This is a genomic window from Acidovorax sp. A1169 (genome assembly GCF_030704685.1).
In the GTDB taxonomy this organism is placed as follows: Bacteria; Pseudomonadota; Gammaproteobacteria; order Burkholderiales; family Burkholderiaceae_C; genus Acidovorax.
In genome coordinates, this window is record NZ_JAUZDX010000027.1 from 1 (window position 1) to 57,671 (window position 57,671).

Here is a 57,671-nt window from a genome sequence, read left to right on the forward strand (position 1 = left end):
TGACACCAAGCTGGCCTTGGACCTCAATGGCCATGCGGGCGAAGCCGCCAAGCTGCTCGGTGCCCTGGGGGGCCCGGCCCTGCTCACCAACAAGGGAGTCGTCGGCGAGGTGATCCGGCTGCTGGATGCGGGGGCCACCAGCCAGACCATTGCGGGGCTGGGGCTGCAACTTCTGGGGGTGAATACGCCCACGCAGATTGCGCAGACGCTGTGGACGAATGTGGTGGGCCGTGCGGGTACGGATGGGGAGCTCAAGCTGCTTACCGACATCATGGCGGGCGGGGTGTCGGGCAGTGAGCTGACGGTGATGGCGGCGAATCTGGAGATGAATGCCGTGCGGATTGATCTGGTGGGGCTCACTGCCAAGGGCATCGAGTTCGCCTGACCGCGAGGGGATCGAGTTCGCGTGATGGCGGGGGCCTCAGGTTTCACCTGAGGTCTGCCCTGCCCCCGGCAAGCGCAACGCCGTGCCGGGCCGCAGCTTCCACGGCTGCGCCCTCCATGGGCGCAGACGGCGCCTGCCTGCACAGGCAAAAACCAGCCCCAGGCCCGGCCGGCCCCCTACCTCGGTAGGGTTTACCACTTGGTAAGGCCCCGCTACAAACCGTGTCATGTGTTGCCAATCATTGGCGACGCTGTCGGCAAGCCTGGCACCGCATCGCCAGGCTTGGCGCCTTGAACACACACGTGAAAAGAACGAAACGGCGCCCGCCGGCACTTGCGCGGGTGTGCTGCGTTTTTTGGGCCTCTGGAAATCTGTGCACAAGTACCACTTCATCACCGGCCTGCCACGCGCGGGCTCCACCCTGCTGTCGGCCCTGCTGCTGCAGAACCCGCGCTTTCACGCGGGCATGACCAGCCCCGTAGGCGGCCTGGTCTCGGCCAACCTGCGGTTGATGAGCGCGGGAGGTGAGCTGTCGCTGCTGATCGACGCGCCCATGCGCAAGAAGATCCTGCGCGGGCTGTTCGACGCCTTCTATGGCGACGTTGGCCGGGAAGTCATCTTCGACACCAATCGCCTGTGGTGCGCCAAGATGCCCATGGTGGCCGACATGTTTCCACAGGCGAGGATGATCGCCTGCGTGCGCGACATCCCCTGGATCATGGACAGCATCGAGAACCAGCTGCACAAGAACCCGTTCGAGAACACCAAGCTGTTTTCCAGCGAGGCAGAGCGCCTGACCATCTACAGCCGCATGGCCGCACTGGCACGGCACGACCGGTTGATCGGCTTTCCCTGGGCCGCGCTCAAGGAGGCCTACTACGGCCCCCACGCCGGCAAGCTGCTGCTGGTGGACTACGACCTGCTGGTGCGCGCGCCGCACAAGGTGCTGCAGCTCGTCTACCGCTTCATCGGCGAGCCCTGGTTCGACGGCCATGACATCGACAACGTCGAATACGACGCGCCGCAGTTCGACGCCGCCCTGGGCATGGCCGGCATGCACCAGGTGCACCGCAAGGTGGCCCCGCGCGACCGCCAGACCATCCTGCCGCCCGACATCTTCGAGAAGTACCAGGACATGGCCTTCTGGCGCACGGACACGCGCAGCACGGCAAGCGTCATCAAACCCACCGCGAACTGATCCAGGAAAGCCCCCATGGCACTTGCTTACACCTCCGGCCAAAGCCTCTGGTCCTACTCCAACACCAGCGACAACTCCAACGCCACCACGGCCCGGTTCTCCGACCTCGATGGCGATGGCGACCTGGACATCTTCATCGGCGTGGAGAAGGCGGCAGGCAACCAGCCAAGCCAGGTCTGGAAGAACGATGGTGCCGGCAATTTCAGCCTGCACCAGAGCCTGCCGGCGGCACGCATCGTCCAGTCCTGGCTGGTCAACCTTGATGCCGACCCCGAGCTGGAGCTGGTCACCCGCTCCTACCAGTCGCCGCTGCAGATCTGGCAGAACAACGGCACCGGCACCTTCACGGCGGGCGGCACCATCGGCGGCAGTGTGCAGACCGCCGAGATCGCCGACCTCGACGGCGATGGCGACCTGGATGCCTTCGTCGGCCTCTTCCAGGGCAACTACGCGGTCTACAAGAACAATGGCTCCGGCGCATTCACGCTGTCGTCCAGCCCGGCCAAGGTCTCGGACCCCCAGGCTGCGACGCTGGTGGACCTGGACAGGGACGGGGACAAGGACGCCGTGCTCGTCGAAGAAAACGCCGTGCGCATTCTGACCAACGATGGCAGCGGCGGCTTCACCCAGCACAGCAGCTTTGGCGACGCCTTTGGCGGCGCGGCCCTGTCTGCGGACCTGACCGGCGATGGCCACGCCGACGCCTTGGTGAGCGGGGTGAACGGCGTTGCCGCCAACCTCATCCTGTTCCAGAACAATGGCAGCGGCGCGCTGGGAACCCAGTTGCAGGCCTTCACCCGGGCCGAGGCGCCGAGCGCCTTTGCCGACGTGGATGGCGATGGCGACCTCGATGGCCTGGGCCAGAAGATCATGCTCAACAACGGGGCCGGCGCGTTCACCGACTCCGGGGTGGTGCTGCAGGACCCGGCCTTCATGTACCAGGGCACGCCGGTGACCGGCCAGGCCCTGGCGGCCGGCGACGTGGACGGTGACGGCGACATCGACATGGCAGTGGCCTTCTATGCCGGCGACTGGACGGTGCCCATCTACGCGGGCGCCGTCAAGCTGCTGCTGAACAATGCCGTGCCGGCCACCAACACCGATGGCACCCTCACTGCGGGCACGGGGGTGAGCGAGCCCGTGGGCCTGCCCAGCACGGCAGACACGGCGGCAGAAGCGGTCGATGTGTTCGACTTCCGACTCACCGACGGGGGCGGCAGCGACGGCCTGGCACTGGGGGTGTCGCAGCTCAAGGTACATACCTCGGGCAGCGGCGATTTCAGCAAGGTGACCTGGCGCCTGAGCGGCCCCGACGCCACCAACGTGGTGGGCACCTACAACGCCGGCACCAGCGAGATCACCTTCGCGGGGCTGTCCATTTCGGTGGCCAGCGGTGGCAACGAGACCTACAAGGTCAGCGGCTTCTACAACGACCGCACGGGGCTCGCCAACGGGCAGTCGTACGTCCTGTCCATCGATGGCGACACCGACCTCACGCTCGCCGCAGGCGGCACGCGCATGGCCAGTGGGCAGGCGCCGGTGACCAACGGCGCGGGCAGCACCGTCAGCGTGGTCAACGAGGCGCCCACCAACATCGCGCTCTCGGCTGCCAGCGTGGCAGAGAACACCTCCACCGCCACGCCGCTGAGCATTGGCGCACTCACCACCACTGACGTGAATGCGGGCGACAGCTTCACCTACAGCATCGTGGGCGGCGCGGACGCGGGCGACTTCGCCATCAGCGGCAGCGACCTGCAGTTCAAGGCCGGCACCGTGCTGGACTACGAGGCCAAGACCAGCTACGCCGTCACCGTGCGCAGCACCGACAGCGGCGGCCTGTTCACCGACAAGGCGTTCACCGTCGCGGTGAACAACGTCAACGAGACCCCCACGGTGGCCACCCCCCTGGCCGACCAGGCGGCCACCGCCACGCAGGGCTTCACCTTCACCTTCGCATCCAATGCCTTCCAGGACCCAGATGCCGCCACCACGCTGACCTACACGGCCACGCTGGACGGCGGTGGCGCCCTGCCCGGCTGGCTCAGCTTCACCCCCGGCACCCGCAGCTTCAGCGGCACCCCGGCTGTGGGCGATGCGGGCACGCTGCAGGTCAAGGTCACGGCCAGCGATGGCAGCCTCTCCGCCAGCGACACCTTTGCCCTGGTGGTCACCGCCGCGCCCTCGGTCAGCAGCATCGTGCGCACGGGCGGCTCGGTGCTGACCAATGCCCCCAGCGTGGACTACACCGTCACCTTCAGCCAATCGGTGAGCGGCGTGGACATCGGCGACTTCACCGCGACAGGCGTTGGCGCAACCGGCAGCGTGACCGGCATCAGCGGCGCGGGCAGCACCTACACGGTGACGGTCGGCAGCGTGAGCGGCGACGGCACCCTGCGCCTGGACCTCAACGCCAGCGGCACGGGCATAGAGAACGGCCTGGGCATGGCCATCACGGGCGGCTACACCGCAGGCGAGGCCTACACCATCGACACCGTCGCCCCCGCAGCCTCGTCCCCACCCGACCTGGATGCCGCCAGCGATACCGGTGCTTCCAGCACCGACAACACCACCAGCGCCACCCTGCCCACCTTCTCGGGCACGGCCGGGCTGAACGCGGGCGTGACCCTGTATGACACCGATGGCACGACGGTGCTGGGCAGCACCACGGCCGATGGCGCGGGCCACTGGTCCATCACCAGCACCGCCCTGGCTGCAGGCACCCATACCCTGAACACCAAGGCATCGGATGCGGCGGGCAACTTCAGCACGGCATCGCTCGGCCTCTCGGTGACCATCGATCCCAACGCCCCGGTGTTCACCTCGGCCACGGTCAACGGCAGTGCGCTGGTGCTGACGTATACCGATGCGGGCGCGCTCGATGCGGTCAATGCTGCTGCGCCCGGAGCCTTTGCCGTGTTGGTGGGGGCGGTCCCGAACGTGGTCACGGCGGTGGCCGTGAATGCGGCATCCCGAACGGTCACGCTGAACCTGGCCACGCCGGTGGCCAACGGCCAGGTGGTGACCGTGGCCTACACCGACCCCAGCGGGGCCGATGACGCCAACGCCCTGCAGGACGCAGCCGGCAACGATGCCGCCACACTGGTGGCCACGGCGGTGACCAACAACACCCCGGCCGACAGTGGCGGCACGCCGCCCCCCACCCCCATCGACGGCGTGCCCGTCACCACCGAACCGGGCCCCGGCGGCTCCACCATCATCACCATCCCGGTGGTCACCCCTACCCGGCCCGATACCCCGGGCACGCCCAGCCCGCTGGCCGACATACCCATCGTCACCGCGCCGGACGGCCGCCCCATCCTGCAGGTCGGCGTCCCGCCCGGTGTGGGCCTGCAGGCCGAGGGGCTTTCCTCCCGCACCAGCGGTGCCGCAGCGCTGGCCGAGCTGGGTTTTCGCATCGAGCGCATTGCCGGCAACAACCCCGAGCTGACCAATGCCGGCCAGGTGTTCTATGCCACGCTGGCGCCCAATGAGCCCCTGTCGGTGCAGATCCTCAAGCCCACGGCGGGCGAGGGGTTCAACCCCAACGTGCCGCTGGTGATCACGGGCAGCGCCAACCCGGCCGATGGCAAGCAGGCCATCATTCTGGATGCCCGCGCCCTGCCCTCGGGCACGGTGATCCAGGTGGACAACGTGGAGTTCCTGGCGGTCGTGGGGGCCGTGCGCATCATCGGCGGCGCTGGCCAGAACGCGGCCAGCGGCGACAGCGCGGGCCAGTGGATCGTGCTGGGCCCGGACGACGACACCATCCACGGCGGCGGCGGCAACGACACCGTGGGCAGCGAGGGTGGTGATGACCAGGTCTTTGGCGATGCAGGGGACGACATCGTCTTCGGCGGCGCCGGCAATGACCTGCTCTCGGGCGGCACCGGCAGCGACAAGCTCAATGGCGGCACGGGCTTCGATGTGGCCGTGCAGGAAGGCGCACGCACCGACTACACCGTCACCCTGGATGGGGCCGGCATCAAGCTGACCCATACCGCCAGTGGCATCTCCGACTGGCTGGTGGATGTGGAGCAAGTGCGGTTTGCGACGGGGCCCAGCCTCACAGTGGCACACAGCGCTGCCGAAGAGGCCGCCGCCTACCTGGTGCAGAAGTTCCTGGGCCGCCACCTCACACAGGGCGAGGGAGCGGTCATCCAGCCCCTGGCAGGCACCAGCGGCCTGGAAGTGGCGCGCCTGTTCGGCCAGTTGTTCCCCGAGCAGACCGCAGGCAAGACACCGGCGCAGTTGCTGGAGGGCATGGCCGGTGCAGGAGCCATCCGCGCAGACGCCGTGCGCGACGTGATAGTGAACGGCGACGCCGGCAACAACAGCATCACCCCCACGCTGGGCCTGGCCCGGTATGTGGATGGCGGTGCAGGCATCGACACCGTGGTCATCCCCGCCACCTTGGCGCAGACGCACATCCAGTCGACCAGCGGCAACGCCACGCTGCAGCGCCTGACCGATGGGGCCATGCTGGATATGACGCGGGTGGAGCGCGTCGGCTTCAGCGACACCAAGCTGGCGCTGGACCTCTCTGGCAACGCTGGCCAGGCGGCCAAGCTGCTCGGTGCCCTGGGCGGCCCGGCCCTGCTGGCCAACAAGGGTGTGGTGGGCGAGGTGATCCGCCTGCTCGATGCCGGGGCCAGCAGCCAGACCATCGCAGGCCTGGGGCTGCAACTGCTGGGGGCGAGCACGCCCACGCAGATCGCGCAGACGCTGTGGACCAACGTGGTGGGCCGTGCAGGCACGGACAGCGAGCTCAAGCTGCTTACCGACATCATGGCCGGCGGGGTGTCGGCCAGTGAGCTGACGGTGATGGCGGCCAATCTGGAGCTGAACGCCGTGCGGATTGATCTGGTGGGCCTCACGGCCAGGGGAATCGAGTTCGCCTGAAGCCCCCCCCCGCCAAGGCGCCCCAAAACCATAAACACATCGCCCTGCCGCTTGCTTTCTGGTAGAAAGAACGGTCGCGGCCGATCACACCCAGGGCTTCTCCAGCCCATGCCGTTGTGCCGCACGCCCCAAGCCGAACGCCCGCGTGGGTATCCGGTCCCCCATGGAGCTCAGATGCCGCAGGCATGCGGTCTCCTGGCCGCCAGAACGAGGATGCAATCAGCATGGCCTACCCTATCGATCTTGCCCACCCCACATACGCTCACAGCCCCGTGCAGGTGGTCTTCCTCTTCAACGACCTGCACGATGGGGCGGCGCTGGCGACAGCGGCCCCGCAGGGCGCCGAGGTCGTGTTGCTCGATGGCATGCGTGACGGTCTGGCGCAGATGGCCGCGCACCTGCAGGGGCGCAGCGGCATCGGCGCTGTGCACGTACTCTCCCACGGCAGCCATGGCCGTCTGCACTGGGGTACCACGGTGCTGGATGCCGCCAGCGCCCCCGGGCATGCCGACCAGCTGCGTGCCATCGGCAGCGCGCTTGCCGACGATGGCGACGTGCTGCTCTACGGCTGCCACTCCGGCGCGGGCCGGCAAGGGGCCGAATTGCTGCGCATGCTGTCCGACCTGTTCGGGGCCAACGTGGCGGCGTCCACCAACCTCACCGGATCGCCGCAGCTGGGCGGCGACTGGGTGCTCGGGCGGCAGCACGGCACGGTGCACACCCCTGTGCTGGTGGGCCCAGCCAACTATGCCGCAGTGCTGGCCGTGCCCGCCGACGAAAACTACGACTCCAATGACGTCACCAACTTCTCCACGGCCAGCTTCACGCTGGATGGGATCAAGTACACGATCACGGGCACCGGCAGCTACACCAACCGGGTTTCCAACGACAGCAGCCTGTCGGGGCTTGGCAACGACGCGGGTGACTACTTTCTGCGCTTCGACCGGACCAACGTCTCGGGCATTTCCAGCATCAAGGTCGAGGCTGCCGACGGCAGCGCCTTCCGGCTCAATGGCCTGAGTTTCGGTGCAGCGGCAGATGGCAACATCACCGTCACCCCCGACGGGGGGTCGGCCCTGACCTACGCCAGCAGCGGCGCGACCATCCTGCAGCAGAACATCAATACCTCGGCCTATGCCCACTTCCAGAACATCACCGGTTTCACCTTCGCGGGAACGAACCTCTCCCTGGCCCTTGATGACCTGGATTTCGAGCCGGCAGTCGTATCGCTCGCCGCCATCACCGGCGCCACCTACAACGCATCGACCGGGATCCTGTCCGTGACCGGCACCAACCTCACCGGCGGCGGCAATGTCGATGTCGGCAAGCTCGCCCTCGCCGGCCAGGGCGGCGCCAGCTACACGCTGACCAGCAGCAACGTCAACGCCAGCAGCGCCACCGCCTTCTCGGTCACCCTCAACGCGGTGGACATGCTCAACGTCCACGGCCTGCTCAACAGCAACGGCGTCGCGGCGGTGGACGCCAACGCCTTCAACCTGGCGGCAGCGGCGGGCTGGCAGTCGGCGGCCGCCGCCGATGCCACCGGCAACGCCGTCGTCGTCTCCGGCGTGTCCGCCCCCACCATCACCAGCGCCACCTACAACACCAGCTCCCATGTCCTCACGGTCACGGGCACCAACCTGGTCAAGACCGACGGGGCCACCAACGATGTCACGGTCAACAAGCTGACCCTCACCGGCGAAGGCGGCGCCACCCGCGTGCTGTTCACCTCGGCCAACGTCGAGGTCACGTCGGCCACCAGCTTTGCCGTGACCCTCTCGGGCGCCGACATCGCAGCAGTGGAGGCGCTGCTCAACAAGGGCGGAAGCAGCTCCACGGGCGGCACCCCCTACAACCTGGCCGCAGCCGACGACTGGAACAGCGTGGTCACGGGCGGCAACATCGCCGACCTCACGGGCAATGCCATCACGGTATCCATCCCGGGGCCGGCGCCAACCATCACCAGCGCCACCTACAACGCCACCAGCGGCGCCCTGGTGGTCACCGGCACCGGCTTCACCGCCCTGGCGGGGGCCGCCAACGACATCGTCGCCAACAAGTTCACCTTCACCGGCGAGGGCGACGCGGCGTACGCGCTGACCACCACCGCCAACGTGGAGATCACCAGCGCCACCGCCTTCACGCTGACGCTCAGCACGGCCGACCGCGCGGCCTTGAATCTGCTGGTCAATAAGAACGGCACCGGCTCCACCAGTGGCACCACCTACAACCTGGCCGCCGGCGAGGACTGGGCCGCCGGGGCCGATGCCGCCTCGGTGGTGGCCGACCTCACGGGCAATGCCATCACCGTGAGCAACGTCGCCGTACCCACCGTCACCAGCGCCACCTACGACGTGGGCACCGGGGTGCTGGTGGTCACGGGCACCAACCTGCTGGGCAAGGCCGGCACCGCCAACGACATCGTGGCCAACAAGCTCACCTTCACCGGCAAGGGCGGCGGCACCTATGTGCTGACCGACACCGCCAACGTGGACACCACCAGCGCCACCACCTTCAGCCTGGCGCTGAGCGCCTCCGACAAGGCCTTCGTGAACCAGTTGCTGGACAAGACCGGCACCAGCGCCACCGACCGAACCACCTACAACATCGCCTTTGCCGAAGACTGGAACGCCGGTGCCGATGCGAGCGTGGTGATCGCCGACCTCACCGGCAACGCGATCACCGTCGGGGGCACGCCTGCGCCATCGAACAACGTGGATGGAACGCCCGTCATCATCACCAAGGCGCCCGACGGCACCACCACCACCACGGTGCCCGTGGTCGCCAGCAACCGCCCCGACACACCCGGCTCGGGCAGCCCGCTGGCCGACATCCCCATCGTCAAGGCCGCCGATGGCCGCGCCCTCGTGTCCGTCAGCATCCCCGTGGGCGTGGGCCTCACGGCCGTGGGGCAGTCCGTCGGCACCACGGGCTCGGCCGCACAGGCCGAGCTCTTGAAGCGCATCGATTCCGCGGCGGGCAGCAACTCTGATCTGGCCCCCCAGGCACAGGACTTCCTGGCCACCCTGGGCGCCAGCGAATCACTGGTGGTGCAGACCATCAAACCCACCACCGGCGCAGGCTTCAACCCCAATGTGCCCCTGGTGATCAACGGCGGCGCTGCGGCCGGTGACGGCAAGCAGGCCATCATCATCGACGCCAGCGCCCTGCCCGCGGGCACCGTGATCCAGGTGGACAACGTGGAGTTCGTGGCCATCGTGGGTGCCGTGCGCACCATCGGCGGCGCCGGCCAAAACATGGCCGTCGGCGATGGCGCAGCGCAGTGGATGGTGCTCGGCCCGGGCAACGACACCCTCCACGGCGGCGCCGGCAACGACACTGTGGGCAGCGAGGCCGGGGACGACCAGGTCTACGGCGATGCGGGCGACGACATCGTGTTCGGCGGTGCGGGCAACGACCTGCTCTCGGGTGGCACGGGCAGCGACAAACTCAACGGCGGCACGGGCTTTGATGTGGCTGTGCAGGAAGGCTCGCGTGCGGATTACACGGTGGTGCTCGAAGCCAATGGCATCAAGCTGACCCATACCGCCTCGGGTGTCTCCGACTGGCTGGTGGATGTGGAGCAAGTGCGCTTTGCGACGGGTCCGAGCCTCACCGTGGCGCACAGCGCCGCCGAGGAGGCTGCCGCCTTCCTGTTCCAGAAGTGGCTGGGGCGCGATCTCGCGCAGGGCGAGGGTGCCGTCATCCAAGCCCTCACCAGCACGTCGGCGCTGGAGGTGGCCACCTTGTTTGCCCAGTTCTTCCCGCAGCAAAGCGCGGGCAAGACGCCAGCGCAGTTGCTCGACGGCATGAACACCGCAGGCGCAGTGCGCGTGGATGCCATCCGCGAGGTCACCGTCACAGGCAATGCGGGCAACAACACCATCAGCCCCACATTGGGCCTGGCCCGGTATGTGGATGGCGGTGCAGGCACCGACACGGTGGTGATCCCTGCCACGCTGGGCCAGACCCATGTGCAGGCCAATGGCAATGGCAACTACACGCTGCAGCGCCTGACCGATGGGGCCATGCTCGATGTGACGCGGGTGGAGCGCGTCACGTTCAGCGACACCAAGCTGGCGCTCGACCTCACCGGCAACGCCGGCCAGGCCGCCAAGCTGCTCGGCGCCCTGGGCGGCCCGGCCCTGCTGGCCAACAAGGGCGTGGCGGGCGAGGTGATCCGCCTGCTCGATGCTGGCGCCACCAGCCAGACCATCGCAGGCATCGGGCTGCAGGCCCTGGGCGTGCAAACGCCCAACCAGGTCGCGCAGCTCTTGTGGACCAACGTGGTGGGCCGCGCGGGCACGCAGGCCGAGCTCAAGCTGATCACGGACCTGATGGCCAGCGGGGTCTCGTTCAATGAGGTGGTGGTGATGGCGGCCAACCTGGATGCCACGGCTGTGCGCATCGACCTGGTGGGCCTCACGAACAAGGGGCTTGAATTCGCCTGATGGTTGTTCTCCAGCGCGGCGGTCCGCCCCATCCTCTGCGGGGTGCGGCTGCCCGCGTGCGCTAGGAGGCTGTCGGACTTGGAGCGTCGAAAGCGAAAGTCGGCCCCAGCGAGGACAGTTTTTGCCGGATTTGCAGCCCCATAGCCAGGCTGTGGGGCAAAAAGACGGTGAAAAATGGACCGCTGCGGCCGATTTGCAGCCGACGATTTCCAAGTCCGACAGCCTCCTAGTCCACTGAAACCGATAAATCGGCTGTGCGCCGGGGTGGCAGCGGGATGCAGCGCGAGGCGCGGGCTGCGGCCAAGGCTGGCCAGGCCGTCGGCCTGAAAGAACGCGCCGCTGCGGTCCACGATGAGCAGCGTGGCCCCCAACTCAAGGGGCCAACGTCAACACCTTCAGCTACACCATCGACCACGGCGACGCAGCCGCCATTGCGGGCGCCGTGCTCACCATCGCAGAGCACCACCCCGGCCACACCATCTGGGCCGAAGGCACGGCTGTCTTCGACTGACACCGGGGCCGAGGGCAAGGAACCTATGCACGCAGGCACATACGCTTCGACAAGCGTTCCCGTGACGAAGATCACCACCGCCCGCATTTTGCAAGGCGCGTCCTCTGGATTACAGACAGCGGTCGATGTAACATGTGGTTTCATATCACCAGCCCCGGTACGGTCGGCGAAATCTTCACCCCCAATGGCCACCCGCGTGACTACGCTGCACACCCACTACGACAACCTGAAGGTGGCGCGCGATGCGTCGCCGGCGGCGATCGATGCTGCCTACCAGGCCATGGTGCGCAGGTTTGGCCCCGGGCACCACGCGGGCGACCCCCAGGCCGCGCGCAAGATGGCCATCATCGATACCTCGTACGCCGTGCTCTCCAACCCCCACCAGCGCGCGCTGCACGACCTGTGGGTGGACCAGAACGACGAGGTGGATACACTGCCCCCCTCCATCCAGCCCCTGTGGATGCACAGCGAGGCGCCACGCTACAGCCACGCCACGGCGCATGGGCTGCAATCCGGCAGCGGCATCAACGGGGGCGGCAACCGCCATCGCCGCCGCCGCAACCGGGCGCATGCGCCCGCCACCAGCGCCCTGGCGCAGCACCTGCAGCACAACTGGAGCCTGTACGCCCTGGGCGCCGTGGTGGCCTGCCTGGCCCTGGTTACCCTGGTACCCCGGCCCTTTCTGGGCGATGACAACGACATTGGCGCCGCGGCATCCGGGCCGCTGCGCGGGTTCGCGGTGCCCGTGTTCTTTGCGCCCCGGTACCAGCGCCCCGCCACCGACCCCAATGGCCAGCCCTGGCCCCCCAGTGCCGGCTACCTCGCCAGCTACCCGCAGTTGAACACCGATGGGGCGTCACGCCTGACCGTGGACAACAGCCACAACGATTGCGACATGTTCGTCAAACTGGTGTCGCTGGACGGCATGCAGCCGCAGGCCGTGCGCCATCTGTACGTGCCCGCCTTCCGCCGCTTCGCCGTGGAGCAGCTCAGCGCCGGCCGCTACGAAGTGCGCTACCGCAACCTGGCCACCGGCGCCCTCGCCCGCTCAAGTGCCGTGGCCGTGCAGGAAGCCGGCGCACCAACGGATCAGCAGGGCAACGCGAGCAGCGACACCGGCCCCACCGTGTCGCTGCACAAGCAGCCCCAGGGCAACCCGCGTGAACTGCAGCTGGCAGAGGCGGATTTCTTCTGAGGGGCGGGGCAAACAGGCGCTGCGGTGGCGCGCATGCCACCGCATGCATCCTCATCGGGACGAGTTGCGCCGCCTGGCCCGGCGCGAAAACATGTTGAGCAGCTCCACCAGCGCCGAGAACGCCATTGCCGCGTAGATATAGCCCTTGGGGATGGCAGCGCCAAAGCCCTCTGCGATCAGCGTGGTGCCGATCAGCAGCAGAAAGCCCAGCGCCAGCATCACGATGGTCGGGTTGGCCTGAATGAAGTTGGCCAGCGGCGTGGCGGCGAACAGCATCACCCCCACGGTGACGAGGATCGCCACCACCATAATGGGAATGTGCTCCGTCATCCCCACTGCGGTGATGATGCTGTCGATGGAGAACACAAGGTCCAGCACCAGGATCTGCCCGATGGCGGCCGGCACTGTCAGCCCCGCGCTCTGGGGCGTGAAGACATCGGGCCCGGGGTCCGGGTCCACGCTGTGGTGGATCTCCTTGGTCGCCTTCCACACCAGGAAGAGCCCGCCTGCGATGAGGATCATGTCGCGCCAGGAGAACCCTTTGCCGAAGACGGTGAACACCGTTGCGGTCAGCCCGACGATGAACGCGATGGTCCCCAGCAGCGCCAGCCGCATCACCAATGCAGCGCCGATACCGATGTTGCGCGCCCTGGCGCGGTCCTTCTCCGGCAGCTTGTTGGTGAGGATAGAAATGAAGATCAGGTTGTCGATACCCAGCACCACCTCCATCGCAATCAGCGTGAGCAAGGCCACCCAGGCGGCGGGATCGGAAACGAGTGTTTGCAGGTAGTTCATGGCGAGCAAAGGGATTGGCGGGGTGCGCCAATCATCCATGAACTCCGGTGAAAACGCATCCGGTCCGCTGCGCGCGTCAGCACAATGGATTTCGTCCTACATGCCGGCCTGGTGCTTCTGACCTGGGCTGTCCGACTTCTTTCGTCGCCGATGGCCTACGCGGGGTGGGCGCCGGCTCGGCCACAGTGCAGTGTCTTTTCGTCCAAGGAGGTTCACCATGAAGACCAAAGTCATTGCAGCAGTCATCGCATCGGGCCTCCTGGCCTGTTCCGGCGCCCACGCCCTGACCGCCGACCAGCACAAGGCAGCCAAGGCAAAGATCGAAGCCGACTACAAATCCCAGAAGGTCCAGTGCGACACCCTCAACGCCAACGCCAAGGATGTCTGCGAAGAAGAAGCCGAGGCCCGGGAAAAGATCGCCAAGGCCGAACTGGAGCAGCAGTACAAGCCGAGCCCCGCCCATGCCCGCAAGGTGGCCGAGGCCAAGGCCGAAGGCGCGCACGATGTCGCCAAGGAAAAGTGCGACGACCAGACGGGTGATGCCAAGAACGCCTGCGAGAAACAAGCCAAGGCCGAATACGACAAGGCCAAGGCGGACATCAAGGCCACCAAGTTCTGACAATGGTAACGCCCCACAGGGCGTGACAAGCTGGGCGTGAGCCCACACGGTAGCAGTGCCACAATCGCGCCCGTGACAACCCTGCGCCGCCCTCCATCGCCGCCACCTGCCGCCCGTATACACCTGCAGTCAGTGGGTACCGGGCACCGGCAGGCATTCCTCACCGCCGTGCATGCCAGCCGCGCGCTGCACCGGCCCTGGGTATCAGCACCGGCCACGCCCGAGCAGTTCGTGGCTTATATCGAGCGCATGCAGGCACCAGGCAACTGCGGCCTGCTGGTCGTGCGGCAAGGCGCCGCTTCGCTGGAGCTGGCGGGCGTGGTCAACATCACCAACATGGTGATGGGGCCGTTCTGCAGCGGCTACCTCGGCTACTACGCCTTTGCGGGTTACGAGCGCCAGGGCCTGATGCGCGAAGGGCTCACGCTGGCCGTGCGCCATGCCTTTCGCACCCTCAAGCTGCACCGACTAGAGGCCAACATCCAGCCTGGCAACGCCGCCTCGCTGGCGCTGGTGCGATCCTGCGGGTTCACGCAGGAAGGCTACTCGCCCAAGTACCTCAAGATCGGCGGCTGCTGGCGCGACCACGAGCGCTGGGCCATCGTGGCCAGGTAGGCCGGCGTGCAAGGCCCCAGTCCGCCTGCGGTCAAAGGGGTGAAGAATTACGATGGCCGCCCCTGCCGACAGTGCGCTCAGCTTGCGCCGCCAATGGAGCAACCCATGTTCAGTGCCCTCGCCGATATCGTCATCGGTTTCTTCGAGTTCGTGATGGATGTCCTGCTGTTCCGGGGCCAGCGCCGCGCGCAGGGCCACCGGGAGCGCAGCGCCATGGAAGACACAATCGAAGTCGCGCGCTTCGATTTCGTCACGCTGTTTTTCATAGCGCTGGTCAGCGCCGGCCTGATGTTCGTTCTGGCTTTCGCATTTGGTGTTCCGGCGGGCTGGAGCATAGGGATAGGCCTGGCCGTCGGCACGATCTGGGGGGTCTGGCGGTACCACCGGTTGGTGCGCGAGCCATGATGGGCACGCGCCACTGGCCGCTTCCGGGGACCCAGCGGTCTGCCGGGTCTTACGCTATCGGCGCGATAGGCAAGGCCGCTTGCAAGCTTTGTGCACCGCGCGGATAATCCAACCATTATGAAAATCCTCACCAACGTGATCAAGGCATCGTTCGCCACCTAGTTGCGCCCCTCGATCGCGTGTCGGAGGGCTGTGCGCCTTCCGGACCCAACAACCCCGGCAGGCTTCGTCCCTCCCGGGGTTTTTTGTTTTCAGGCCACTCACTCACCACCAACCCATGCGTACCTACGACAAGTTGATCGCCACGATTCCCGACCGCCGGAGCATGAGCCCCGTGCGCCCGGGCTCCGGCGACAGCACAAGCAATTCCCATCGACGCTAGCCCCCAGGCGAATCCTTTTTTGTGAAGCCTGGGCTGGCGCAATGCCAACCAGGCGGCAGCTGCTCGCAGAGCCGAGTGCAGCCGCAAGAAAGATTGAAAGATTCGCCATGACCAAGAATTCACGCAACCCCAACAGCAACGCGCAACTGCGCAACCTCGGTGTCATCGCCCACGTTGACGCGGGCAAGACCACGACCACCGAACGCATCCTGTTCTACACCGGCGAAAGCCACCGCATCGGCGAAGTGCACAACGGCACCGCGCACATGGACTTCGACCCGCAAGAGCAAAAGCGCGGCATCACCATCAACAGCGCGGCCGTCACCGTGCACTGGAAGGGCACTCAGCTCAACCTGATCGACACGCCCGGCCACATCGACTTCAACATCGAGGTGAACCGTTCGCTGCGCGTGCTCGACGGCGCGGTCGTGGTGTTCGACGGCGTGGCCGGCGTGGAGCCGCAGACCGAGACCAACTGGCGCCTGGCCGACAAGTACCGCGTGCCGCGCATCGCCTTCATCAACAAGCTCGACCGCGTGGGAGCCGACTTTCACCGAGTGGTGGCCATGATGGAAGAACGCCTGGGCGTGCGCGTGGTGCCGCTGCAGATCCCCATCGGCGCGGAAGGTGACTTCTGCGGCGTGGTGGACTTGCTGAGCCTGCGCGCCCGCATCTGGGACAAGGACGACGCGAGTGCGCCCTACCGCGAAGCCGATGTGCCCGCCGACCTGCTTGAGCAAGCCGTGCGCAGCCGCGCCCGCCTGGTCGAAGCCGCCGTGGAGCACGACGAAGCCGCCCTGCAGGCCTATGTGAACGGCGAAGAGATCGCCGTGGACCTGCTGCGCGCCGCCATCCGCAAGGGTGTGCTGGCCGGCGCCTTCGTGCCTGCACTGGCCGGCTCGGCCTTCAAGAACCGCGGCGTAGAGCCTTTGCTCGACGCCGGGGTGGACTACCTGCCCTCGCCCGACGACATCGTCCGCGAAGGCGGCAAACCGGCAACGGCGGCCGACCCGTTCGCGGCCCTGGCGTTCAAGATCGTCACCGACGACCATGGCGCCAAGGTGTTCGTGCGCGTGTACGCAGGCCGGCTGGCCCGCGGCGACGTGGTGCTCAACACCAGCACGGGCAAGACCGAGCGCGTGTCGCGCCTGTACGAAGTGCATGCCGACAAGCACATCGAGCGCGACGAGCTGGTGGCCGGTGACATCGCCGCCATCGTGGGCCTCAAGGACACGCTGACGGGGCACACCCTGAGCGACCCGGCCCACCCCGTGGTGCTGGAGCAGATCAGCGTGCCCGAGCCGGTGATCCACGTGGCCATCGAGCCCAAGGCGAGCGCAGACCAGCAAGGCCTGTCCAAGGCCCTGCAGTCCCTGCTGCGCGAAGACCCGAGCCTCAGGCTGCAGCACGACGCCGAATCCGGCCAGACCATTCTGTCCGGCATGGGCGAGCTGCAGCTCGAAGTCTCGATCGAGAAGCTGCGCGCACGCCACGGCGTGAACGTGTCGGTCGGCCGCCCCCAGGTGGCTTATCGCGAAACCATTTCAAAGAGTGTGGAGGTACACCATGTGCACAAGAAGCAAACCGGCGGCCCCGGCCAGTTCGCCGAGGTGAGGCTGCTGCTTGAGCCCCTGCCAAGGGGCGAAGGCATCCGCTTTGAAAACCGCATCGTCGGCGGCGCCGTGCCGCGCGAGTTCATCCCCGCAGTGGAGGCCGGCATCCGCCGCGCCGCCCTGGCAGGCGTGGTCGCCGGCTTCCCCGCCGTGGACTTTGTCGCCACGCTGGTGGATGGCAGCTTCCACGAGCGCGACTCGTCCACGCTGGCCTTCGAGCTGGCGGCCATGGCCGCCTTCCGTGAAGGGTTTGCGAAGGCCGGGCCCCAGGTGCTCGAACCCGTGATGGCCGTCGAGGTCATCACCCCGGCCGACTACCTGGGCGATGCCATCGGCGACCTGAACCGCCGCCGCGGCGTGGTGCGCGGCCAGGGCCAACGCGGCAACGCCGCCACGGTCGAGGCCGAGGTACCGCTGAAAGAGATGTTCGGCTACATCGGTAGTTTGCGTGCGCTGTCTTCGGGGCGTGCGCAGTATTCGATGCAGCTGGACCACTATGGGGTGGTGCCTGCGGGGGCGATGGCTGCGCTGGTGGGCTGAATGAGCCGGGCTTGATGGCCTGGCAGCGCAAAGACGGAAGGGGCGTGGACGGGAGTCTGCGCCCCTTTTCTTTCTTGCGACAAGCGCATGCATGGCCGCATTCCGCCAGAAGCTCACATGGTCCTCACAGACTTCATGCTCAGCTCACACCGCGCCTCAACACTTGCGCGCAATTTAGAGACTCGTGAAGGTTGGCAATGGGTATCGTAATCATGGCTGTTGGCTTCGGCTTGTTCTGCATGGCGCTATTGGGAGTGGCGGTCTTCTTCACGGCAAAGGGGATTGCATACGCCCTCGGGTCAGCGGCCTACCTGCTGTTTCAACGCCGACCTCCGGCGGCAGCACTGCGTCTTGCGTCAGCCGCTTGCACCCTCTGCCTGTTGATTCTGCTGCCCATGCGAGGGTGCGACTATCTGCAGGTGCAGATGTACCGCAAGGCGATCCCACCGCAGTTCGAACTGCTTGACGCCATCTACCACGATGAGATCTCTGGCTTTCGAGAGGGCTGCGGCATGGCCATCTTCCGTCTTTCCGACGAGAGCATTGCGAGGATTCACCACGGAGGCTTGGGCTACCTGGAATCAGCTCGCCAGGGCCGAGATGGCACGCCTTACCACCACTACGAACCGTGGACAGCCACCCCGGCATCTAAACAAGAGAACCTCTTTCGCGGTGCCCATTGCGTGAAAAATGCGCCCGCATTGCTACAGCAGGCACAGCAACGCGTTGACAAGCAAGGCGCCTTCTTCACGACCGGCCCCGAGCACGATCTGGTGCTCGTACCTTCTCTGGGATTGATCATCTTCTCGTACGACGGTTGAGTTGCAGTCCATGAAGGCGACGCGACCCCAGAGGAACTGAGGAAACTGAAAAGACCAAAGAGAGTGCGTCACTACTGCTGCGTTGGAGCGGCGCCGGACCGATTTTTCTTGCCGTGCAACGGGGCGGATGATAATCTAGTCAGAATGACCAGATTCAACGCACCCGATAGCCCATCCTCCGCCAAGCGCCCGGCCCCGCCTCCGGGGCACTGGCTGCTTCAGGACGCAAAAGCACGCTTTAGCGAGCTGGTGCGGCGCGTGCGCAGCGAGGGTCCCCAGCATGTCACCATCCACGGGCGGGATGAGGTCGTCGTCATCGCGGTGGAGGACTTCCGGCGCCTGCAGGGCGCACGGACCGGCCAGGCATTGGTCGATGCCCTCCAGGCCTCGCCCCACCAGGACATCGAGTTGGCGCTGGCACCACCCGTGGCCGCACCCGTTCGGGACGTGGACCTGTGAAGGGCTTCCTAGTCGACACGAACATCCTGTCCGAGTTGCGGCGTCCCCGCCCGGAACCCCGGGTGGTCGCCTTCGTCAGCGCCCAAGCGCTGGAAAGCCTTTTCGTCAGCTCCGTGAGCTTCGCCGAAATCCGTTTCGGCATCGAGCGGATCGACGACCTTCACAAGCGGTCCGTCCTGACGGATTGGCTGAACCTCGAACTGCGTCCGATGTTCGAGAACCGGCTGCTGCCGGTCAGCGAGGATGTCATGCTGCGATGGAGGCTCCTGGTCGAGGAGGGCCGCAAGGCGGGCCACTCGTTTCCACAGCCGGACCTCATCATTGCGGCCACCGCCTTGCACCATGGCCTGTCCGTCGTGACCCGGGATACGGGCGGGTATGACAAGACTGGCGTTTCGTTGGTCAATCCTTGGGTGAATTGAAGGTGAACTTGCAATAGCAAAGTACCCGGTCTGATGGTGCAAAACGAGCGCAGAACCACCAGCTCACGCCGGCACTGCCTTCATGCCATCAATTCCAGTGATTGATTGCACTCGCAGCATTTCTACAAACTGCGCTCCCGCCAACAGCAGCGCAATCGTCTCATTGTGGCCGCAATAGCGCTGGCTTCCGTGTTGCGTTCCCGCGCCACCGCTTGTCGCGGCGCTGGCAGCGCCCCTACCATGGCCCTCCCATGCCTACAGACACCAGCGCCACCCCGACGACCACCACTCTCCCCCACCGCTTCCTGCGCTTCCTCGGCCCCCTGCTCGCCACCAACCTGCTCCAGGCGCTCGGCGGCACGGTGATCACCATCTGCCTGGGGCAGTTGCTGGGCGCGCGGGCCCTGGCCGCGGCGGTCAGCTTCTTTCCGCTGTTCATGTGCTGCATCGCGTTCGTGATCGGGCTGGGCGCGGGCTCGTCGGTGCTGGTCGGCCAGGCCTGGGGGGGGCGCGACACTGACAAGGTGCGCCGCGTGGCTGGCGCCGTGCTGGTCGGCGGCTTGGCACTGGGCTGCTTGGTGGCGGTGCTGGGCGCCACGGTCATTGGCGAGCTGCTGCGCGCACTGGGCACGGCAGACGATGTGCTGCCGGAGGCGATTGCCTATGCGCGCATCCTGTTCCTCGCGATGCCGGTGCTGTTCGTGCACCAGCTGGCTGCGGCCCTGCTGCGCGGCCTGGGTGACACGACCACGCCGCTGCGCGTGCTGGTGCTGGCATCGGGCCTGTGGATGCTGCTCACGCCGGCCTTCATCCTGGGCTGGCTCGGGCTGCCCCGGCTGGGCACCGCCAGTGCTGGTTGGGCGAGCCTCATCGGCAATGGCGTGGCCGTGGCCTGGCTCGCGTGGCACTTGCACCGCAAGGACCACCTGCTGGCCCCAAGGCACCTGCGGCCCCACCTGCGCTGGGATGTGCCCCTGCTGCGCACCGTGGCGCGGCTGGGCGTGCCCACCGGGCTGTTCTTTATCACCAGCTCGCTGGCCGATGTGCTCTTGCTCCGGCTGGTGAACGGCTACGGTTGGCAGGCCACGGCCGCCTGGGGCACGGTGAACCAGGTGATGGCCTATGTGCAGATGCCCGCCATGTCGATTGCGATTGCAGCCTCTGTGTTTGCAGCGCAGGCCATTGGCGCCAACAACCCCGATGAAGTGCGCCGCGTCACGCGGGTGGGGCTGTGGATGAACCTGGGCCTGACCGGCGGCCTGGCCTGCATCGTGGCGGCGGCCTCTCCACTGGCAACCCGCCTGTTCACCAGCGACCCGGCCGTCGTGGGCCTGGCCGCCACGGTGCTTCGCATCACCGTATGGGGCAGCCTTGCGTTCGGCATGGCCAGCGTGTTCACCGGCGTCATGCGCTCGGCGGGCACGGTGCGCGTGCCCACCACGATCTCGCTGTCTTGCCTGGCCTTCTTGCTGGTGCCGCTGGCCTACGCCCTGCAGCAGGTGCTGGGCCTGCAGGGCATATGGGCCAGCTATCCGCTGACCTACCTGTGCGCGCTGGTGCTGCAGGCGACCTACTTCTACGCCGTGTGGCGCAAGCGGCCGATCACGCGGCTGGTGTAGCGTGGCTGGCGGGTCTGCTTGACCTCAAGTGCGGTTGATGTTTTATAAACACGGGCAATGCAACTACCAAGGCCCCTGCACCATGGACATGAAACCCCTCGAAGCCCTGCTCCAGCGCGGGGTGGACAACGCCGTGCTCAGGTTCACGCTGGGATCGCACTACCTGAAGATGAACGACGCAGGCACAGCCATCACCCACCTTCAGCGGTGCCTGCAATGGTCCCCGGACTACTCGGCCGCGTGGAAGCTGCTGGGCAAGGCCCACGCGCTCAACGCCAACACCGAGGCCGCACAGGACACCTGGACCCAGGGCATGGCCGTGGCCGACCGAATGGGTGATCACCAGGCCCGCAAGGAGATGCAGGTCTTCCTGCGCCGCCTGCAGCGCACAGACCAGCCCCCAGGTATCAGCCCCTCCACATCCTGAATGTCACGTACAGGGTGTACGCCAGGAACAGCACTATCCACGCCAGAAAGAACATGTTGCTCCAGTACTGGCCCGCCTGCTCTGCCAGGGTGTAGACCTGCCCTCGGCACCCCTTTCCCACGCATTCGATCTCGCCCTTGGCCAGCGCACGCAGCAGGCCGAAGGACAGAAAGCCGGTGATGGCAGCGCACACCACGAAGCCCACCGGCCCCAGGGGCGGCTTGGTGACTTCGTCGTTCTCGTCGCGATAACCTTTGGCAAGCTGCTTCTGCCCATAGCGGTACACGGCATACCCGAGAAGAAGCATCAGCGTGTAGTAAATGATGTCGATCATGTCATCAAGCCGTGGTGTCGATGAGGTGGATAAGCAGGCAGGCTGGCGGATAAGACGTTGGCAACGATGGTATCCGAGCGCGGTTGGGTGGCGCTTGAGCCCATGCAGACACAGGGCCAACCCCGATCCGTGTGATGATGTCAACCGAACTAGAACGGACACACTTCCATGGCAACCCCTCCCGACAATATCAGCATGGCCCTGTTTTGCGACTTTGAAAACGTCGCCCTGGGCGTGCGCGATGCGCAGTACGACAAATTCGACATCAAGCCCATCCTGGAGCGCCTGCTGCTCAAGGGCTCCATCGTGGTCAAGAAGGCCTATTGCGATTGGGAGCGCTACAAGGGCTTCAAGGCCACCATGCACGAGGCCAATTTCGAGCTGATCGAGATCCCCCACGTGCGCCAGTCGGGCAAGAACTCGGCCGACATCCGCTTGGTGGTGGACGCGCTGGACCTGTGCTACACCAAGTCGCACGTCAACACCTTCGTCATCATCAGCGGCGATTCGGACTTCTCGCCCCTGGTCTCCAAGCTGCGCGAGAACAACAAGCAGGTCATCGGCGTGGGCGTCAAGCAGTCCACCTCGGACCTGTTGATCGCCAACTGCGACGAGTTCATCTTCTACGACGACCTGGTGCGCGAAAAGCAGCGCGCCCTGGCCCGGCGCCAGAGCCCCGGCTCGCCGCCCGCGCCGCGCCGCACACCCGAGGAAGAGCGCAGCCGCAAGGAATCGCAGGACGTGCGCCGCGCCCAGGGCGTGGAGCTGGCGGTGGAGACCTTCGAGGCCCTGACCTCCGAGCGCGGCGACAGCGGCAAGATCTGGGCATCGGTGCTCAAGGAAGCCATCAAGCGCCGCAAGCCCGATTTCAGCGAAAGCTATTACGGCTTTCGCACCTTCGGCAACCTGCTCGAAGAGGCGCAGGCGCGCGGGCTGCTGGAGTTTGGCCGCGACGAGCGGTCCGGCGCGTATGTGTTCCGCCACCTGGGCGCAGTGGCCGGCGACGGGCTCGAACCTGTAGGCCGCAGCGATGCAGCCCCCGCCGAACGCCAGGGCAACAACGCGGGCAACCAGCGCCATGACTTCCACGCCGTGGCAGCGCTGCCGGATGCCTCCGGCGGCAGCGGCGAAGGCGGTGGTGGGCGTGGCGGCCGCTCACGCGGGCGCCGTGGAGAAGGCTCCGCGCGATCCGGGGCGGCGCAGCAGCATGCGGATGCGCGGCAAGACCTGCAGCAGCCACAGCGTGCAGACGCCCGCACAGACCACCAGGACGCCGATGAGCGCGACGACGCGCCAGCCGAGCGCCCGGCCCGCACCAGCTACTTCACCCAGCCAGCGCCCGCCCCCGTGCCAGCGCCAGAGCCTGCTGAAGCACAACCGCCCTACCGCGACGAGCCGGCAGACGATGCCTCGGCCGAAGACGAGCGTGCCGAGGCAGCAGCCGCTGCGATGGTAGACGCGCTGGGCGACGCTTCAGACAACGTTGGCGCAGCAGCTGCGGCCCCCGCGCGAGCGCCCCGCAGCCGCCGTGCGGCAACGGCACCTGCACCGCGCAAGGGCGCAAGCAGCGGCGGCGGGCGCAAGCCAGCCGCAGCGCAGGCCGAAGCACCTGCGGCCGAGCCCGCACCGGCAAGGGCCAAGAAGGCGGCCACTGCCGCCCCTGCGGTCGCACCCGCCAAGGCTGCGGCTGTGCCCCGCGCACGCAAGCCACGCGGTGAAGGCAAGTCGGCCAAAGCTGCGGAATAGGCCGCTTTGCGCATCCTTGCGGCCGAGCGACTACCGCCGCTGGCCGCAAGGGCCCCATCGGACATGTAGCGGTTGTTGCTGTCGTCGAGGACAGGGGACTCATCCACCCCTTCTACGAATCGCCAGCATAGCCATGGAGGCCGCCATGCGCATGGCGCAAGGCCACAGGGAAGCGCTCGCCGGCGATTTTTACCTGCGACCTGGTCGCCTGCGCAGTGCAGGGCGTTCAGCAGGAACGCACGCAGACCCTGCCGGGCGGCGCAAGGCCACCGCCGCTGCGGCCAGCCCAGGCACCACCCATTTGGCCCGACACGCATAGGTGACCTGGCCACCGCAGACAGGGCACTGGGCCGAAGTGCGCTTGGGGATTGGAAAGCCGACGCCTCTTGAACACCAAGGGCATTTCATTTCAGCGGCGTACTTGGTTCGGGTGGGAGCATCAGAGGGGAAGAGGCGTCGAGAGCGGCCGCTACAAGCACTCGACAAAAGTCTAGGTTGCGCTCGGCTCCATGGGGCTGTCGGCACCGCCATGCCCATGGCCAGAGGACTTCATACCCACATCACACAGGCTCGCAATACTCGATCCAAGGCCCGACAGCGGCCTCTTCAGGATCGACAGACAGGGCGCGGCGGCGGGCCGGCCCAGGCATGAGAGCAACACCCCTTGAACCCTGCAATACCTTCTGCTGCTGCAGCCGACAGCCACACCCACGGCGCACTGCGCCTGACGCGCGGCGTCGCGCTCGCCTGGCTTTTCGCCCATGCGGCCACGCCGATGTTCCAGGCACTGGGCTGGACGGCGCTGAACAAGGATGTGCGGCCCGATGACCCGCTTGCCTCATGGCTTCCGTTCGCGTTGGCATTGCTGGGGGGATTGGCCCTGCCCGCTCCCCTGCTGCTGCACGCCCTGGTGATGCGGCGGGCGGCACCGGCGCTGCGCTGGCGCCAGATCGTGCTGGCCATGCCGGTCGTGTGGGTGGCGAGCATGGCGGCTGAGGCCGCGGCGGGTGTTGCATACCGGATGACGATTGTGGTCATGCGCAGCGTCTTCCCGCTCGCCGAATTCCGTTCGGAGGAGTTCGTCGGCCTGCCATGGAGGCTGTTCATTGGACCCGCTGGCGCCCTCTTCGCCATTGGCGTGCTGGTGCTGGCCTGGCTCTTCGCCCGCGTCACCCATGTGCGGCGGTGGGTGCCGCTGGTCGCGATGATCGGCGCCACCATGGCCGTTGCGCTCTTGTGGGGGCTGTGGGCGCTGGCCGGGGTGAACGTCGATCTGCTGTCTAGCGCCATGAACGGCTGGACATGGGGCAGACGCGCCTCGGCACTGGTCGCTCAGACTCTGGCGCACGCCATCTGGGCCGCCGTCGCGCTGCTGATCTTTGCGCAGGCCGTGGGCGTACCGCATGGCCCGTTGCTGCAGACATCGCAGCAGCGCCTCAGGCTCGGCGCAGCGGCGCTGGTCGGCGCAGCGGCGCTGGTCGGCGCACTGCTGGTGCCAGGTATCGTGGCCGCGCTGGCGCCCGGTGGCGGCCAGTGGCTCAAGCTGGCCGCGCAGCGCGCGCTCTCACCCGCTCCGGCCCAGGACAGCTCCGAAGGCGAGCCACTGCTTCAATACGCGTTCAGCGCACCCGTGCGGGTGCGCGAGATTCCGCGCAAAGCGTCGGTGTCACCCGATGGCCGCTGGATCATCGCGGTGGCGAGCGATCACCAGGTGATCATTGTCGATGCGGCGACCGGCAAGCTGGTGCACCGGTTCCCCGATGTCCTGCGCATGCACGAGTCGCCCGATTGGGCCTGGAGTCCGGACGCGCGGTGGCTGGCGCTGCGCACGCGCGGTCACACAGTGGTGGTGGACAAGAGCGTACGGCACCAGGTTCGCCTGCGGCTGTATGCAGTGCCGGGCTTTGCACCGGCCGGCGAGTACCGCCACACGGGAACCCATTGCCTCGCCGAATCGCATACCGAAAACGCCGTGTTGTTCGGGCGGGATGGCGCGGCCGTGTGGCTGGCCTGCGAACCGATATTCCAGCCCACGGCGGCCGACCTCCTCGCGCTCCGGCTCGATGTGCCGCTGTTGCAAGTGCAGGCAGAACGCCGCTACGGCGACCTGGCACCGTGGCGATTGCGCGGGCTCAAGAAGGTGGGCGAATCGGTGTGGTCATGGCACACCGACCACCGACCTCCGTACGCGCGCTTTCGTGACCTGGGCAGGGATCGCGTGCCCGTCGCCCTGCAGCCCCCTCCCGAAGAGCCATTCCCCCGGCCGAAATGGACCTTGCAGGAGTTTTCGTTCGACGAAAGCCGGGGAGTCGCCCGGTTCAACGCCTGGAGCGAGCGCCGCCAAGGCCAGCTGGCGTATGACATGCGGACGGGCGCGATGGTGTCGCAGACCGAAGACCCATTGCCCCCGGACGGCGCGGCTTACAGCCTGGCCTCCACTGCCAACAGCCTGCGCATAGAGCGCCGTGCCCACCCGGCATCGCGCGCAGGCGAACTCATCGCCGTCGACGCGGCCAGCGGCCTTGTGCGCCAGCGCATCCGCACTGCGGCGCAGTACCCCCTTTCGTTCAGTGCCGACGGCCGACTGCTGGTGACCCAGGCAGATGGCGAGCTGCGCGTGTACCGGATCCAGAGGGCTGCAGCTTCCCCGGGCAACGCGGAGTAAGTCTTCGCGATGGGGCGTGCCCTGGTTCGGGATGGAGTGGGGTGGAAAAGTGCCTACGCAGCGCAGCCTTCGCTCGTGAGAGTGCCTTGCAACTCGGCCTTGTGCCGCGCTCGCAGCTCCACTTCAAACTGAATGATCTTGGCCGGGGGCGTACTGCGGCACGTCACCATCAAAACCCTCCTGGGGTTGACGCGCACCACCTCGTCCACCGCAGGGGTTGCAAGCGCTGATTTGACGCTGCCGACCTGGTATGCATCGGGCCGGATGTGCACCTCCAACGGCCGGGTCATGGCCGAGCACCCGGCCAGCGCGAACAACGCGAGCAAGCCCGAAAAACCAACAAATCCCATGCGCTTCTCCCATTCAGGTTGTACTTTTTCTGCGCCGACCAGTACCGAAGACGCTTTCACGTTATGGACACATCAAGCGCATGGCCTGTCACAAAAGGTACTGACAGGCTGAGACGCCGCACCCATGGCGGCACTTCAAGCCGGCGATGGGGCATGGCCGCCGTCGGCAAAGCCTGAAAGACCCGCAAGCCCACGTAGACTGCGGGGCAACCGATTACAGCCCATGCCCACCGATACCTCCTACCGCCCCCACCTGCACCGCACCGGCCTGGCCCTGCTGATCGTGGGCGGCATCGACATCGCCGCCTGGTTCATCTGCCTGGCGCTTGATGTGCCCTATGTGTCGAGCTTCAACATCTTCTCCGTGGCAGGCGGCATCTTCCTGTTGCGCGGCAGCCTGCGCGCGGCGTCCATCGTGCGGCGCATGGCGGTCTCCATGCTGGCGCTGCTGGCCGCCGTGGTGCTGGTGTCGCCGTTGCTGCAGCCGCCGGGCCTGACGCTGGCGATGGTCAAGACGCATGCCACGCTGGCCGTGCTCGGCGGCGTGCTGCTGGTGTTCACCGTGGCGCTGATGGCGTGGCTGGCGCGCGAACTGGGCGCGCCGCCGGTGCGCGAGGCGATTGCCGCCGCCGGCCTCAAAGTGCGCAGCACGCGCTGGCCCATCGCCATAGGCGTGGGCATCGCCATGCTGCTGGCCGGTGCCAGCATGGCCCTGCAGCACACCGATGCGGCGGCGCGCGCCATGGCCCAGGCGCGTGCCGCCCATGGAGATGGCTACCGCTACCACCTGAGCCTGATCCAGGCGAAGGAAACACCCGCCGGGCGCGAGATCACGGGCACCGTGTCGGCTTGGAACGGCAATGGGGTCAAGACCGTGCCGTTCCGCTGGGTGCAATGAGGCCATGGCTGACAAACTTGTGCGCTGTCGTCCGGTTATCCTCGTAACCGCATGTCAGCCGACCCGATAAAACCCCTCCCACATCGATCTTCTGCATTCCATGGTGGCGGTGGCCTCATGGGCGCGCGCATCCGCGCATTCGACTGGGCTGCCACGCCACTGGGGCCCATTGCGCAATGGCCCGCATCGCTGCGCATCGCGGTGGACATGATGCTCGGCTCCGACTTCGCCTCGTGCCTGTTCTGGGGGCCGGACCTGATCGCCCTGTACAACGACGGCTACCACGCCATCCTGGGTGGCAAGGGCGACGCGCTCGGCCAGCCCATGCGCGTGACCTGGGCCGAGGCGTGGGAGGGCCTCCAACCCATTGCCGAAAAGGCCCTGGCGGGCGAGTCCACCTTCATCGAAGACTTCCAGCTTCGCATCGACCGCAGTGGAACGCTGGAGGATGCCTACTTCACCTTCTGCTACAGCCCCTGGTTCGACGAGCACGGCGGCATCGTCGCCATGCTCGACACCGTGGTCGAGACCACCGGCAAGGTGCTGGCCGAGCGCAAGGCCCGCTCCGAGCGGGCGCGCCAGCAGCGACTGCTGCAGCAGATGCCCGGCTTCGTGGGCGTGGTTACCGGGCCTGAACACGCCTTCGAGTACGTCAACGATGCCTACGTAAAGATCTGGGGCGCGCGCGACTTCGTCGGCCGCACGGTGCGCGAAGTGCTCCCTGAACTCATGGGCCAGGGCTATTACGAAATGCTGGACCGGGTGTACGCCACCGGCGAGCCCATGCAAGCCTCGGCCATGCCCATCCAGTTGCACGGCGAGGCCCACGAGCGCCATATTGACATCCTCTATGAAGCCATGCGCGATGAGGACGGAAGCATCCACGGCATCTTCGTCGGCGGCTACGACGTGACCGCGCGCGTGCAGGCCCAGGCCGCCGCGCAGGCCAGCGAGGCGCGGCTGCGCGCCCTCAATGCCGACCTGGAGCGCCAGGTGATCGAGCGCACCCTCTCTCGCGGCCGCGCCTGGGCCGTCAGCCCCGAGCTGCTGTGCGTGATCAACGCCAGCGGGCACTTCGAGGCCGCCAACCCCGCCTGGGAACGCACGCTGGGCTGGACGGAAGACGAGATGCAGCGCATGGGCTTTCGCGAGCTGGTGCACCCCGACGACCTGGCCGCCAGCGAGCGCGCCTGGGCCGATGCCAGCAAACGCGGCCTGCCCGTGCTGCGCTTTGAAAACCGCTACCGCATGAAGGCCGGCGGCTGGCGCTGGCTGTCGTGGGTGGCGGTGCCGGAGGACGGCCTGGTCTACTGCATCACCCGCGACGTGCAGGACGAAAAGGACCACGCCGCCGCGCTGGCAGAGCGCACGGCCGAGCGCGACGTGCTGGCCACCATCGTGCAGACGACCGACGCCTTCATCCAGGTGCTGGACCGGGACTACCGGTTTTTGGCCATCAACCAGGCCAATGCGGACGAGTACGAGCGCGTGTACGGCGTGCGCCCCGCTCCCGGTGATAGCCTGACAGCGCTGCTGAACGGCACGGGTGCCGACGTGCAGGCCGCGCTGGCGCTGTGGCAGCGTGCCATGGCCGGCGAGTCCTTCACCATCCAGGGCCAGTTCGGTAACCCCGCCATCGCCCAGCGCGAGTATGAGCTCAAGTTCGAGGTGCTGCGCGCCGCCGACGGCACGCAGATCGGCGCGTTTGCCACCGGTGTGGACATCACCGACCGGCTGCGCCAGCAGGCCGCGTTCGACGAGGCGCAAGAGGCCCTGCGCCAGGCACAGAAGATGGAGGCCGTGGGCCAGCTCACCGGCGGCATTGCGCACGATTTCAACAACCTGCTGGCCGCCATGAGCGGCAGCCTTCAGGTCATGAAGATTCAGATGGCCAAGGGCAAGCGCGAAGGCCTGGAACGCTACATCGAGATGTGCGAGCGCTCGGTGCGCAGCGCCGCCAGCCTCACGCAACGCCTCTTGGCCTTCTCGCGCCGCCAGACGCTAGACCCGCGCCCCGTGGACGTGAACCGCCTGGTCGCCAGCATGCAGGACCTGATCGCCCGCACCGTGGGCCCCACGGTGGACCTGCAGGTGACCGCCGCCCCCGACCTGTGGGCCACCCGCATCGACCCCTCGCAGCTGGAGAACGCGCTGCTCAACCTGTGCATCAACGCGCGAGACGCGATGATGCCCCAGGGCGGGCGCCTGTTCATCACCACCGGCAACCGGGCGCTGGACGAGCGCGCCGCGCGCGAACATGAACTGCCGCCCGGCGAGTACCTGGTGCTGGGCGTGGCCGACACCGGCTCCGGCATGCCGCCCGGGTTGCTCAAGCGTATCTTCGACCCCTTCTTCACCACCAAGCCCCTGGGCCAGGGCACGGGCCTGGGGCTGTCGATGGTGTATGGCTTCGTGCGCCAGTCGGGCGGGCAGGTGCGCGTGCAATCGGCCCCGGGCCAGGGCACCACCATGCACCTGTACCTGCCGCGCCACCAAGGCCAGGCGCAGGATGAAGCCGCTGCTGCCCACCACGACCTGGCGCCAGGTGCAGGCGAGACAGTGCTGGTGATCGAGGACGAGCACACCATCCGCGAGCTGGTCAGCGAGGTGCTGGCCGAGGCCGGCTACCGCGTGCTGCTGGCTGACAGCGGCCCCACGGGCCTGCACCTGCTGCAGGGCCCCGAACGCATCGACCTGCTGCTCACCGACGTGGGCCTGCCCGGCGGCCTCAACGGCCGCCAGGTGGCCGACGCCGGCCGCAGCGTGCGCCCAGGCCTGAAGGTGCTGTTCATCACCGGCTACGCCGAGAACGCCGCCGTGGGCAACGGCCTCATGGACGAAGGCATGGCCATCCTCACCAAGCCGTTTGAGATACCGCACCTGGTGAACAAGGTGCGGCAGATGCTGGATGGGGCGAGGTAGGAAGAAACTTCCCGCCTGCCAGACTGGCCCGCCGGCCTGAGATGACCCGTGCCTCGCGCATCAGATGCACAATGTGGCCCCCATCAGCACGGCGATTTTATCAAACAGACACCGAAGACCCCGATGATTTTCTGGTGTTTGACCCGCAGGGCGGCAGCGTTCACCCCAACGCAGACCTGCCGCCGCAGGCGCACCACAGAGCGCAAGACACCATCCGCATCCTGAACCTGCAGGGCGCAGGCTTACCCTACATGCGCAGCGCCGCTGCATACGGCTACCCGCAGCAATTGGAGCAGTAGGCGGAATACGCCAGCCAGTTCCCGGAAGCCGATTGGCGACCGCTTGTCAAACAAGAGCTGCAGCAGGAACTTGCCACCACAGCGCACCTGCATTTTTGCACCGCCATTCGCCACACACTGATGCGTGTGATTGCATAAGAAAAAAAACGGCTGATCCCACAACAACCTAACAGGCGCAGACCCCGCTGGACGACATTGGCACTACGAGTGGGCGCCGTACAAGGTGCGGCAGATGTTGGGTGCGGGGAGGTAGGTGCACTCACCCCCCCGGCACATCCTCGCGCAACACCCCATGCGTGTCGCACTGCTCGTCCAGGTCGCTGATGGCTTGGTCGGCCTGCTCGTCCGGGTAGATCAGGCGCACCACCAGAAACTCCTCGCCACTATCGTCCAGCACCTCGTGCCGGCGCGCGGCACCCAGCGCCTGCCAGACGAGCACGACGCTCATCGCGTCCGTGGTCGCGCTGATCATGGTGCTGTGCGATTCGCGCCCATCGCGCGTGAATCTAAAAACGGCTGACGACATTGGCATACAGGCAGGGGGGCGGGAGGGCAGGCCCAGGTCTTCCTCTGAGCGATGCCCAGGTGGCACCATGGTAGCAACTCCACGCTGGCCGTGTGTCCAACAATGCCTGCGCGAAAGGTAAGCCATTGTGTACTGCCCACGCCCCCAAAAAAGGGCCCGCTCAGCGGCGGGCCCAACTCGCGATGGTCACGAGGGAGAGAGACGCCGCAAACCTCGCGGCGCAACCATCGTAAAAGTGCTGCCCCACCCCCCAATGTAGGACTGCAGGCCAATGCGTGGAGGCCCCTGCCGGGCTAGCGCCCGCTCACCTGGCTTACAAATCGGCGCCCCGCTGGCCTGCTCGATACAGCCTGTGCATCTGCTTACCGGGCATGGGATTTTTCTGACCGGCGCATAGGACAAGGCCTACAAAAACGCCCCACTCCGGCGGCCAAGAATGGATCCACACACGGTCGTCGTGTGCAATGTTTTCACCTCAACAGGAGAACGTGTATGCCAAAGAACAACCCTCAAGGCAACAACCAGACCCAGGACGACAAGCACAACCCGCAGCGCAATCCCTCGGGCGAACGCCAGCAGGAGCAGAGCACGGGCAGCACGGGTAGCCGCCAGCAGGGCCAGAAAGGCCCACAGAACAACGAGGCCAGTCGCCAGCAGGGTGAGTCATCAACCCAGCGGTCTCAGAAAACCCAGCACTGATGGGTCCCGGCTTCTGCGGCCCGCACCAGTCCCGGCGCAGGAGGGCGTGATGGATCGCCGTCCTGGTGCACGGCGGCTTGCGGGCCGCAGTTTCGCCAACCACCGTGACCTCAACGGCACCGTTGATGGAATGCCGGACGAGATTTCGGCCGAGAGCGGTACGAGCAGGGCCAGGGCAGTGGCTACCGCAGCAACCATGACAGCGGCTATGGCTATGGCTACGGCGCGCGCAGCCCCGATATCGGTGGCTACGACCCGTACGAAGCAGAGCAACGCTTTCGTCAGCAGCAACAGTACGGTAGCGGCGGCCATTCCGGCGGCAGCTACGGCCAGGATGACCGTGCCCGCCTGAGCCGCCCCGACGCCTGGGCCCGCGAAGGCTATGGCGGCCTTGAGCGTGACCAGGGCGACGTCTACGCCAGCCAGCGGGGCCGCAGCTATGGCCATGGCTACGACGGCCGGCCGGCTGGACGCCCGCCAGGAAGGCTACGCTGGCAACTACGACCGCCAGCAGCAGGGCAACCCCCAGTACCGCAGCAGCCAGCGCGAGCACCATGACCCCGACTACTCTGCCTGGCGCCAGGAGCAACTGCGCCTGCTCGATGAGGACTACGACTAGTGGCGCAACGAGCGCTACCAGAAGTTCTCTGACGAGTTCAACACCTGGCGCACATCGCACAGCCGCAACGAGGGCCTGCTCGGCTCAAACCAGTCGGGCCAGGTCACGCAGGGCCATTCAGTCAAGAACCACAAGGTAGGCAGTACGGCGGCAAGTAATGCCAGCACTGCAGCATCCGGCAAGTCATCGCGGGATACGAGTTGATCGGCGATTGACTCAACTGCAGGTGATTTTTTCAGCCAGGGTACTACTGCAATCAGGGCCCGCCTGACCCGTTGGGACATGGAATGAATCGGCGTCGCCCGGTGGCCTGACGCATCGACTGGCCAGGCGTCGCCAGCACAACCCAAGACCCGCTTCGACATGCCAATCAAGTATGGCCGTCCGGCCGGCTGCCCGCACAGGCTCGATTAGGACCGTGCCGCTCGCTTATCCGGCGACGGCATGCGCACCCGTCCGACAGCGCCCGCACCATTCTGGGGCGAGCATGGCTTGGCAAACGTGCGCAGCACAGATAGCGCTGCATTTCCTTGAACGACACCCCTATGCCGGAGACAGCCATGACCACCCCGTCCAACCCCGCACACCGCCCTGCAGTCCCAGGCGAGCAACCGGCACCCACTAGCGGCAAGGAAAACAGCAAGGCCATGTGGTACGTGGTTGGCATGGTTGCCATCGCCGTCGCGGGGGTGATCGGCTTCAACGTGATGGGCCCCAAGGGCAACGCCGGCCGCATGGGCGAGAGCGCGCCCCCCGCGGCAACCTCGTCCTCCGGCAGCGCAACGGCGCCGGCCATGCCCACAGCCTCGTCGCCCGCCCAGGCCGGCAACCAGGGCCCCACCCAGGCAACACCCCAGTCGGCCGACACACCGGTGGATGCCAGCCGCGACACCATGGGTGCGCCCGCAGGCGCCACCCTGCCTTCCACCGACAAATCGGCACCGGCGCAGGCCAGCACCAGCGGCGCCGTCCCGATGCAAGCCACTGCGCCCGCCAGCGACGTCCCGGCGTCGCCTGCATCGCGCTGATCGGCCCCGCCATGCCCACCTCTGCGAACACCACCACCATGCCGTTCCACTTCCCCTCTTTGCTGCAGCAATTGCTTGGCGCCACCCATCCCCATCCCATGGGGCCGGTGGACCCCATGCCCGAGCCCCAGCCCGGCAACCCCCTGCCACCCGAGCCCGTGGGGCCGCATCCCACGCCAGCGCCGATGTAGGTGGGGTGGCACAGGTGGTGGCAATTGTTTGATTGATCAAACGCGGGGTCTGTGGCTACGATTGCTTGATGATCCGGAGCACCCCATGCGATTAGTGCTTGCCTACCCCGAGGATGCAGACAGCCCAGAGAAGGCCGCCATGGCAGAGCGCGCCGCGCTCGAAGTCTGCCTTGCCGCTGGCGTGCACCCCTACATGGCCTGGCACGACTATTCGCTGGTCCACTCCGGGCTGAACCTGCCCTCCACGGCCTTCGCCACGGCAGAGATCGCAGGCGCCTTTGTCTGGATCGAGGCCATCGCCGCCGCGCAGGAGTTTCTGAACCCACCCCGCGGCGCCAAGGTCGAGATCGACGTGCTCTTCGAGCCTGATGACGAAATGCCCCCTGTGCAGTTCGACCCCGGCCGCGCCGTGCTGCGCGACTATCTGTACCTGCAGATGTGCCTGGCGCCCCGGCCGGCGATCAACGCGCTTGCGGACCCGGATGACCCGCCCACCGGGCCGGCGCCGCTCAGTTCCTGGCCGGAGCTGAGTCTGGAGAACGGGTAGCAGCGGGGGCAGCGGGGTTGTGCCGCTGCTGGCTAGCGGCGGATCTGGCTTCACTGCATGCTTTGGCGGAGGGTCGGAGTGCCTTGCTGGCAGCATGCTGTGGTGGAGGGCGGAGGCCGGGTCTCGGCCCGGCGGGCGAAACGTGGTGCTGCGGCTTGGTGTCTGTGGTTGCTTTTGTTCTTTTGCCGAGGGCGGAGGCCGGGGTGTGCGCCCGGCAGCGCAGTAACTTTCTCTTGCGTCGCCAAGAGAAAGTCACCAAAGAGAAGGCGACCCCGCTGCCCGTGTCCCCACTCGCCCGTTGGGCGAGTGGGGCAGCCTGCGATGCTCGGTCCTGGGGTGACGCCGAAGAACTCCCTGCGCTGCCTCTGCGAGGCAGCTCCGGTCAGACAGCTTCGGCGAGCCAGACAACGATGCGCGTGTCCTTCGGCACGCGCTCACCCCAGGCCCTGCGCTTCTCGGCACGGTCAGAAGGGGGTGGGAGCGGGCTCCATACGGGCCATTGCTTCGCTCGGCCTGGGCAGAGCGATCGCGCCAGTCTCGTCGGCAGCGCCCATCACCGACACACGGCGCAGCTGCGAAGCAGCAGCCGTGTGGTACCCGCTCCCCACCCCTGCTGGCTGCGCCGAGAAGCGCAGGAGCTGGGGTGGGTGCGTGTGCCGCAGGACACACGCACTTCGTGATCTGGCTTGCCGCAGCTGTTTGAGCGGAGTTCGAAGAACGCAGCGAGTTCTGCGGCACCACCCCAGGACCGAGCATCGCAGGCTGCCCCCATTCGCCCGACAGGGGGAATGGGGGACGCAGACTGGGGGTCGCCTTCTCTTTGGTGACTTTCTCTTGGCGACGCAAGAGAAAGTTACTGCGCCGCCGGGCGCATACCCCGGCCTCCGCCCTCGGCAAAAGAACAGAAGCAACCACAGACACCAAGCACGCAACAAAACCAAGACCTGCCGCAACAACGAAACGAAGAACACCGCACATCAGCTAACATCCCACCCGCGGTGCAAGCCGCCCCCGGGCCCGCGGGAAGGGTAGAACCCACTTGCACGGAGGACACCAGCGCCACGCCGCTGCCTCCACCACACGCCTGTCCACCGCCTTTTGTGCAGCCGGATCTGCGGGCCATCGGCACCAGATGCACGGAGGTTTCTTCATGACGACGACGCCCTACAAGCGCCTTCCCGCCCGGCCCGACATCGGCCACCTCAAGAAACAGGCCAAGGATCTCCTGGCCTTGTACCGCAGCAACGACGCTGCCGCCTTGCAGCGCTTTCGCACCGCCCTGCCCGCCGCTGCAGGCAAGAGCGACACCACCCTCGCCGCCCAGGGCCTGCGCCTGCACGATGCTCAGTCGTGCATCGCACGCGAATACGGCTTTGCCTCCTGGGCCGACCTGCAGGGCTTTGTCGTCGCGCGCCGGGCCCAGGCCGATGACCCGGGCAAGGCCCTGCTCCACTGGCTGGGCCTGGCCTATGCGGGCGATATCTGCGGCGGCATGAACCGCGCGCGGCCCGCCGTGGCCCTGCGCCTGCTCGAAGACCACCCCGCCCTGCTCGGCAACAGCGACCCCTGCCTGGCCTGCGCCACCGGCGACGAAGCCGTGCTGCGCCAGGCCACCGCGCAGGACCCCGGCTGGGTGCACCGTGCGGGTGGGCCGCTGCAGTTGCCGCCACTGGTGGCGGTCGCGCATTCCGGCCTGCTGCAGCTGCCGAGCCACCGCGAGCGGCTGATCGCCTGCGCACGGCATCTGCTGGCGGCCGGTGCATCGCCCGACCAATCGGTGGGCAACCGCTGGCCCCCGGCCTCGCTGCAGGCACCTGCAGAGACCGAGCGCCTCTCGGCCCTGTACGGCGCTGCCGGCCGCAACCTCGACCCCGAGATGACGAAGCTGCTGCTCGATGCTGGCGCCCATCCTGACGACAACGAATCGCTCTACCACGCGCTCGACAACCCCGAGTGCACCCGGCTGCTGCTCGAAGCCGGAGCCCGCATCACCGGCACCAACGCCATGTACCGCGTGCTCGACCTCGACGACCTGGCCACCCTGCAGCTGCTGCTGGCGCACGGCGGCGATGCCAACGAAGCACCGCAGGGCCCGCCCACGTCGGACTGGGGCTCGCCGCTGCTGTGGGCCATTCGCCGGCGCCGCTCGCCCGCGCACATCGCAGCCCTGCTGGCCGCAGGCGCCAGGCCCGATGCGCGCATGCAGGACGGCACACCCGCCCACGCCATGGCCCTGCGCTACGGCCTGACCGAGGTGGCACAGCTGCTGCAGGCGGCCACGGCGGGAACCAGCGGCCACGCGCCACCCGACTCGGACGAGGCCTTCATCGCCGCCTGCGCACGCGGCGACGAAGCGGCGGCCCGCGCACTGCAGGCCGCACACCCTGGCACCATCGGCAGGCTCGGCCCTGCCCAGCTGCGGCTGCTGCCCGAGCTGGCGGCCCAGGGCTGCGGCGATGCGGTGCGCGCCATGGTCACCCTGGGCTGGCCCATCGAGGTGCGCGGTGGAGACTGGGATGCCTCGGCCCTGAACCAGGCCGTGTTCCGTGGAGATGCCGCCCTCGCCCGCTTCCTGCTGGCGCACGGCGCCGACTGGCAGGCCCTGCACGGCTATGGCGACAACGCCAGCGGCACCCTGTCCTGGGCCTCGCTCAACGAGCCCGTGCGCGGTGGCGACTGGGTCGGCTGCGCCCAGGCCCTGGTGGCCCACGGCATGCCCGGCGCGCGGCCCGATCCCGAGGGCCCGGACGACGGCGCCGTGCTGCTGGGCGGGCGGCGCAGCAGGTTCTCGGACGCGGTGGCGGACTACCTGCTGAGCCAGCCCGCCAGCGCGCAGGCTTAGCAACCGGTTGAGAGACAGGCTGGCACGCTGAGGGTGGCAGTGGAACCCACGCCGCGTCCGCCCACGAGTTGTCAGCAACTGTTCACCCTGTTTCAGGGTGCGACACGCCCTTGCTGTGTGCGGGCCTTGGGCGCGTTACCTGCGCTTGCATCCGGCCTGCGGGCCGCGCGGCGTGAACGGCCCCGTCCTACCGGGGGCGCGCCTGTGTCCCTACCGCGCCGCACGCCCGCCGGTTTCAACATGAAGGCATGGTGGCACCACGGCCACCGCGATCCTCAAAGGAGCTCCCCATGTCGACCACCCCAGTCTCCCGTTCGCACCGCAGCCTTGCGGCCCCGCTGATCGCTGTGTCCGTGCTGGCACTCACCGTATCGCAGCATGCCTACAGCCAGGGCGGCTTCGGCAGCGCCAGCCCTGCCACTCCGGCCATCTCGACCATTGGCAACCCCAGCACCGCGACCCCTAGCACGGCCACCCCTGGCAGTGCCTTGGGCAACACCTCCACCACGCCGGGCAGCAACAGCAACAGCAACAGCAGCATCGGCAACACCGCCGTTCCTGGCAATATTCCGAGCAGCATCCCGAGCAGCAGCAACATCGGCAACGCCACCACCAGCCCCTCCAGCATCCCCGGCAGCGTGCCCAGCAGCACCGCCACGCCCACGGCTGCCACCAGCAACCCGAGCAGCACCACCACCACGCCCAGTAGCAACAGCAGCATCGGCAACGCCAGCATTTCGGGCAACATCCCCAGTGGCATTCCGAGCAGCAGCATAGGCACACCGGGTACGGGCAGCACGGGCACGACAGCAGCCACGACAGGCAATCCGACAGGGAGCCCAGGCGCCACCGGTAACGGCACCCCGACGAGCGGCACCAGCACTGGTGCAGGCAGCGCCACTGGCACAGGCACCGGTATCGCCCCGGGTACCAGCGCGGGTGTCGGGCTCAGCGGTGCAGGCGCGGGCAGCGTGGCAGGTGCGCCTCCTGGCACGGGCTCGGCTGGCAGCACCAGCGCGGGCGCACCTGGCAGTGCGGCCGGCACCGCACCCGGTGCGGCCCCTGGCGCTGCAGCGGGTTCTGCAACGGGGAGCGGCGCAGGTGCCGCGAGCAGCGGGGCAGGCAGTACGGGCGGTAGCGCGGGCGTGGGTGCCGGTGCACCCGGAGCAGGCGCGGGGCCAGGTGCCGGTACGGGGGCCGGCCCCGGCGCGGGAGTTGGCGCCGGAGCCGGTTCAGCAGGCGCAGGCGCTGGCAGCGCAGGATCCGGCAGCGCAGGAACCGGCAGTGCCGGTGCCGGTGCCGGTGCCGGTGCTCGTTGATCGTTGATGGTTGATCGTCGATCGTTGATGGACAGCATCACGCTTGCATGCAGGGGTTGAACGGGCCAGTCCACGCACCAGGCCCCTACCCATGCATGCGTGCATGCCCGCGCGCAGAATGCCACGCCCTGCGCCGCGACCCCCCACACCAAAAGACCGACGGCCCCGTGCGGTCTGTGAGCACCTCCAGCGCGCGCCTGCCCAGCAACGACCAGTGGTTTGCAGCCACTGAGGCTGGGGCCGCAGGTGCAGGCACAAAAAACGCATTCAACCCGCATTTGTCATCTATATAGAGGACATACAAACGTGGCAAAAATCCCTAGCATTTGGTGGGTGCTGGGTGTGGCGCTGCCCATGGTGGTAGCCATGAAGCCATGCACAGCCCGTGCGGACTGCAGTCGCTCAACCGTGCCGGGTGCGACCGGATCTGCCTTGTGGGTTGCCTGGCTGGCCATCAGCCGGGCTGCCGCCTTTCCCTTCAATCAACCACCGAATCGAAGGTCTCACCGTGAACTCCACTACCGTCTCGTCCGCACTGGCCAACCCACTGGCATCCTTCAACAACCTGCACAAAAACGGCGACCGCGAATGCCTGCAGGGCCCCTCGCACTACGACGCATTGAGTGAGAGCCACCTCCAGGGCATTGCCCAGTACGAGGACCTGTACCTGCTCACCCAGAACCGCTCCGGCCATGACAGCGGAAAACTCTACGTGTTTCGCGTCTCGCCACCCCAGCAATGCATCTTCACCACCCATCTTGATGTCAGCCAGTCGGCTGCTGCGCTGGGGGGCAATGGCCAGGCATTCAACCATCCGGGGGGCGTTCAACTAGCGGGCAAGTACCTGTTTGTGCCAGTCCAGACGGAGGACTACAACAACACCCGCATACAGGTGTACAACGTGGAAGGCCTGACCAGCGACAACCCCTCGATCGCGTTGGTCAACAACAGCCTGATCGCCGACTGCGACGACCGCAAAATCGAATCCATCGGCGTCGCATTCGACGAAGCCAATGGCAACTACGTGATCGTCGGCCTCCAGGGCAGCGACCTGTACTTCTACCGCACTGCGGGCAGCGATCTTTCGGTGCCGGTCACGGGCGGCTACGCGTTCACCTGCAAGGTGCCCGAGCACAATGATGCGGGCCCGCAGACCATCAACCTGCTCTACGGTGGGGACGGTCAGTTGTACCTGGTCAACTTCGCGGTGCGGGAGAAGGCAGTGGTCCTCTTCACCGACTACGCCTACCTCTACCAGGTCACTTGGTCACAGGGCCTCGGAGATCCGGCCTCGGCCAGGCATTTCATCACGCATGGATCGAGCACCCCGGGAGTGAACCAGCCGCACTTCCGCTGGGGCTCCGGCATTCATGTCGACGAGATGGGCATTAACCTGCTGGTGACGCAGAGGGTCATGCAGGAGAAGTGCTACATCGACCGCTTCGAGCAAAAGACGGATGGCTCCGACGCCGATGGCGAGCCCGAGGGCACCGAAGCAGTCGAGTGAGATCGCCGCCCTTCTCTGGGATCCGGTCGCCCGGAAAAATGCCCGGGGGCGAATTCCAGTTCGAGGTGAGGGCGGCGTGGGGCAGTAGTTCGGGCGCGATACCTGACGAGGTTGTCGGGGCCGGCTCGCACCGTTGCAGGGGTTGGCGCCGGCTCATCTGGCACGGTTGCGCGCGGTGCGGCCCATACCCTCAGCAGCGGGCCAGCCGGGCCTTCAGCCAGTCGACAACAATGCGATGGTACGTCTCACGCCACTGGGCGCTTGACAGTTCATGGTCCGCCCCCAACAGCATGTGCCGCACCAGCGAGCGCGCGTTACCGAAGGCCCAGGCATAGCTTTCGGCCACCGGGCCCGGCACCACCGCGTCGCGCTCCGACTGCACCAGCAGCACGTCACCCCGAAACGCCTGGCATGCAGCCAGCGCCCGGTTGTTGTCGGGGGTATGCATCTTGCGCCGGTAGGCATCCACCTCGCGCCTGTCCAAGTCCTCCTTGGGCAGCATCCAGTCCGCATCGGGATAGATCGCGGGTGACCGCAGAACCAGCCAGTCGAACGGATACATCCCCGCCAACAGTGCCGCCATGTACCCGCCGTAGCTGAACCCCAGCACGCCCACGGCATCAGGCCGCTCCTGGGCGTGAAGCAATTGGTAGTCGCGCAGCGTCTGGCGCAGGGTGTCCTCACGGTTCACACGGGCGCGTTCGGCCGCAGGCCAGCTGGCATCGGGCAGGTTGCCGCGTCGGCAGTGCCAGCCCTGGGCAGACAGGTCCTGGTCGAGCAGGTCGAACTGGGCCTTGCCATGGTCGTCCCAGCCCGGCAGCACCAGCAAGGCTGGCCGGTGGATTCCGGCGGGCCGCAACAGCGGCCCGCCGGGCAACGGCACAGGCGCTGCAAGCTCGGCGCTGCCATGCGCAGGGGACAGCGAATCTGCGTGCGAGAAGGCCATGCCCCCATGGTGTCCGCGCCTGGGGGCGGCAGCCTGTCAGCGGCGCGCCCTTGCGCGCGTAAGACACGCCTGCAACGCGCGGCTAGGAGCGTGCGCGGCAGAAGGCATCGAAGCGAAACGTCCGAAAACCGAGGATCGCTGGGTAGTACCGACAAGCCCAGGGTGGACCCCTGGGCGCCGGAGGTGATACCCGGCGAGACCGGTTTGTCGGGCGTTGCAGCCGATGCTCCTTCTGCCGCGCACGCTCCTAGGTCAGGCTCGGGCACGGGTGCGGCTCACCGGGGCCCGCCGTTGAGCAGATCCACCAGGCTGTGGGGCGCCTGCGGCCCCAGGCAGGCTTGAAGCACGCCCCATGCCTCCTGCGCCTCGGCCGCACTGCGCGCAAACATCCGGCTCGTAGGCTGCCAGCGCCGCCTCCACATCGCCAGGGTGCGCGGCAAGCGACTGGGCCAATTCCGCGCAGCGTTCAGGCGACAATGGCCCAAGAGAGGAAGAACCACACCATGCCATCCATGAACAAGCGGCGCAAGTCCGCGGCACTGGCGGTACAAGCCGTCCTGGCGGGCCTACTGCTGGCTGCCGCAACAGCCCCGGCACAGGCGCAGAACGGCACTCCCCCTTCGCAAGCACAAGCCCAGTTGGAACAGCAGGCGCTGGACTCCGCCGCCATGGCGGCCCCCCTGCTCGACAAGATCGATGCGGGCGGGTCGGTCACCGATCAGGAGGTCAAGGACGCCCGCATCGGCCTGCTGGAGCCGATCATGCTGGTGAAGGCCGCCTACCGTCGGGAGACGGATGCGATCGAAGTGCGCTACGTGCAGGAGGTCATGGCCCTGAAGCCGCAGCTGATGCTGAGCACGGCTTACCTGGCCTCGCCGGCGCTGCGCAGCCAGACACGCAGCCAACTGGGCCCCTGGAAGCAGGCCATCGCCGCCTACAAGGTCCAGATGGAAGCGGCCAACGCCCGGGGGCTGCGGGGCATCAAGGCCACGGAGCCGCTGTTTCCGGCGTCCGTCTACCAGCCCATCGCCCGGGGCTTTGGGCGGGCCGTGCGGCTGAACGGCGATTTTGTGGCCAGCCTGGTGGCCAGTGAAGCCGCCGTCGTCACGGGTGTCGCCGCACTGCTCGACCTGCTGGATGCCACCAACCCGCAGGACTATGTGTTCGAGCAGGACCCTGCGCCCAGACTGCTCTTCAGGGACCAGGCCATCCTCAACCGGTACAACCAGCTACTGAACAGCGTGAAAAGCGCCAGCCAGGAAAGCGCCAAAGCCAAGGCCCGGCTGAGCCAGGCGCTGGTGACCCCGGATGCCCGGCCCGGCGCACAGTCCAGGCCCTGACGGCTGCATCCAAAGCCCTGCAGCGCAAGGGCGGCCAAAGCAGCGCAGAATGGCCCGATGCACCCCACCCGACTGCCCTGGCGCACCGCCGCCAAAGCCACCCTGCTCGTGCTGGCCGGCACCTTCGCCTGGCCCTTGCAGGCGGCCGCCGAGCAACTGGCCATCGGCTCCAAGCGCTTCACCGAAAGCTACATCCTCGGCGAGGTCATCACCCAGGCCGCGCGCCAGGGCGGCGCCACTGCGGAGCACCGCCAGGGCCTGGGCAACACCGCCGTGGTGGTCGAGGCGCTCAAGACCGGCTCCATCGACGTGTACCCCGAGTACCTGGGCACGGTGGAGCGCGAGATCCTCAAGCTGCCCACCGGGTCGTCCAGGGAGGCCATCGACCAGAAGCTGCGCGAGATGGGCCTGGCCCTGGGCGTGCCGCTGGGTTTTTCCAACGGCTATGCCCTGGCCGCCAGCGCCGAGGTGGCGCGCAAGCATGGCCTCAAAACCCTGGGCGACCTGCGGAGCGCACCCGACCTGCGCATCGCCATCTCGCAGGAATTTCTGGGCCGCGAAGACGGCTGGCCCGGCCTGGCCAGGCGCTACCAGTTGCCGCAACGCCCCACGTCCATCGACCACGGCCTGTCGTACCAGGCGCTGGCATCGCAGCGCATCGACCTGACCGACATCTACACCACCGACGCGCGCATCGCCGACCTGGGCCTGGTGACGCTGCAGGACGATGCCAACTACTTCCCGCGCTACGACGCGGTGCTGCTCTACCGCGCCGACCTGCCCACGCGCGCCCCGCAGGCCTGGCGCCGGATCGCCGCGCTCGAAGGCCGCATCGACGTAACGCGCATGATCGCCATGAACGCGCAGGCCGAACTGCACGGGCAGGCGTTCCCGGCCATTGCGGCCGACTTTCTCGCCGGCAAGGCCACGCCTGCCGCTGCGCCAACAAGTGCCTCCAGTGCCGCCAGCACAGCCGAGCCGCAGGCCCGCCCGTCGCTCTCCACCGCCATCTTCGGCGGCGACTTCTGGCGCCTCACGCGCGACCACCTGTGGCTGGTGGCCGTGTCCGTCGGCATCGCCGTGCTCATCGGCATCCCGCTGGGCACGCTGGCCGCCGCGCGGGCGTGGCTGGGCCAGGGCATCCTGGGTTTTGTCGGCCTGCTGCAGACCGTGCCCTCGCTGGCGCTGCTGGCCGCGCTGATCCCGCTGCTGGGCCGCATAGGCACCGTGCCGGCCATCGTGGCGCTCAGCCTGTATGCCCTGCTGCCCATCGTGCGCAACACCGCCGTGGGGCTGATGCAGGTGCCCAAGGGCACCCAGCAGGCCGCCGTGGCGCTGGGCATGACGCCCGCGCAAAGCTGGCGCCTGGTGCTGCTGCCGCTGGCCCTGCCCGTCATCATCGCGGGCGTAAAGACCGCCACCGTGATGACCGTTGGCACCGCCACCATCGCCGCCTTCATCGGCGCGGGCGGCTATGGCGAACGCATTGCGCAGGGGCTGGCGCTCAACGACGGCACCACCTTGCTGGCGGGTGCGATTCCCTCGGCCGGGCTGGCGGTGCTGATCCAGGTGGTGTTCGAGGTGGTCGAGCGCATGTTTCGGCAACCAGGTGCTGCGGCCAGTTGATGCAGCACAAGTAAAAACGCCTTGCGCGTGAAATGCGTCACACCGCGCCGCGCGCGCAGCAGCTGGCCGGTGCTTCAATGGCGGCTTCGCCACCGCACCGCCTGCATTGACTGCATTGCCCCCCGCATGACCACCTACACCAGCCACTGGCTCCAGACCGCCGCGGCCAGCAACAAGGCTCCGCTGCTGATCAAGATCACGCTGATACCGCACGGCTATGACGGCCATGCCTACTGGAAGCGCCAGGAGGCGCGCGCCTTGGACCGCGAGTTCAAGATGGTGGAGGACCTGCGCTGGGACCCCGATGGCGGCCCCCAGGCCGTGCTGCAGCGCCTGGTGGACCTGCGCCAGGCCCTTGCCAGCGACGGATGGCAGGAGATCGTCGTGCACGACAGCCTGACCCTCTTCCCCAAGGACCTGCTGGACCACCGCACCAAGACCGAGGACGAATGCCTGATGGACCTGGCGGCGCTGCACACCGAGTGCAGTGACCACGAGAGCGCCCTGGCCGCCCTGCACCGCTGCCGCCACAGCGAACAGGCCTGGTACTGGCACACGGCAGCCCGGCGCGCCCATGCCAACCGGGCGCGCGCCCACCCCGGCCCGCAGGCAGATGGCGACTGGGCTGCAGCCGTCGAACACGCAATGTTCATCATCCACCAGGCAGCAGACGCCAACGCCGCCCCGCCAGGCGCCATGTACAGCTTTGGCGACAGCTATCGGCACACGGCTTCGCAACTGGCCGCAGCCGCCCAGACCGTAGCGGAGTACCTGCTGTGCATTGCCGGCGACCCGGAGCAGGCGATGCAGGCCCTGCAAATCGCCGATGCCACGAACCATGGCACTGGCCAGCTGCAGCAACTGAAGGTGACGGCACTGCTACAGCTCAAGCACAGCACCGAGGCCTACGAAACGCACCTGAAGTGGCGCCTGCAGATGCCCGAGGTTCTCGAATCCCCCGGCTACCGGGCCTTCGTCGACCAGCAGCAGACCCAGGCGCGCAGCGCCGAAAGCCAGCGCGTGAGCCAGCTGCGCTTTGAAACCGCCCCGGGCAGCCCGGCCTCCGAAAGCGAACTCGAACAACTGCTGCGGCGCTTTCCCCAGCCATCGCACGCCTACCTGCAATGGATCACCCAGGCCGAGCGGCACCAGCTCACCGTGGTCGATGGCGACGGCAGCGAAACCTACGAACTGTTCAGCATCTGCGCCGCGCTGGACAAGCACGAAGAGCTGCTGGGCTGGCTCAGCCTGCACGACGACAGCTCGCCCGAGCTGGCCGAGGAGATCCGCAGCGCCATTGCCGACAGCGGCATCGACCCGCAGCACATGCTGCCCATCGTGGGCGCCGAGAACGCCTCGGACTGCTTTGTGCTGCGCATGGACGGTCCCGGCGCGGGCGGCATCTACTTCTGGGCGCACGACGAGTGCACCGTGTTCAGCCCCATCGTGGACAGCGCGGACCAGTTGTTCCCGTGGCTGCAGGCGCAGGCCAGGGCGGGCTCGACCTTCGTGCTCTGAGACGGGCCAGGCGCGGGCCGCCGCTCCTGGCGGAAGGCGCTTGGGCAGCTTTGCCCGCAAGCTTTTACCCCGGCAGCGCTTGAGCTTCGGGCCTGGGCACCTCGCGCAGCTTCAGCGATGCGCGGCCAAGGCCTGTGAGTTCCTGCACCACGGCCGGCTGGGCACCGCCAGGCTCGGGCAGCCAGGCCAGTACCATGCCGGCCGCCTTCAGCACCCGCAGTTTGTCGATGGCGTTTTCGCTGGCAAGCGTCAAGGGAAACGGCCCTGCGGCCATGTCGCGGAGCAATTCCATGGGCATTTCATGTCCTCCATACTTTCGAGAGCGGCTGAGCCGCTTTTCATGGACACTGATATGAGGACTGCCCGACACCATTCAAGCCCCTCCCCTATCCCGCTCAAGGCAGCAGGCAAGGTACTGGACTGCGCCTTCGCCCCATCTGCCTACCCGGCGTGCACAATGGCGAATGCGCCTTGCCGACTTCATCACGTCCAATATCGACTCCATCCTGACCGACTGGGTCGCTTTTGCAAGCCAGCAGTTGCCTGCGGCCCGCAACATGGACGAGGTCGAGCTGCTGGACCATGGCAAGACCCTGCTCGAAGAGATCGTCACCAACATGGCCCGCCCCGAGGGCGAAGCTGAGCGCAAGGCCAAATCCGAGGGCAACAGCCAGGAGGCGTCGGAATCCTCCAACGTCCCGTCGCGCAGCCATGCGCGCCAGCGCGAGCGCCAGGGTTTCGAGATCGGGCAGATGGTGGCAGAGTACCGAGCCCTGCGCGCCACCGTGCTGCGGCGCTGGCAGGCGGCAGCCCCGAGCTTCGAGGCCCAGGACCTGGACGACATGATGCGCTTCAACGAAGCGCTCGACCAAGCGCTGGCAGAGTCCGTGGACGTCTTCGTGCAGGAGGTCGGCCGGGCCCGGGACCTGTTCCTGGGCATGATGGGGCATGACCTGCGCGGCCCCTTGAGCACCATCGCCAGCTGCGCCGCCGTGGAGCTGCGCAAGTGGCCTGGCGATGTTCGCTACGCCCCCCTCACGCTGCGCAGCGTGGCGCAGATGAAGGCATTGCTCAACGATCTGATGGAGTTCACCACCTACCGCCTGGGCAAGGGCCTGAGCCTCACGCCCGTGCCGCTGCAGCTGGACCAGTTCGTGCGGCACACCCTCGACGAGATCAACGCCGTCTACGCCGAGCGCACCCTGGTGCTCGAAAGCCATGGCGACATGCATGGCCGATGGGACGGCCGGCGGCTGCACCAGGCCCTGTCCAACCTGGTGTTCAACGCTCTGAAATACGGCTTCCCCGGCCTGCCCGTCAGCACCGTGCTGGACGGGACCCGCCCCGACGAAGTGCTGCTGACCGTGCGCAACACGGGCAAGCCTATCGCGCCCCACATGCTGCCCCGCCTGTTCGACCCCCTGGTGCGGGAAGAGAGCGATGAGGACCGCGAGGCACGCAGCAGCATCGAAAGCAACAGCGGCAGCCAGGGCGCGCCCGCCGACCTGGTGGCCGGCGCCAACCTGGGGCTGGGCCTGTTCGTGGTGCGCGAGATCGCGTTGGCGCACGGCGGATCGGTAGAGGTTGTTGCCGACGGGGAGACGACCGAATTCCGGTTGCGTCTGCCGCGCGTGAGCCCCCCAACCGCCAACCCCTCACCGCAGCAGCCTGCCAAGGCCTGAGAGGCTGAGAGTCTTTCGTCCATGCCCGCCTTGCACGCCAAACCACCCCGGCTCGTCGAAAGCAAATGCTCGCCATAGCCCGAGCTATGGCTGCGCTTTGCGCCTAGGGCGTTGTGACGTGCCTTTCGGGCACGGCCAAAAAACTCTCAGCCTCTGACGGCCCCTGGGCAGCAGGGTGCGTCAGCAGGCCCGACGGGTCATGGCATTTCTGCGCGCTGAAGGGCTCACGACACACCCGCTGCGTCCAGCAACACGATGCGGCTACGCCCCGCGCCCTTGGCCTGGTAGAGCGCCTTGTCCGCCATGGCGATCATCTGCTGCGGCGTCAGGGCCTCGCCTTCGCCCAGGGCCGCTATGCCGGTGCTGATGCTAGGGCGTGTCATCATTCATTTCACCCCCGCGAAAGCCTGCAGCACGGTGCAGTGCAAGGCGCCCTGAGTGCCGTGTAGCACGGCTACACAAGCGAAGGGCAACGCCGCAATGCGCCGCGCTGCAGGCTTTCCCTGCGGGCTGGCCCCGGCATGCGGCGTCTGCTTTGTCGCTCGGCTTGCCAATAGCCCGCTATTGGCTGCGCCGCGCTTCGCGCATCCATCCGCATGCCGGGGCCAGCGCGGGGGCGAAATGAATGATGACACGCCCTAACCACCGCACCGGTGGAGCACTCGCGGTGGGCAATCGACAGGCGCGCCACGGCCGCATGCGCCGCAGCCGCAATGTGCATGGCGCCTACCGAATCGGTCTCGGGCAGCACCAGGGCGAACTCTTCGCCGCCATACCGTGCGGCCAGGTCCGAGGGACGCTTGCCATGGGCCTGCAGCACCCGGGCAATGGCCTTGAGGCATTCATCGCCCATCTGGTGCCCATAGGCATCGTTGTAGGCCTTGAAGTGGTCCACGTCCAGCAGCACCAACGCCAGCGGCCGCCGGTGGCGCTGGGCCAGGGCCAGGTGTTCCGCCAGGTGCATGTCGAACGCCCGGCGGTTGGCCAGCTCGGTCAGGCCGTCCTGCATGGACGAGCGCCACAGCGTCTCGTTGGCACTTTGCAGTGCGGTGGTCAGCGCCCGCAGCCGGGTGTAGTGCCGCGCGTTCTCGCCGAGCAGCACGATCAGCAGCACACCCGCAGACACCAGGCCATAGATGCGCCCCAGGTACCAGCCCAGGTCGTAGCGCCCGGCGTTCAGCACGGCCGCCAGGGCCAGGTCCAGCAGCCAGACGCACAAGGCCACCAGCAGCCAGATGTCCAGCAGCGAATGGGGCCGGCTCCACAGCAGAACCCCCAGCGCCCCGAAGCTCAGCAGCCAGATGCCGATGAGAAAGGCCTTGCCGACGGACGTGGTGTGGTTGTCGTCCATGAACACCGGCAGCCATTCATGCCCCGCGGTGGCAAATGCAGTGAACGCCGCCACCAGCGCCAACACCAGGGCAGCGGTGGCGGCTACAGCACGCAATGCCCGGCCACCGCTCGGGCGCGCAGGGCTGCGTGCCTCCCGCCGCCTGGCAAGCACATACGCCACCAGCCCCAGCGGAAAGCCCGCGTGCCACAGCATGTACATGGCCGATGAGGTCTGGGGCCCCGACCCCAGCAGGCCCGTGGGCGCGAACAGCCCCGGGAAGATGAGCGCATAGGCCGCAGTGGCTGTGGCGGTGAACAGATACACGCCGCCCAGCACCAGCAGCCCCGCAGACTTCAGGGCCCGGTAATGGCCCAACAGCAGCACCGCCGTGACCAGATCGAAGATCACCAGCGCGGTGACATAGATCGGAATGAAGGCGGGAAACGCCGCGAGCGGCACCTTGGCGTACGGCAGTGCCATCGCGCCAAGTGCCAGCGAAAGGACGACTGCGGTGCCCGCGACCACCTTCTCGCGGGTGCCCGCCGGTTCGCTGGCAAGAGGGGCTGTGGACAGCCCGGGAGACGCAGTGGCGTGCATGGGAAACCTTCTGCGTGATGTCCCGGGAATGCTAGTCTTCTGTTACAAAAAATACTATTTGCTTACATAGCATTCGAGCGGTTGTCCACCGCCCGCTGCAAATCCAGCATCCGCTTTGCCCTTTCAAACCCAACGGTCATCGCGGCAGTTGCTGATATAGGATGGCTATCAACAGGGGGCCGTGGAGCGTCTGGGCTACAGGCGCGCCATCCACATTGCGGTCGCCCCATGCCATTGTCGGGATTCGAAAGCAGCCCACCTTCGGGTGGCATCCGTCCACAGGAGTATTGCGCATGAAAACCTTCTGCCAGCTCAAACCCCATTGCGATGCGGGCGTCCACGCAGCCCTGCATCCGCCCCCCAACACTGACTCACCTCGTTCGTGAAACCTGCCACCGTGCCACCATGGCATGCAGCCTGGCCACCTTGAAAATACCCTGAGGGAGAGACACCATGGACAAGATGAAAATCGCCACCCGGCTCACGGTCGCTTTTGCCGCGATGGTGCTGTTGCTGATTGCACTGGGCGCCATCAGCCTCTTGCGGTCTGCACACCAAAGTGAAGAGCTGCACGATGTCGTCGACACGCGCATACCAATCACCAAGTCGCTCGGTATTCTGGCGGACGGTGTGAATACCCAGGCGATCCAGTTTCGCAACCTGGTCCTTTTCAATTCAGAGCCCATCGCCAAGTCGGCCATGGACCAGATCGCTGCTGCGCGGGCGGCCACTGCCGAGCAGTACAAGCTGCTGGATACGCTGATCTCCTCGCCCAAGGGCGAGGAAATACTGGCGCGCATGCTCAAGGGCCGGGCCGAGTTCATCAAGTACGGCGATGAATTTCTCGCACTGGCCCAAAAAGGCCAGAAGGATGAGGCGATCAAGCTGCTCGAAGAAAAGCTGCGCCCCGTGCAGCTCGACTACCAGAAGACGCTGCGCGAACAGGTGGACTTCCAGGCCCAACTCACCACCGAAGCCGGCAAGGAGGCCGACGCGGCCGCATCGGCCCTGCAGCGTGACGTGCTGATAGCCGGTGTGGCAGCCATCGCGGTGGCGATCTTCCTGGCGTTCGCGATCATCCGCTCCATCACCCGCCCCCTGGCCCAGGCCGTGCAGGCTGCCGACCGCGTTGCCGCCGGCGACCTCAGCGGCGACATCGTCGTGCAGTCGCAGGACGAGACCGGCCAACTGCTCAGCGCCCTGCAGCGCATGCAGCAAAGCCTGGTGGCCACCGTGACCACGGTGCGCAGCAACTCCGAGAGTGTAGCCTCGGCCAGCGCACAGATTGCCTCGGGCAACAACGACCTGTCGGCGCGCACCGAGCAGCAGGCCTCGGCACTGGAAGAGACGGCCGCCTCGATGGAAGAACTGGGCTCCACCGTGCGCCAGAACGCCGACAACGCGCGCCAGGCCAACCAGCTGGCGCTGAGTGCTTCTACCGTGGCCGTACAGGGCGGCGACGTGGTGGCCGAAGTGGTCGAAACCATGAAAGGCATCAACGCCAGCAGCAGCAAGATCGCCGACATCATCAGCGTCATCGACGGCATTGCCTTCCAGACCAACATCCTGGCCCTGAATGCAGCGGTGGAAGCCGCCCGGGCGGGCGAGCAAGGCCGGGGCTTTGCCGTGGTGGCCAGCGAAGTGCGCAGCCTGGCGGGGCGCAGCGCCGAAGCGGCCAAGGAAATCAAGGGCCTGATCACCGCCAGCGTCGAGCGCGTGGAGCAAGGCACGCAACTGGTGGACAAGGCCGGGGCCACTATGACCGAAGTGGTGGCGGCCATCCGGCGCGTCACGGACATCATGGGCGAGATCAGCGCCGCCAGCAGCGAGCAAAGCGCAGGCGTGGGCCAGGTGGGAGAAGCGGTCACGCAGATGGACCAGGCCACCCAGCAGAACGCAGCGCTGGTAGAAGAAATGGCCGCAGCAGCGAGCAGCCTGAACAGCCAGGCGGGCGAACTGGTGAACGCGGTGGCGGTGTTCCGGCTGGCGGGCGACGGCAGCGGTGCTGGCAACTACCGCGCACCGGCACCGGCGCCAACGGCGCGCAAGCCAGCGCCGGCCCCGCGCGCGGCAGTCACGTCCACGTCGGCGGTCAAAGCCCCGGTGGCCAGCCGACTGGCGGCGCCCAAGGGACCCATGGCGCCCAAGGCCGCACCGGCGGTAAGCCCTGCGCCAGCGCCCAAGGCGCCGGCCAAGGCGGCCGCAGGTGGGGATGATGAGTGGGAGAGCTTTTAGAAGCGGCCCGTGAAAAGCCAGAGGCGCCAATGACAGCAGGCCGCCGCGCCCTGCGTGGCGAGGGCTTTGGGCAACCTGCGAGCCCCCACAGCCAAAAGCCCTGCCCTCGGCAGCATGCCTTCATTCAACGCGGGTACCCGCAGGTCGTTCGCCCGGTCGGCTCACGTTGGTGAAGCCCCTCACCCGCTTGCCTGCGGACAGCCAGCGGCCATTGGCGGCTATTAGCGCCCTTCTCGTGGCACCGTGCGCCCGTTGCATCGCAGACCAGGACCACATGCTTGCCTGCGGCGATGCATGATTCGATCCCTGAGCGGCTGGCCGGACCATCTTGCGACTGCATCCTCAGGAATGGACCATGCTGTCCATCAAAGGTTTGCCGGACATCAAAGTGCACTTCAACACGAAGCAGCGACGCCGTCACAGCGAAGCCTTCAAGTTCCAAGTCCTTGCAGCGTGTGCCGAGCCCTTAGCGGGGAGTTGCGGCAGTGGCTTTGGTGTTCAGATTGAACGACAACCTGGTGTTCTGTCCCGCAAATAGGTGCCAAAAATAAAACCGATGGATTTCGCGCCAGGGCAAGGCGCAAACCGCAGCGATAGCCGTAGCTATCGCGAGGATTTGCAACGCTGCCCTGGCGTGAAAGACGCGGTTTTATTGGCTTTTATTTGCGGGACAGGACACTAGTGTTCTGTTCCGCAAATGGATGCCAAAAATAGATCTGCCCTTGCACCACAGGCACAAAAGCATGGCTCTCCTGTGAAAGCGAACTGGCTGGGGCAGCGTGCCGCCGTCATGATGAGCATGTTGCAGTCGGCCAAACTCAACGGCCATGATCCTTGGGCTTACCTCAAGGACGTCCACACAAGACTGCTCACGCAGTTGAACAGCCGCATCGACGTGGCGATCAAGTTGAGGCGGCCATTCGCCTAGGTCGGTATGGCCACAGCGGCGTATGGTGCGCCAAGACCACTTTCCCATGTCAATCGATTCGCGAGCACCCTCCGCGATCGAAGGCGCACACTGCCCGAGACCCGCGCAAGCGCCCGCAAGACCCGCAAGACCCGCAGGAGACGCAGCTTGCGTTTTCTCACAACGCACTGGAGTACCTTGAACCAACTTCGCAACTTGAAAATCGCACCACGATTGGCCCTGGCCTTCGCCATCCTGCTGCTGATCCTCGCGTTGAGTGTGGCGACGGGCGTGTGGCGCCTGCAGCAGCTGGCCAACACCACCCGCACGCTCACGACCACCGACGCCGAGAAGCTGCAGCAGGCGGTGGGCTGGCGCCAGACCATCGACCTGAACTGGATCCGCACCCGCGCATACATCGTCGAAACTGACACCGGTCGGATGCAGAGCTGGCAGGCCGACATGGACAAGAATTCGGCACTCTCCAACGCATTGCGCGCGCGCCTGGTCGAACTGGTGACGTCGGACGAAGGCAAGGCGACGCTCGCGGCCATCGATGCGGCCCGCGAGGCCTACCGTACACCCCGCGCGGCATTGTTCAAACGAAAGGCCGCGGGCGAGGATGTCACGGCCGCACTGGACACACAACTCCGACCTCTGGCCGACGCTTATAGCGAAGCGATCCTAGTCTTGGAACGGCGCCAGCAGGAACTCTACGACAAGGCACTTGTCAAGGCGGAGGCCGATGCCGCCAGCGGCCAGAAGATGCAGATTGCGGGAGGCATCGTCGCCCTGCTGCTGGGCGCGGCGTTCGCGTGGCTACTGTCGCGCTCCATCGTCGTGCCGCTCCAGCAGGCATCGGCGAGCGCGCGAAGCATCGCTGATGGCGACCTATCGGAAGACATTCCGGTAGTGGGCCGCGACGAAGCCACCGAGCTCCTCTCCGCGCTGAAGCACATGCAGGGCAATCTTGGCCAGGTGGTCTACGGCGTGCGGGCCAATGCAGAAGCCGTGGCAACCGCAAGCGCCGAGATTGCGCAGGGCAACAACGAGCTTTCAGCACGCACTGAACATCAGGCCTCGGCGCTGGAAGAAACCGCAGCGTCAATGGAGGAACTGAGCTCCACGGTAAAGCAAAACGCCGACAACGCACAGCAAGCCAATCAGCTGGCGCAAAGCGCCACAGCCGTCGCGGTGCAGGGTGGCGACGTAGTCTCACGTGTCGTAGACACCATGAAGGGTATCAACGAGAGCTCAAAGAAGATCGCCGACATCATCAGCGTGATCGACAGCATCGCCTTCCAGACCAACATACTGGCACTCAACGCCGCGGTGGAAGCAGCTCGCGCAGGTGAACAGGGTCGCGGTTTTGCGGTGGTTGCCAGTGAGGTGCGCAGCCTGGCCGGTCGCAGCGCCGAAGCAGCCAGGGAAATCAAGACGCTTATCGGCACCAGTGTGGCACGGGTGGACGAAGGCAACGCGTTGGTGGGTCAGGCCGGTACGACCATGCAGGAGGTGGTGGCGTCCATCCGTCGCGTGACCCACATCATGGGAGAGATCAGCGCTGCCAGCCGCGAACAGAGCGCAGGTGTCGCTCAAGTGGGAGAGGCCGTGACCCAGATGGACCAGGCGACCCAGCAGAATGCAGCGCTGGTCGAGCAAAGCGCCGCAGCCGCGTCCAGCCTGCAGGCTCAGTCTGACCAGCTCGTACAGGCGGTGGCGGTGTTCACGCTGGCGCCCCACATGCAGGCGTACTCCGCCCTTCGTCCAGCGGCTGCCGCAGCGCCGACACCTTTCTCCGCCAGTGCGCTTGCACACCGCGCGCATGCGGCCGGCACCCAGCCCCCACCACGCCTGTCTCGGTCGCCGTCCTAGAGCATTCGGTTGGCAATGTCAGCTTGACTGCGCCTTCATTGTTCGTAGCGGTCACTCGGCGCAAAAAATGCACTCCACGCGCAGTGCTTGCGGGGGACCCTCCCCTGTCAGGGCGATGGTTGAAGGATACGGTGGGTGGTGGCCCGCGCCGCCGCAAAAGGCGCTGGGCGATGACCGCCTGCTGCAGTGGTACACCGACGCCACCCCCGGCATCACACCCGCAAACGACCACCAGGACGTGCATGGCCGCCTGCTCGGCGTGCAGGGAACGCCGCTGGGTGGGGCCTTCCCGGTCCACGCCGACGGTGCCCTGGGTCTGCAGACCGCCCAGGCAGTGCAGGTGCAGGCCGGCGGCTGCTTCACCGCCTTCTGGGACACCACCAGCGTCAGCGGTAACACTGCCGGTGAGATCAAGGGCCAGATATTCAACGCCAATGGCAGCCTGCAGGCGGCCAAGGAGCAGTTTCTCGCCGGCAACCCCGTGTACGAAGCGGGCGGCACGGTGGAAGTGCGCGAGCTGCCGCGCAGTTGAGACGGCGCCATTCACCATGGGCTGCAAGGAATTCATAGCCTCGCTGGGCGGCCCAGAGGGCAACAAGGCATTATGGCGCCATCGCCGGTGCCGTCATGCCACGCCCACCGGCAGCTGGGCTTGCGCGAGCAGTTCGCGGATGCGCTGCAGCGTAGAGAGCAGTGAGCTGCGGTAGTAGCCCTTGTCGCCGTCCATCCATGCCTGCTCCGCCTGCTCTTCGGGGCCGCCGGGCTGCTTGCCGCGCAGGCCGAGGTAGCAGTAAAAGCGCAGCTGCAACTGCGCGTGTTCGTCCTCGAACAGCTGGTTGACGATGGCGCCTTCGCGCGGGCCGTGCCAGCGGCCGCAGGCTATGCCGCGTGGGCCCGCAGCCAGGCGAGCATGTCGGCAGTCACATCGTCGCGATTCGTCTCATTGAGGATTTCGTGGCGCGCTGCCGGGTACAACTTGACGGTCACATCCGCCATGCCTGCGTCACGGTAGCGCTGCCCCAGTAGCTGAATCAGTGCACCGCCACCGGCCAGCGGATCGGCGTCGCCAGAGGCAATCAGGATGGGCAGGTCACTGCGGATGCCCGCCAGCAGCGCAGGGTCCGCCAGCCGGGCCGCGGGGGCGAACAGCGACGGGATCACATCGCCTGGTACCTCCCACCCGCACCATGGGTCGGCCACATAGGCATCGACCTCCGCCTCGTCCCGTGAAAGCCATTCGTACCCCGTACGGTGCTCAAAGCCTGCATTGAATGCCGCAAGCCCCGCCGGCGCATCGGCAGGCGCATTGGCCATTGCAGCGGCCAGCGCCTCGAGTGCGGTGGAGCCGGAGAGAATGACACCGGCCCATGTCGATGCGTGATCCAGGATTGCCGCTTGCGCTGCAAACGAACCCATCGAATGTGCAAACAGAAACACCGGAAGGTTGCCATGGTGCGCACGCAGTGCCGACCCATACTGGGCCACATCGGCAATCAGCCCGCTGAAACCAGCACTGCCGAAATCTCCCAGCCGATCACCGGCGGTGCGCCCGTGCCCACGGTGATCGACCGCGTGCACCACAAACCCAGCAGCATTGAGCTGCCTTGCAAAGCGGTCGTAGCGTTCACCATGCTCGGCAAGCCCGTGGGCAATCTGCACCGCTGCGACGGGTCGGCCAGCGATGTTGGCCCAGGTGTAGGTCGCGACCTTGGTGCCGTCTGCGTTGGAGAGAAATGAAGAGGTCGAAGTGCTCATCCTTTCATTCTGACACGCCGGTGTTTTGGCGTGCAAGGCGGGCGTGGACGAAAAATTCTCAGCTGCGCGAGGGGTGGGGAGGGATGGGATATCGCGCTTGAATTCGCACCCAAGCGGCCGGCTCTTTTTGCCTTGCTGTCCCAGCATGTCCGCACGCAGCCAGCCCTGGTCGCGGGCGCGTACGCATTGATGCAGTCACGCATTCAGCGGCTGGTGGACTCAAGACTCGGGAAGTTCGCCCACAAAGGCGTCGAAGGCTGACTAGGGCGTGTCATCAATCATTTCACCCCCGCGAAAGCCTGCAGCGCGGTGCAGTGCAAGGCGCCCTGAGTGCCGTGTAGCACGGCTACACAAGCGAAGGGCAACGCCGCAATGTGCCGCGCTGCAGGCTTTCCCTGCGGGCTGGCCCCGGCATGCGGCGTCTGCTTTGTCGCTCGGCTTGCCAATAGCCCGCTATTGGCCGCGCCGCGCTTCGCGCATCCATCCGCATGCCGGGGCCAGCGCGGGGGTGAAATGAATGATGACACGCCCTAAGCCCTTCACAATCAAGATTTGCCCCCGCTTGTTCGAAATGCCTACCTTTCACCATGGATAAATTCTTGCTGCAGCAGCAGGTGCTGGAACGGCTCGCCCAAGACCTGCTGCAAGCCGAACAGGCAATGCGGGCGGCCCATGAAACGGCGACCCACGAAGAGAACATTGCCGAAAACAAATACGACACACTGGGACTCGAAGCCGCCTACCTGGCCACCGGCCAGGCCCGGCGCGCCGAAGCCATCCGCCAGGCGATGGCCCATTGGCGCCAATGGCGCCCGCGCCCCTACGACGCCAGCCAAGGCATACAGCTCGGCGCGCTCGTCTGCCTGGTCGATTCCGACGACAAGCACCAACAGCTCTTTCTCGGCCCGGATGGGGGCAGCATGAAGCTGCTCAGCGGCGCTCAGCCCGTTCAGGTCATCAGCTGCGAAGCCCCTTTGGGCAGGGCCTTGCTGGGCAAATGCGAGGGTGATGAGGTGTCGATACAGGTGGCGCCCATCCGACAGCAGTTCGAGGTGCTGCGGGTTGACTGAGAGCGGATAACAAAACTCAGCGAAGCGGTTCTGGCCAGGCGCTGCGTCGTGGGCAGTACGAGTAGTACGACAAGACGCGACAACGACGCCAGAAGAGTCTTGATAGCCGCTCTGAGCCGCAAGCAACTTAACGCCGAACTGGCCGAGGTCAGCAGTCGTTCAGGCGCCATGCACGCACCGGCTGGCTGGCAAGGTCCGCAGCACTTTGAAACAGGCCACTGGGTCCGGGATATCACTGGCTGCAATCGCTACAAAGCAGCCTGCGAAAAGGCTGCTTTGCGCCCATTGCAGCCGGTCGCTGGAGCGAATAGCGGACGTTCAATTCAGGAAGTATGTGCGGCCGATGTTGAGAATCTTTAATGCCGTCTGCAGGCCCCAGCGTGGAGATGGAGTGCTGGCAGTGACATCGCCTTCAACGATTTTTAGCTGCAATGCGAGTACCCCATAGGGACGAACGCTACGCCATTTGCCGTTTGCGGAGGAGTCTTGGCGACAAACCCAAGGCGTTCATACACCGGAACCGCGAACAATGATGAGTTGACGGAAAAGTTGAGGTTTCCCGATAGAGCCTTTGCATGCTCCCAAAGTGCGCGAGAAAGACCTTGCCCTTGGGCATCCACTCTGACAAAGAGATGATAAAGATGTGAGCCGTCCCGCAGCGCAATAACGCCGCAAACGCCGACGGAGTCTTCCGCGACGTAATGGTTGAATTTGGATGAACCGATCCGCTCTGTAAAGGAAGCTGGAGTGAGTCCAGCCAAGAACGGCTTAACTTCAGGGGATGATGGATCTGCAAGGAAAAAATGAGCTAAGCCAGCAACTAAGCGGCTTATTGCTTCCGCATCAGATGCTGTTGCTTGGCGAATTACGAAATTCATTGATGAAAGCTCACGGAAAGCGTTCGTCTTACGCCTGGCTCAAAAGCCAACGAAGGCCAAG

46 protein-coding genes and 2 pseudogenes are annotated in these 57,671 nt (G+C 66.6%); 36 read left to right on the forward strand and 12 right to left on the reverse strand.

The genetic code is table 11. From position 1 onward, the window contains the following. The 5 genes and pseudogenes from QYL93_RS28395 to QYL93_RS28415 all read left to right on the forward strand — a co-directional run. A pseudogene (locus QYL93_RS28395) lies at positions 1–385 on the forward strand (matrixin); the annotation flags it as partial. A 373-nt stretch (positions 386–758) separates the two neighbouring features. Continuing rightward, positions 759–1,583, forward strand: coding sequence for a sulfotransferase (locus QYL93_RS28400; protein ID WP_305746815.1), 825 nt, complete (start codon positions 759–761; stop codon positions 1,581–1,583). Positions 1,584–1,598: 15 nt separating this feature from the next. Further along, positions 1,599–6,482 (forward strand): FG-GAP-like repeat-containing protein, encoded by a 4,884-nt coding sequence (locus QYL93_RS28405; protein ID WP_305746816.1) that lies wholly within the window; start codon positions 1,599–1,601, stop codon positions 6,480–6,482. Between the two features lie 224 nt (positions 6,483–6,706). Continuing rightward, entirely contained in the window at positions 6,707–10,933 is a 4,227-nt protein-coding gene (locus QYL93_RS28410; protein WP_305746817.1) for a DUF4347 domain-containing protein, read from the forward strand. Between the two features lie 707 nt (positions 10,934–11,640). Continuing rightward, a complete protein-coding gene (locus QYL93_RS28415; protein ID WP_305746818.1) occupies positions 11,641–12,639 on the forward strand; it encodes a J domain-containing protein in 999 nt (332 codons plus the stop codon). 51 nt (positions 12,640–12,690) lie between these two features. On the opposite strand, the gene QYL93_RS28420 is transcribed toward QYL93_RS28415, so the two are convergent. Further along, positions 12,691–13,434, reverse strand: coding sequence for a TerC family protein (locus tag QYL93_RS28420; RefSeq protein ID WP_305746819.1), 744 nt, complete (start codon positions 13,432–13,434; stop codon positions 12,691–12,693). Between the two features lie 217 nt (positions 13,435–13,651). Here QYL93_RS28420 and QYL93_RS28425 point away from each other — a divergent pair, with 217 nt between their 5' ends. The 9 genes from QYL93_RS28425 to QYL93_RS28465 all read left to right on the forward strand — a co-directional run bounded on the left by QYL93_RS28425 (position 13,652) and on the right by QYL93_RS28465 (position 21,356). Next, a complete protein-coding gene (locus tag QYL93_RS28425) occupies positions 13,652–14,053 on the forward strand; it encodes a hypothetical protein (RefSeq protein WP_305746820.1) in 402 nt (133 codons plus the stop codon). Between the two features lie 72 nt (positions 14,054–14,125). Continuing rightward, on the forward strand, positions 14,126–14,668 hold the full coding sequence (locus tag QYL93_RS28430; protein ID WP_370877061.1) for a GNAT family N-acetyltransferase: 543 nt from the start codon (positions 14,126–14,128) through the stop codon (positions 14,666–14,668). A 105-nt stretch (positions 14,669–14,773) separates the two neighbouring features. Then, on the forward strand, positions 14,774–15,073 hold the full coding sequence (locus QYL93_RS28435) for a hypothetical protein (protein WP_305746821.1): 300 nt from the start codon (positions 14,774–14,776) through the stop codon (positions 15,071–15,073). 489 nt (positions 15,074–15,562) lie between these two features. Then, the gene (gene fusA, locus QYL93_RS28440; protein ID WP_305746822.1) at positions 15,563–17,608 is read left to right on the forward strand and encodes an elongation factor G; all 2,046 of its coding nucleotides are present in this window, start codon (positions 15,563–15,565) and stop codon (positions 17,606–17,608) included. A 197-nt stretch (positions 17,609–17,805) separates the two neighbouring features. Beyond that, on the forward strand, positions 17,806–18,429 hold the full coding sequence (locus QYL93_RS28445; RefSeq protein ID WP_305746823.1) for a hypothetical protein: 624 nt from the start codon (positions 17,806–17,808) through the stop codon (positions 18,427–18,429). Positions 18,430–18,573: 144 nt separating this feature from the next. After that, positions 18,574–18,888, forward strand: coding sequence for a type II toxin-antitoxin system Phd/YefM family antitoxin (locus QYL93_RS28450; RefSeq protein ID WP_305746824.1), 315 nt, complete (start codon positions 18,574–18,576; stop codon positions 18,886–18,888). Further along, on the forward strand, positions 18,885–19,310 hold the full coding sequence (locus QYL93_RS28455) for a type II toxin-antitoxin system VapC family toxin (protein ID WP_305746825.1): 426 nt from the start codon (positions 18,885–18,887) through the stop codon (positions 19,308–19,310). Before QYL93_RS28450 ends, QYL93_RS28455 begins: the two co-directional genes overlap by 4 nt. A gap of 251 nt (positions 19,311–19,561) precedes the next feature. Then, positions 19,562–20,929 carry an MATE family efflux transporter gene (locus QYL93_RS28460; RefSeq protein ID WP_305746826.1) on the forward strand — a complete coding sequence of 456 codons (1,368 nt, stop codon included), beginning with the start codon at positions 19,562–19,564 and terminating at the stop codon, positions 20,927–20,929. Between the two features lie 82 nt (positions 20,930–21,011). Further along, positions 21,012–21,356, forward strand: a complete 345-nt coding sequence (locus tag QYL93_RS28465; RefSeq protein WP_305746827.1) for a lipopolysaccharide assembly protein LapB — start codon at positions 21,012–21,014, stop codon at positions 21,354–21,356. On the opposite strand, the gene QYL93_RS28470 is transcribed toward QYL93_RS28465, so the two are convergent. Further along, positions 21,337–21,690, reverse strand: a complete 354-nt coding sequence (locus tag QYL93_RS28470; protein ID WP_305746828.1) for a hypothetical protein — start codon at positions 21,688–21,690, stop codon at positions 21,337–21,339. The two genes, QYL93_RS28465 and QYL93_RS28470, sit on opposite strands and share 20 nt — an antisense overlap. 168 nt (positions 21,691–21,858) lie before the next feature. Here QYL93_RS28470 and QYL93_RS28475 point away from each other — a divergent pair, with 168 nt between their 5' ends. Together QYL93_RS28475 and QYL93_RS28480 are read left to right on the forward strand one after the other, a co-directional pair. Next, entirely contained in the window at positions 21,859–23,436 is a 1,578-nt protein-coding gene (locus tag QYL93_RS28475; protein WP_305746829.1) for an NYN domain-containing protein, read from the forward strand. 664 nt (positions 23,437–24,100) lie between these two features. Then, entirely contained in the window at positions 24,101–26,101 is a 2,001-nt protein-coding gene (locus QYL93_RS28480) for a hypothetical protein (protein WP_305746830.1), read from the forward strand. A gap of 53 nt (positions 26,102–26,154) precedes the next feature. On the opposite strand, the gene QYL93_RS28485 is transcribed toward QYL93_RS28480, so the two are convergent. Continuing rightward, positions 26,155–26,511 (reverse strand): hypothetical protein, encoded by a 357-nt coding sequence (locus QYL93_RS28485; protein WP_305746831.1) that lies wholly within the window; start codon positions 26,509–26,511, stop codon positions 26,155–26,157. Between the two features lie 163 nt (positions 26,512–26,674). Between QYL93_RS28485 and QYL93_RS28490 the strand changes: the two genes are divergently transcribed. From QYL93_RS28490 to QYL93_RS28500, 3 genes are all read left to right on the forward strand, one after another. Next, on the forward strand, positions 26,675–27,349 hold the full coding sequence (locus QYL93_RS28490; RefSeq protein ID WP_305746832.1) for a hypothetical protein: 675 nt from the start codon (positions 26,675–26,677) through the stop codon (positions 27,347–27,349). A gap of 117 nt (positions 27,350–27,466) precedes the next feature. Then, the gene (locus QYL93_RS28495) at positions 27,467–30,271 is read left to right on the forward strand and encodes a PAS domain-containing protein (protein ID WP_305746833.1); all 2,805 of its coding nucleotides are present in this window, start codon (positions 27,467–27,469) and stop codon (positions 30,269–30,271) included. Between the two features lie 41 nt (positions 30,272–30,312). Next, on the forward strand, positions 30,313–30,570 hold the full coding sequence (locus QYL93_RS28500; protein ID WP_305746834.1) for a hypothetical protein: 258 nt from the start codon (positions 30,313–30,315) through the stop codon (positions 30,568–30,570). A gap of 259 nt (positions 30,571–30,829) precedes the next feature. Here the strand turns inward: QYL93_RS28500 and QYL93_RS28505 are convergent, their stop codons facing one another. Beyond that, entirely contained in the window at positions 30,830–31,042 is a 213-nt protein-coding gene (locus QYL93_RS28505) for a hypothetical protein (protein WP_305746835.1), read from the reverse strand. Between the two features lie 546 nt (positions 31,043–31,588). Here QYL93_RS28505 and QYL93_RS28510 point away from each other — a divergent pair. The 6 genes from QYL93_RS28510 (at position 31,589) to QYL93_RS28535 (ending at position 37,022) form a co-directional block, all read left to right on the forward strand. Further along, a complete protein-coding gene (locus tag QYL93_RS28510) occupies positions 31,589–31,795 on the forward strand; it encodes a hypothetical protein (RefSeq protein ID WP_305746836.1) in 207 nt (68 codons plus the stop codon). 445 nt (positions 31,796–32,240) lie between these two features. Continuing rightward, a complete protein-coding gene (locus tag QYL93_RS28515; protein WP_305746837.1) occupies positions 32,241–32,414 on the forward strand; it encodes a hypothetical protein in 174 nt (57 codons plus the stop codon). Positions 32,415–32,974: 560 nt separating this feature from the next. After that, positions 32,975–33,442 carry a hypothetical protein gene (locus QYL93_RS28520; RefSeq protein ID WP_305746838.1) on the forward strand — a complete coding sequence of 156 codons (468 nt, stop codon included), beginning with the start codon at positions 32,975–32,977 and terminating at the stop codon, positions 33,440–33,442. Between the two features lie 11 nt (positions 33,443–33,453). Further along, positions 33,454–33,633 carry a hypothetical protein gene (locus QYL93_RS28525; RefSeq protein ID WP_305746839.1) on the forward strand — a complete coding sequence of 60 codons (180 nt, stop codon included), beginning with the start codon at positions 33,454–33,456 and terminating at the stop codon, positions 33,631–33,633. An 85-nt stretch (positions 33,634–33,718) separates the two neighbouring features. Further along, the gene (locus QYL93_RS28530; protein ID WP_305746840.1) at positions 33,719–34,180 is read left to right on the forward strand and encodes a hypothetical protein; all 462 of its coding nucleotides are present in this window, start codon (positions 33,719–33,721) and stop codon (positions 34,178–34,180) included. Between the two features lie 1,150 nt (positions 34,181–35,330). Next, complete coding sequence (locus QYL93_RS28535; RefSeq protein WP_305746841.1) at positions 35,331–37,022, forward strand: ankyrin repeat domain-containing protein; 1,692 nt, start codon at positions 35,331–35,333, stop codon at positions 37,020–37,022. Between the two features lie 382 nt (positions 37,023–37,404). On the opposite strand, the gene QYL93_RS28540 is transcribed toward QYL93_RS28535, so the two are convergent. Next, positions 37,405–37,797: a hypothetical protein gene (locus QYL93_RS28540; protein WP_305746842.1), complete on the reverse strand. Its 393-nt coding sequence runs from the start codon at positions 37,795–37,797 to the stop codon at positions 37,405–37,407. Between the two features lie 1,052 nt (positions 37,798–38,849). On the opposite strand from QYL93_RS28540, the gene QYL93_RS28545 reads away from it, so the two are divergent. Then, the gene (locus QYL93_RS28545) at positions 38,850–39,848 is read left to right on the forward strand and encodes a hypothetical protein (RefSeq protein WP_305746843.1); all 999 of its coding nucleotides are present in this window, start codon (positions 38,850–38,852) and stop codon (positions 39,846–39,848) included. Positions 39,849–40,038: 190 nt separating this feature from the next. Here QYL93_RS28545 and QYL93_RS28550 read toward each other — a convergent pair whose 3' ends face one another. Further along, positions 40,039–40,794 carry an alpha/beta hydrolase gene (locus QYL93_RS28550; protein ID WP_305746844.1) on the reverse strand — a complete coding sequence of 252 codons (756 nt, stop codon included), beginning with the start codon at positions 40,792–40,794 and terminating at the stop codon, positions 40,039–40,041. A gap of 503 nt (positions 40,795–41,297) precedes the next feature. Here QYL93_RS28550 and QYL93_RS28555 point away from each other — a divergent pair. From QYL93_RS28555 to QYL93_RS28565, 3 genes are all read left to right on the forward strand, one after another. Beyond that, positions 41,298–42,134, forward strand: coding sequence for a hypothetical protein (locus QYL93_RS28555; protein WP_305746845.1), 837 nt, complete (start codon positions 41,298–41,300; stop codon positions 42,132–42,134). A 57-nt stretch (positions 42,135–42,191) separates the two neighbouring features. Further along, positions 42,192–43,760: a glycine betaine ABC transporter substrate-binding protein gene (locus QYL93_RS28560; RefSeq protein ID WP_305746846.1), complete on the forward strand. Its 1,569-nt coding sequence runs from the start codon at positions 42,192–42,194 to the stop codon at positions 43,758–43,760. 126 nt (positions 43,761–43,886) lie between these two features. After that, positions 43,887–45,278, forward strand: coding sequence for a hypothetical protein (locus QYL93_RS28565; protein WP_305746847.1), 1,392 nt, complete (start codon positions 43,887–43,889; stop codon positions 45,276–45,278). 64 nt (positions 45,279–45,342) lie between these two features. Here the strand turns inward: QYL93_RS28565 and QYL93_RS28570 are convergent, their stop codons facing one another. After that, positions 45,343–45,570: a hypothetical protein gene (locus QYL93_RS28570; protein WP_305746848.1), complete on the reverse strand. Its 228-nt coding sequence runs from the start codon at positions 45,568–45,570 to the stop codon at positions 45,343–45,345. A 172-nt stretch (positions 45,571–45,742) separates the two neighbouring features. On the opposite strand from QYL93_RS28570, the gene QYL93_RS28575 reads away from it, so the two are divergent. Next, positions 45,743–46,960, forward strand: coding sequence for a sensor histidine kinase (locus QYL93_RS28575; RefSeq protein ID WP_305746849.1), 1,218 nt, complete (start codon positions 45,743–45,745; stop codon positions 46,958–46,960). A gap of 224 nt (positions 46,961–47,184) precedes the next feature. On the opposite strand, the gene QYL93_RS28580 is transcribed toward QYL93_RS28575, so the two are convergent. Both QYL93_RS28580 and QYL93_RS28585 read right to left on the reverse strand, forming a co-directional pair. Then, entirely contained in the window at positions 47,185–47,343 is a 159-nt protein-coding gene (locus QYL93_RS28580) for a diguanylate cyclase domain-containing protein (protein ID WP_305746850.1), read from the reverse strand. 71 nt (positions 47,344–47,414) lie between these two features. Continuing rightward, positions 47,415–48,890: a sensor domain-containing diguanylate cyclase gene (locus tag QYL93_RS28585; protein WP_305746851.1), complete on the reverse strand. Its 1,476-nt coding sequence runs from the start codon at positions 48,888–48,890 to the stop codon at positions 47,415–47,417. 453 nt (positions 48,891–49,343) lie between these two features. Here QYL93_RS28585 and QYL93_RS28590 point away from each other — a divergent pair, with 453 nt between their 5' ends. From QYL93_RS28590 to QYL93_RS28610, 5 genes and pseudogenes are all read left to right on the forward strand, one after another. Further along, complete coding sequence (locus tag QYL93_RS28590) at positions 49,344–51,125, forward strand: methyl-accepting chemotaxis protein (protein ID WP_305746852.1); 1,782 nt, start codon at positions 49,344–49,346, stop codon at positions 51,123–51,125. Between the two features lie 355 nt (positions 51,126–51,480). Further along, complete coding sequence (locus tag QYL93_RS28595) at positions 51,481–51,663, forward strand: hypothetical protein (protein WP_305746853.1); 183 nt, start codon at positions 51,481–51,483, stop codon at positions 51,661–51,663. A 234-nt stretch (positions 51,664–51,897) separates the two neighbouring features. Further along, a pseudogene (locus QYL93_RS28600) lies at positions 51,898–52,053 on the forward strand (transposase domain-containing protein); the annotation flags it as partial. Positions 52,054–52,230: 177 nt separating this feature from the next. Beyond that, on the forward strand, positions 52,231–53,907 hold the full coding sequence (locus QYL93_RS28605) for a methyl-accepting chemotaxis protein (protein ID WP_305746854.1): 1,677 nt from the start codon (positions 52,231–52,233) through the stop codon (positions 53,905–53,907). Positions 53,908–54,022: 115 nt separating this feature from the next. Next, a complete protein-coding gene (locus tag QYL93_RS28610; RefSeq protein ID WP_305746855.1) occupies positions 54,023–54,439 on the forward strand; it encodes a hypothetical protein in 417 nt (138 codons plus the stop codon). A 93-nt stretch (positions 54,440–54,532) separates the two neighbouring features. Here the strand turns inward: QYL93_RS28610 and QYL93_RS28615 are convergent, their stop codons facing one another. Then, complete coding sequence (locus tag QYL93_RS28615) at positions 54,533–54,715, reverse strand: hypothetical protein (RefSeq protein WP_305746856.1); 183 nt, start codon at positions 54,713–54,715, stop codon at positions 54,533–54,535. A 71-nt stretch (positions 54,716–54,786) separates the two neighbouring features. Next, entirely contained in the window at positions 54,787–55,662 is an 876-nt protein-coding gene (locus tag QYL93_RS28620; RefSeq protein ID WP_305746857.1) for an alpha/beta fold hydrolase, read from the reverse strand. 587 nt (positions 55,663–56,249) lie between these two features. Between QYL93_RS28620 and QYL93_RS28625 the strand changes: the two genes are divergently transcribed. Further along, positions 56,250–56,732 (forward strand): GreA/GreB family elongation factor, encoded by a 483-nt coding sequence (locus tag QYL93_RS28625; protein WP_305746858.1) that lies wholly within the window; start codon positions 56,250–56,252, stop codon positions 56,730–56,732. 422 nt (positions 56,733–57,154) lie between these two features. Here the strand turns inward: QYL93_RS28625 and QYL93_RS28630 are convergent, their stop codons facing one another. Beyond that, positions 57,155–57,610 carry a GNAT family N-acetyltransferase gene (locus tag QYL93_RS28630; RefSeq protein WP_305746859.1) on the reverse strand — a complete coding sequence of 152 codons (456 nt, stop codon included), beginning with the start codon at positions 57,608–57,610 and terminating at the stop codon, positions 57,155–57,157. Between the last annotated feature and the right edge of the window lie 61 nt (positions 57,611–57,671).

Coding starts and splice junctions, on each gene's coding strand:
- QYL93_RS28530 (WP_305746840.1), top strand. CDS start 33,719: ATGCGATTAGTGCTTGCCTACCCCGAGGATGCAGACAGCCCAGAGAAG.
- QYL93_RS28555 (WP_305746845.1), top strand. CDS start 41,298: ATGCCATCCATGAACAAGCGGCGCAAGTCCGCGGCACTGGCGGTACAA.
- QYL93_RS28475 (WP_305746829.1), top strand. CDS start 21,859: ATGGCAACCCCTCCCGACAATATCAGCATGGCCCTGTTTTGCGACTTT.
- QYL93_RS28525 (WP_305746839.1), top strand. CDS start 33,454: ATGCCCACCTCTGCGAACACCACCACCATGCCGTTCCACTTCCCCTCT.
- QYL93_RS28570 (WP_305746848.1), bottom strand. CDS start 45,570: ATGGAATTGCTCCGCGACATGGCCGCAGGGCCGTTTCCCTTGACGCTT.
- QYL93_RS28500 (WP_305746834.1), top strand. CDS start 30,313: ATGACCCGTGCCTCGCGCATCAGATGCACAATGTGGCCCCCATCAGCA.
- QYL93_RS28620 (WP_305746857.1), bottom strand. CDS start 55,662: ATGAGCACTTCGACCTCTTCATTTCTCTCCAACGCAGACGGCACCAAG.
- QYL93_RS28550 (WP_305746844.1), bottom strand. CDS start 40,794: ATGGCCTTCTCGCACGCAGATTCGCTGTCCCCTGCGCATGGCAGCGCC.
- QYL93_RS28580 (WP_305746850.1), bottom strand. CDS start 47,343: ATGACACGCCCTAGCATCAGCACCGGCATAGCGGCCCTGGGCGAAGGC.
- QYL93_RS28540 (WP_305746842.1), bottom strand. CDS start 37,797: ATGCTGCTGCTCGGAATGCCACTGGGGATGTTGCCCGAAATGCTGGCG.
- QYL93_RS28450 (WP_305746824.1), top strand. CDS start 18,574: ATGACCAGATTCAACGCACCCGATAGCCCATCCTCCGCCAAGCGCCCG.
- QYL93_RS28590 (WP_305746852.1), top strand. CDS start 49,344: ATGGACAAGATGAAAATCGCCACCCGGCTCACGGTCGCTTTTGCCGCG.
- QYL93_RS28460 (WP_305746826.1), top strand. CDS start 19,562: ATGCCTACAGACACCAGCGCCACCCCGACGACCACCACTCTCCCCCAC.
- QYL93_RS28505 (WP_305746835.1), bottom strand. CDS start 31,042: ATGATCAGCGCGACCACGGACGCGATGAGCGTCGTGCTCGTCTGGCAG.
- QYL93_RS28445 (WP_305746823.1), top strand. CDS start 17,806: ATGGGTATCGTAATCATGGCTGTTGGCTTCGGCTTGTTCTGCATGGCG.
- QYL93_RS28435 (WP_305746821.1), top strand. CDS start 14,774: ATGTTCAGTGCCCTCGCCGATATCGTCATCGGTTTCTTCGAGTTCGTG.
- QYL93_RS28610 (WP_305746855.1), top strand. CDS start 54,023: ATGGTTGAAGGATACGGTGGGTGGTGGCCCGCGCCGCCGCAAAAGGCG.
- QYL93_RS28510 (WP_305746836.1), top strand. CDS start 31,589: ATGCCAAAGAACAACCCTCAAGGCAACAACCAGACCCAGGACGACAAG.
- QYL93_RS28560 (WP_305746846.1), top strand. CDS start 42,192: ATGCACCCCACCCGACTGCCCTGGCGCACCGCCGCCAAAGCCACCCTG.
- QYL93_RS28585 (WP_305746851.1), bottom strand. CDS start 48,890: ATGCACGCCACTGCGTCTCCCGGGCTGTCCACAGCCCCTCTTGCCAGC.
- QYL93_RS28470 (WP_305746828.1), bottom strand. CDS start 21,690: ATGATCGACATCATTTACTACACGCTGATGCTTCTTCTCGGGTATGCC.
- QYL93_RS28575 (WP_305746849.1), top strand. CDS start 45,743: ATGCGCCTTGCCGACTTCATCACGTCCAATATCGACTCCATCCTGACC.
- QYL93_RS28465 (WP_305746827.1), top strand. CDS start 21,012: ATGGACATGAAACCCCTCGAAGCCCTGCTCCAGCGCGGGGTGGACAAC.
- QYL93_RS28595 (WP_305746853.1), top strand. CDS start 51,481: ATGCTGTCCATCAAAGGTTTGCCGGACATCAAAGTGCACTTCAACACG.
- QYL93_RS28515 (WP_305746837.1), top strand. CDS start 32,241: ATGGCTACGACGGCCGGCCGGCTGGACGCCCGCCAGGAAGGCTACGCT.
- QYL93_RS28625 (WP_305746858.1), top strand. CDS start 56,250: ATGGATAAATTCTTGCTGCAGCAGCAGGTGCTGGAACGGCTCGCCCAA.
- QYL93_RS28565 (WP_305746847.1), top strand. CDS start 43,887: ATGACCACCTACACCAGCCACTGGCTCCAGACCGCCGCGGCCAGCAAC.
- QYL93_RS28495 (WP_305746833.1), top strand. CDS start 27,467: ATGGGCGCGCGCATCCGCGCATTCGACTGGGCTGCCACGCCACTGGGG.
- QYL93_RS28410 (WP_305746817.1), top strand. CDS start 6,707: ATGGCCTACCCTATCGATCTTGCCCACCCCACATACGCTCACAGCCCC.
- QYL93_RS28630 (WP_305746859.1), bottom strand. CDS start 57,610: ATGAATTTCGTAATTCGCCAAGCAACAGCATCTGATGCGGAAGCAATA.
- QYL93_RS28425 (WP_305746820.1), top strand. CDS start 13,652: ATGAAGACCAAAGTCATTGCAGCAGTCATCGCATCGGGCCTCCTGGCC.
- QYL93_RS28405 (WP_305746816.1), top strand. CDS start 1,599: ATGGCACTTGCTTACACCTCCGGCCAAAGCCTCTGGTCCTACTCCAAC.
- QYL93_RS28490 (WP_305746832.1), top strand. CDS start 26,675: ATGCCCACCGATACCTCCTACCGCCCCCACCTGCACCGCACCGGCCTG.
- fusA (WP_305746822.1), top strand. CDS start 15,563: ATGACCAAGAATTCACGCAACCCCAACAGCAACGCGCAACTGCGCAAC.
- QYL93_RS28520 (WP_305746838.1), top strand. CDS start 32,975: ATGACCACCCCGTCCAACCCCGCACACCGCCCTGCAGTCCCAGGCGAG.
- QYL93_RS28420 (WP_305746819.1), bottom strand. CDS start 13,434: ATGAACTACCTGCAAACACTCGTTTCCGATCCCGCCGCCTGGGTGGCC.
- QYL93_RS28535 (WP_305746841.1), top strand. CDS start 35,331: ATGACGACGACGCCCTACAAGCGCCTTCCCGCCCGGCCCGACATCGGC.